The sequence below is a fragment of the Pelobium manganitolerans genome, assembly GCF_003609575.1.
Lineage (GTDB): Bacteria > Bacteroidota > Bacteroidia > Sphingobacteriales > Sphingobacteriaceae > Pseudopedobacter > Pseudopedobacter manganitolerans.
The window spans coordinates 171,974-229,007 of the sequence record NZ_MBTA01000027.1 but is presented as its reverse complement, the minus strand read 5'-3'; the positions used below and the strand labels follow the sequence as shown (position 1 = coordinate 229,007).

Here is a 57,034-nt window from a genome sequence, read left to right as displayed (position 1 = left end):
ACACGCTCAATCGTCACGGTTTTGCGCGTAACGTTACATTCCGCAGAATAGAGTCGGCGCCTTTACAGGCCATTTTTGAATACCGTTATGATGAAGAAACTTTAAAAGTTTACCCTTATAAATTCGAGTTTCAGGTCATTTATCATTTAGAGCGCGGGCGCCTGCGCGTTTCTTACAAGGTGATTAATATGGATGAGGGCGACATTTATTTTTCTGTGGGTGCGCACCCAGCATTTAATGTACCCTTAACTGCCGGCGAAAGCTTTGAAGATTATTACCTAGAGTTTGAAAAAGAAGAGGCCTTGCATACGCATTGGTCTAACAGTGAAGGCTTGCTGAGCGGCGAAACCAGTGAAGTAGTGTTAGCACAAAACCTTTTACCTTTAAAACGCGATTTATTTGCGCACGACGCACTGATTTTTAAGAATATCCAATCGCGCGCGGTAACCTTGCGCAGCACGAAGTCGGACAAACATGTGCGCGTTTCTTTTCCATACTTTGCTTTTCTGGGCATCTGGACAAAAGCCGATGCGCCCTTCATCTGCATTGAGCCTTGGTTAGGCGTTACCGACACTGCCGAGGGCCATGCAGATATCTCGGAAAAAGAAGGCATCCAAACCCTAGAAAAAGGCCACGTTTTTGAAACAGATTATTGTATCGAAGTGGGGTAGGAGGTAGCTGGTAGTGGGTGGTTAGTTAGTTAGTTAGTTAGTTAGTTAGTTAGTTAGTTAGTTAGTTAGTTAGTTGGTTAGTTTCTCATATCTCAAATCTCCCATCTCATAGATCCCACGCGAGCTCCCTCTCCTTTGAAGAGGGTTGGGGTGAGGCAAAATTTTCGTACTTTTGCAACTCAAACAAAAACGCACATTTGTATGTGCGCGAACAAATTATTTTTCACAAGTCATAAATCATATTGTAGATGATTAAAATTACACTTCCCGACGGTTCTGTACGGGAATACGAAAGCGGTACAACGCCGCATCAGGTAGCTTTGTCTATTTCAGAAGGTTTGGCACGCAATGTTTTGGCAGCAGAAGTTAACGGCACCGTGGTTGATTCTTCAACACCTATCCACAGCGATGCAAACCTAAAACTGCTCACTTGGAATGATAGCAATGGGAAATCCACCTTCTGGCATTCTTCTGCACACTTATTGGCCGAGGCTTTAGAAACGCTTTATCCCGGAACAAAATTTGGTATTGGCCCTGCCATTGAAACAGGCTTTTATTATGATGTAGATTTTGGCGATCGCGAGTTTTCTTCCGACGATTTCAAGAAAATTGAAGATAAAATGTTGGAGCTGGCACGTAGCAAATCAGAGTATATACGCGAAGGCGTGAGCAAAGCCGATGCTTTAAAATATTTTGAAGCGAAAGGCGATGAGTACAAGCTGGATTTGATTAAAGATTTAGAAGACGGAAAAATCACTTTCTACACTCAAGGTAATTTTACCGATTTATGCCGCGGGCCGCACATCCCAAATACCGGTTTTATTAAAGCCGTGAAACTAATGAACGTGGCCGGTGCTTATTGGCGTGGCGATGAAACACGTAAACAGCTTACCCGCATTTACGGCGTTACTTTTCCAAAACAAAGCGAATTAACAGAATATTTACACCTGTTAGAGGAAGCTAAAAAACGCGACCATCGCAAGCTGGGTAAAGAGCTAGAGCTTTTTACTTTCTCGGAAAAAGTAGGTATGGGCTTGCCTTTGTGGTTGCCAAAAGGTACCGCACTGCGCGAGCGTTTAGTGAATTTTTTACAGAAAGCACAGCAAAAAGCGGGTTACGATCAGGTAATTACCCCACACATTGGCCATAAGAACCTATACGTTACCTCTGGCCACTATGATAAATATGGGGCAGATTCTTTTCAGCCGATAAAAACGCCGCAAGAAGGAGAGGAGTTTTTCTTGAAGCCGATGAACTGTCCGCACCACTGCGAAATTTATAAATCAAAACCACGCTCTTACAAAGATTTGCCTGTACGTTTGGCCGAGTTTGGAACGGTTTACCGTTACGAGCAGAGCGGCGAACTGCACGGGCTAACCCGCGTTAGAGGTTTTACGCAAGATGATGCGCATCTTTTTTGCCGGCCAGACCAAGTAAAAGAAGAGTTTAAAAAAGTAATAGACTTGGTGCTTTACGTTTTTAAAGCCTTAGGTTTTGACAGTTATATTGCGCAGGTATCACTCCGCGACCCCGAAAACAAAGCCAAATACATCGGTACAGATGAAAACTGGGATTTGGCAGAAAGGGCTATTATAGAGGCCGCGGCAGAAAAAGGTCTAAGTACTGTTGTAGAAACCGGTGAAGCGGCATTTTACGGCCCTAAGCTGGATTTTATGGTTAAAGATGCCTTGGGACGTAAGTGGCAGTTAGGAACCATACAGGTAGACTATAATTTGCCAGAACGTTTTGAGCTGGAATATACCGGTAGCGATAACCAGAAACACCGCCCCGTGATGATCCACCGGGCGCCGTTTGGCTCTTTAGAACGCTTTGTGGCCGTGTTGATAGAGCATTGCGGAGGTAATTTCCCGCTGTGGCTTACGCCAGAGCAATTTATCGTTTTGCCCATTTCAGAGAAATATGAGGATTATGGAAAAAAAGTTTTAGAATCTCTCAATAATTCCGATATTCGCGGACTAATTGACTTTCGGGATGAGAAAATCGGTCGAAAAATCAGGGATGCCGAAGTCAAAAAAATTCCTTTCATGTTAATTATAGGTGAGAAGGAGATGGAAGATGGTACAGTTTCTGTAAGAAAGCATGGCGAAGGTGACCAAGGGACTATGAGTATAGAAGCGTTTAGAGGGCATCTTCAAAAAGAATTTTTAGTTTAAAATAAAGATGGAGGATAATCATTAGACCAAAATTGAATCCGAACAGAAGTAGAAGAACAACCGAACCCGCTCATAATATCAATAAGCGTATTAGAGCTAGGGAAGTAAGGGTAGTTGGAGAAGGTATAGAGCAGGGCGTGTACCCTATTGAAAAAGCCTTGGCAATGGCCGACGAAATGGATCTTGACCTAGTTGAGATCTCTCCAAACGCTAATCCACCGGTATGTAAAATTGTTGATTACAACAAATTTGTTTACGAGCAGAAGAAAAAGCTTAAAGAAATTAAAGCCAATGCCAAACAAACGGTAATCAAAGAAATTAGGTTTGGGCCTAATACCAGCGACCACGATTTTCAGTTTAAGCTAAAGCACGCCATTTCTTTCTTAGAAAACGGAGAGAAAGTACGCGCATATGTGCACTTTAAAGGTAGAGCCATTGTTTATAAAGAACAAGGTGAGATATTACTATTAAAGTTTGCCCAAGCTTTGGAAGATTATGGAAAAGTAGAACTATTGCCAAAGTTAGAAGGCAAACGTATGTTCTTAACAGTAGCGCCAAAAACGGGAAAAAATTAATATAAACAGGTTAAATTAAAAAGCATTATCATGCCAAAAATGAAAACCAATTCTAGTGCGAAAAAGCGTTTTTCGCTTACTGGAACAGGTAAAATCAAAAGAAAGGATGCGTTTAAAAGCCACATCCTAACCAAAAAAACGACTAAGCAAAAACGTAACTTAACCACTACCAGCTATGTGTCAGATGCTGATATGGGTAATGTTAAACGTATGCTTTGCATCGGAAAATAGTTAGAGTTTATTAACCAGGTACTGGGTTTAAGTAGGGCAAATGCCTTCACCTCTTACCAAAAACAATTAAATTATGCCACGTTCGGTTAACGCAGTAGCGTCAAGAAGAAGAAGAAAAAGAATCTTAAAATTAGCCAGAGGCTACTGGGGTTCAAGAAGCAAGGTTTACACCATTGCCAAAAATACTGTTGAAAAAGGTTTACAATACGCTTTCAGAGACAGAAAAGTTAAGAAAAGAGAGTTTAGAGCTTTATGGATACAACGTATCAACGCTGCAACCCGTGAACATGGAATGTCTTACTCTCAATTTATCGGAAAAGTTGGTGCTAAAAACATCGGTTTAAACAGAAAAGTTTTAGCTGATTTAGCAATGAACGATCCTAAAGCTTTTGCAGCTATCGTTGAAGCAGTAAAGTAAAACAAACAAAATTCCCGTTTTTTAAAAAAGAGCTTAAGCAATTAAGCTCTTTTTTTGTGCACGTACTTCTGATCCCTAGAAGTTTATTTGTGCCATTCACTATCGTCACTTTCACTACTCACCACGCCATATAATCTGTAAAAACTAATTGCATCAGTGCTTTGGCTTCTTTAAGTAGATGGTTTTCACGTTTTTTATCAGGAAATTGGTCTTGGTAAATTATACGTTTCCCTACAGGGTCAAAACTGATCGCGCGTTTGTTACTGTCTACCATACCAAAGCCATTGTTCCAGCTGTAAAAAGCGAAGGACTTAGCGTCTGGCGCCAACAAATTTTTGCTGTAGTGGAATGCCGTATCAGTACAGTTGAGCTGTTGTAAAAGGGTAGAGGCCAAATCAACCTGGCTACCTATACGGTTGATTTTTTGGTTGCGGTACGCTTCGTTTAATGCGCCCCCGAAAAATAATAGAGGAATGTGGTATCTTCCTGGTTCAAAGATTTCGTTTTTTTCGGTGGGTAAACGGTGACCATGGTCGGCCAGCATAATGAACAGCGTGTTTTGATACCACGACTGTTTTTTTGCTTTTTGCACATAATCATACAATACAGAATCGGTGTAAAAACTGGTGCTCCTGAACATATTGTTTACATTGTTTTTCCCGAATTTGTATGAGCGCAGATAAAAAGGTTCATGGTTGGATAGCGTAAGAAAAGTAGAGAAAAAAGGTGTTGAAGTCTTGTTCAGCATTTCTAAATGCGCCTTCGCGGTCACTTCGTCAGCAAAGCCCCATTTGGTGGTTTTTGCATCACTTTTTATATCGTATTGGTCTTTTACATGTGTAAAGCCGTGGCTCATCAAGTACGATTTGAAATTGGCAAAGTTTAAATCGCCACCATAAATAAAAGAATTATGATAGCCTTTTTTGTTAAGCTCCAGAGGAATGGCCGGCAAGCGCATCTGTTTTTCATTTTGTTTGATGATACTTTCTGTTGCCTGGGATGGAAAAGCACTTAAGGTAGCCACCAAACCTTTATCTGTACGGTCGGAGGCAGAATAAATGTTGGTAAACAATAAACCTTCTTTGATAAGTTTGCTAAAGTTCGGTGTAATATCTTGCTCTGGTCCCAATTCCTTGATTACATCGGCAGTAAAACTTTCAATAATAATTAAAACCACGTTCGGTGTTTCGGTTTTTAAGATTTTTGGAAAATCTTGCGGGCGCACAAAAAGACTGTCGCGCATGGTTTTGGCTTCTCCGGCAGAAAAATATACATATGGGTTAGTTTTTAATTGGCTTTGGCTTAGCACATCCGAAATTAAAAACCAATTGGTGTTTATGGCCGCGATATTTAAAGCCTGATGGTTGCTAAAATAAACCCGGCTGGTATTCATTGGCGCCACGCTAATGCTTCCGCGGATAGCTAAAAACGTCAAACCCAATAGCAAAACTACCGTGGGGCCTTTTAGTGCTAAACTTACTTTTTTTAAAACAATGATATGCCCTTTAAAGCATAGTTTGTACAAGCCTATGCCCGTAGCCACCAACAAAAGCAAGGTAACCAATGTGCGTAAAATAGGAGACGAGGCTGTGGAGGCAAGTGCTTCTGCAGGTGCGTCTAAAGCCATATCAATAGCTTTGTAATTAATTTTGCTTCCCCATTCCCGATAAATATTTACATCAATTACACTGACAACAGCAGTAATAACAATTAAAATAATAGTGTAAATATTGAGGGGTTTGATGTTGACCCTCAGTGGTTTAAATAGCCATAAAAACGCCACGTACAAGAACGGTAAAGCACAAAAATAGCCGGCCATAGACATATCCATCAGGGCACCGCGGTAAAAGGTGTTAAAGATTTCTTTCGCACTAAACTCACTTAATTTGTCGGCGTTCCAAAGCTCAAATGCTAGTTTATTGAGGATAAAAAATACAAGCCAAAAAAGGAAGTATTTTATAAAAAAAGACAGGCTTTTAAGCATGGCGCAATTTATAAAAGAATGCACAAGCTTAAAAGCAGGCGAGTAAATAATTGACTCAGGAGTAATAAGTACGGAGTAATAAGTGGCAAGACGTTTAGGCGATTAACAATGGATTGAGGAACTTAATGGAATTGAAATGATTAAAACTTTGTTAGCAGGGAACAGTTTGCTACAAAGCAAAAAAATCCACGCATCCATAAAATTTAAGGCCTTGTTTTGGCAATTTATGGAGGCGTGGATGGAGTAGTTTTTCGGGAGTCTATTCGAAGTATTCCTTCATCCGCTCAAAAAAGCTTTTCTCGTTTTTACCGGGACTAGGTTTAAAATTTGCTGATTCTTTCAGCTTTTCTAAAACTTCGCGCTCTTCGTTGTTCAAGATTTTTGGTGTCCAGATGTTTACCTGTATCAACTGGTCGCCTTTATGGTAAGAGTTTACCTCAGGAATACCCTTGCCTTTAAGACGTAAAATTTTACCGCCTTGTGTGCCCGGGTCTAATTTTATACGCGCTTTTCCGTCAATGGTAGGTACTTCAATGGTTGCGCCTAGTGTGGCATCTACAAAGCTTACGTGTAAATCGTAAATAACGTTGATGCCTTCGCGTTTTAACGTTTCATGAGGGGTTTCTTCAATTAAGATAATTAAATCGCCGGGTACGCCACCTCGCGGCGCCGCATTGCCTTTACCGCTCATGCTCAGTTGCATACCTTCGCTAACGCCCGCCGGGATGTTGATGCTGATGGTCTCTTCTCCGCGTGTTACACCGTCGCCGTGGCAGGTATTGCATTTAGCAGAAATGGTAGAGCCTTCGCCATTACAGGTGGGGCAGGTGCTAGTCGTTTGCATCTGACCCAAAATGGTGTTGGTTACTCTGCGCACAGCACCACTGCCGCCGCAGGTTTTACAGGTAGAGAAAGAGTTTTTGTCTTTTGCACCGCTACCGCCACAAGTATTACATAATACTTGTTTATTAACTTTTATTTTCTTTTCAACCCCGTTGGCAATCTCTTCTAAAGTAAGCTTGACTTTTATGCGTAGGTTGGTTCCTTTTTGCACACGTCGTCCGCCACGGGTTTGGCCACCGCCACCGCCGAAAAAGCTGTCAAACGGACTGCCACCGCCACCGCCGAAAATATCTCCAAACTGACTGAAGATGTCCTCCATGTTCATAGAGCCGCCGCCAAATCCGCCAAATCCGCCTTGCGCACCTGCATGTCCAAACTGGTCGTAACGTTGCCTTTTTTCCGGATTGCTTAAAACCTCATAAGCTTCGGCAGCCTCTTTAAATTTTTCTTCCGCGCCTTTATCGTCAGGGTTTTTGTCTGGGTGATATTTTATCGCCAGCTTTCGGTACGATTTCTTAATCTCCTCGGCTGTAGCCCCCTTGGCAACCCCCAGCACGTCGTAATAATCTCTTTTGCTCATTTTTATATCATATCGAGAGAAATGGATCTTTTAATCTTTGAAGGATTGAGTTTTGAATGATAGAATAGTTGTTATTCAATTTTGAATGATTGAGTTTTGAACGATAGAATATTTGCTGAATGGAAATTCAACCGTCACTCATTCAATCCTTCCCTCATTCATTCTACGCTCCAACCACAACTTTTGCAAAGCGGATTACTTTATCATTTAAAAAGTAACCTTTTTCTACCTCATCAATCACTTTCCCTTTTAAATCAGGGCTTGGTGCAGGCACGTTTGTAATAGCTTCGTGCACATCAGCATCAAATGGTTGCCCAATAGCTTCCATAGCCTTCAGGCCTTTTTGTGATAGCAAAGACTGCAATTTGTTGTGGATCAAATCAACCCCTTCTTTTACGCCCTTTACGTCTGTAGCTGTCTCCATTACTTTGCTAGCGCGTTCAAAATCGTCTAAAACGCCTAAAAGTGACACAATTACATCTTTGCCGGCTGTTTGCAAAAGGTCTATACGCTCTTTTGTAGTGCGTCTTTTATAATTGTCAAACTCGGCATAAAGCCTTACATATTTATCGTTTAGTTGCGCTACCTCGTTTTTAAGCTTCTCGTTTTCATCCAATTCTGCTTCTTCGGCTTGGTTAACCCTAGCCTCGTTAACCTGCTCAATTTCTTCTTTCAGCTCGTCGCGATCTTGCGCTTCTTCGTTGTGCTCTGCCATTTTGTTATTTTCTTCTGTCTCTGAAACCTTTTTCCTATTAAACATGGGGTACAAAAATATTAAAGTGCAATACCCAAACATATTGCCATTTATGAAAAACAGCCAACCTGTCAGTTTTTCTTAAATTAAACTTACAAATTGGCTGTTACTATATAATTTTAAAAATGCTTTACACCGTAGCGTCTTCTATTACTTTTCCGTTTTCGCATTTGATAATCCGCGATGGGAATGTTCTGATGATATGGTAATCATGGGTAGCCATTAAAACGGCTGTGCCCGATTGGCTAATTTGGCGAAGCAAGATCATGATTTCTTCAGACGTTTCTGGGTCTAAGTTGCCGGTAGGTTCATCGGCCAAAATCAATTCCGGATCATTTAATAAAGCCCGTGCAACCACCACACGTTGTTGCTCTCCGCCCGAAATTTCGTGGGGCATCTTCTTCATTTTACTGCGTAAGCCCACCTTTTCTAGCACATCTTTAATGCGCTCGTCTATCAAATTTTTATCTTTCCAGCCGGTGCTTTTTAGTACAAAGGCCAGGTTCTGCTCAATGGTACGGTCCGTCAGTAGCTGGAAATCCTGGAAAACGATGCCCAATTTTCTGCGTAAAAAAGGCACATCTTTCTCTTTCAAATCTTTTAGCTCATAACCTACTACGTGCCCGTCGCCGTTAACAATGTGTAAATCGCCATAAATAATCTTCAACAAACTACTTTTGCCAGATCCGGTTTGGCCAATTAAATAAACAAACTCGCCATTATCTACGTGTAGGTTTACGTTGGATAGCACCAAATGCTTCTGCTGAAAAATATCGATGTTATTTAGCTTAATAACTGTATTACCAACCATTAGAGTTCTAATTTTAAAATTTGTCCGAAAGGTAAGTTTTTTACCGCTTCCATAATATATTCGGCTTTATCTGCCAAGCCAATTTTTTCTAAAGATTTATCGGGCCTATCTACCCTAAAATAAGCCAACAAAGTAAACTCATCGTCTCTTAGCTGTACATAATCGGGTATTTTGGCAACGCCCTTCACCTTTATTAAATACATATCTGTTTATTTGGGGCTTTAGCAAAGGTAAAATTTTTGCCGTGGCTGTGTCCAATAATTTTAAAATCAGGATAAAGAACTTAAAAATGCTAAAGTATCCACGCCATCGGCATAGTCCCACAGTCTTGGGTTTTGGCTTTCGCCGAAACTTACCTGCGCCACTGGCACGTGTAGTTGCTTTTTGCTCACCAGCACCTGAATGTTCTCTTGCTCCTTAACGATATAATCTTGAGCATCTTGCAAAGTCGCATACTCGCTATAAAATACAGCAGATAGGGGCGATGTCATCTGTTCGCTTTCGGTTACCAACAAAAAGCCGTTATCGTAATGTTTGTTTTTGTTAATCAGGTATATAGATTTATTGTAATCGTAATTATTTTGGTACTTATGGTGGTTGATGATGTCTTTATAGCATTCTATTGCCTCAAAAAAAGCTGTAAAATCATAGCCCTTAGGCACCAATATTTTAGATACGTTCCGGCATCCTAAACCATAAAAATCAAATATATCTTTACCCAGCTGTCGCAAGTCCCCTTCGCTTTCCTCGCCGCTTAACAAAGCAATGCTGTTACGGTTTTTACGGATGATGTGCGGGACCTTGCTGAAATAATATTCAAAATAGCGCGAAGTGTTATTGCTTCCGGTCGCAATTACGGCATCAAAATCTGCAAGTTTTTGTACAAACTGGATATGGTTTTTAAAGCCTCCTTCAAAATCTATAAGCTTATTTAAAAGAAAAGGGATCAGCGCGTCGTCCTGGGAGGATAGCTTTATCAGCGCTACATGGCCGCTTAATAATACCGCCAAAATATCATGAAAACCTACCAAAGGCAAGTTGCCTGCTAAAATTAGCCCAACGCGTTTCGGCTGTATCCCCTCAAGCTGATAGTTGCTTAACCAATGGGTTAAATCGGTCTTATTTAGCATCAAAGCGTTAGCCTTTAATGCTTTGCTTACTTCGGCTTCGGTAAACCACGCGTTTTTAAATTTTGCATTATGCACCAGCTGTTGCAGGTTGGCATCCTCGCTCAATAAAAAATCGCCCAAACGGCTAAATGCTTCAATTCTTGTTTCTTTACTAAAAATCGACATTCGTAAAAATCAAATGCTTAAAATGTGTTATATTTGCGCTAAATTAAGAAATCACAAAAGTACGTTTTAAAGCGTATTAAATAGTAGATATGGCAATTATAATTACAGACGAATGTATCAATTGCGGGGCTTGCGAACCAGAATGCCCAAACAACGCAATTTATGATGCGGGCCAGGCTTGGAAATTCTCTGAAGGTACTTCTTTAAGAGGAATAATTGACTTTGGTGACGGCGAAACGTTGAATGCCGATGAGGTACAGGCGGCAATTTCTGATGAGGTATATTACATCGTTCCGGACAAATGTACGGAGTGTAAGGGTTTTCATGACGAGCCACAGTGCGCTGCCGTTTGCCCGGTTGATTGTTGTGTAGATGATGAAAACGTGCGCGAAACTGAAGAAGAACTATTGGCGAAGAAAGCTTGGTTGCACCAAGAGGGATAAACATTTTTTGTTCGTTTTTTAAAAGAGGCACTTGTTTTTTGACAGGTGCTTTTTTTTTACCTTAGGTTTGATGCCTATATAATTTTTTATCTTTGGAGACGATGCTTTCATTTACAGAAGAAAATTACCTGAAAGCCCTGCTCAGGATCACCCTAGACAATGGCGTGGAAGAGGTAGGCACAAACGAGCTGGCTGCACAGCTGGAGGTGAGGCCTGCCACTGTTACTGATATGCTGAAAAGGTTGAAAGAAAAAAAACTAATCAACTATCAGAAATACGGGAAAATTGGACTTAACGACTCGGGACGAAAGATTGCGCTCGAGATTTTACGGAAGCATAGGCTTTGGGAGACTTTTTTATACGAAAAACTGGAGTTTGATTGGGATGAGGTGCACGAAATTGCCGAACAGTTAGAGCATATTAAAAGCCCCAAATTGATTAATAAATTAGATGCTTTTTTGAACTTTCCGCAGTTTGACCCTCATGGCGACCCCATACCAACGGAAGCCGGAGAGCTGAAAGTGAGCTATAAAAAAACTTTGGCAGAAGTTGCAGTGGGCGAAACCTGTAAATTGGCTGCAGTAAAAGATAACTCTGCCGCTTTTTTGCAGTATGTAGTAAAAGTTGGTTTGGGCATTAGCAGTATGATTAAGGTTGTAGCGCGCCAAGATTTTGACGATATGATGCAGATTGAAGTTAATGGCGTAAGCCACTTTGTAAGCGATAAATTTGCTTCCAACGTATTTGTAGTTTAAATTTTTGCTCTTTTTTAGGATTGCGCGGTGCAAAAACAGATTGTTCATATAGATCTTGATTCCTTTTTTGTATCGGTAGAGTGCCGTAAAAATCCCGATTTACGCGGTAAACCCGTGGCAATAGGTAATGCCAATGGCAGGGGCGTAGTGGCATCTTGCAGTTACGAAGCACGTAAATTTGGCGTACACTCGGCCATGCCGAGCAGGCAGGCTCAAAAACTTTGCCCGCAGCTGATCTTCGTTTCCAGCAATTACGGCGATTATATACAAGCATCAAGAGAGGTGACTTCTATCATTGAAGACGCTGTTCCGCTTTTTGAAAAAAGCTCGATAGATGAGTTTTACATTGACCTTAGCGGAATGGAAAAGTTTTTTGGTACGCTGAGTTATGCGGTGCAACTGCGCGAAAAAATCATCAGCGAAACACATTTGCCCATTTCTTTCGGTTTATCTAAAAACAAAACCATCTCTAAAATAGCTACCGGCTTTGCTAAGCCAAACGGCTATAAACACGTGGAATTAGGTACAGAGAAAGCATTTTTGGCTCCTTTGAGTGTATCTAAAATCCCGATGATTGGAAAAAAAACCAGTGAAAAGCTGCAACAGTTAGGTTTACATACCATTGGTGACTTGCAAAAACTGAGCAAACAGCATCTAGTAGCTAAATTTGGTAAACAAGGCGAGGTAATGTATCTTAAAGCAAATGGTTTAGATGAAGGAGTGATAATACCTCATTCGGACCGTAAATCTATTAGCACAGAGCATACTTTTGGCGAAGATACTGTGGATGCAGAGCGCTTGCAAACGGTGATTATTTCTATGACAGAGGAACTTTGCTATAAAATGCGCAAAGAGAATTTTGTTGCGGGGTGTATCAGTGTAAAAATTCGTTATGAGGATTTTAGCACCTTTAACCAGCAAATGAGCATCAGTTATAGCGCTGCCGACCATCTTTTGATTAAGCTGGTTAAACAACTTTTTGAAAAACTTTACCAGAAAGGTAGGGCAGTACGTTTAATTGGCGTGCGTTTATCTGATTTGGTACGCGGGCATCATCAAATCCACCTGTTTGATGATAGCGAAGGCCAGATTGAACTTTACAAAGCGTTGGATAATATTAACAACAAATACGGGAGCAAAACTGTGCACCGCGCTGCCACGGCTTCGGTGAAAATACGGTCGCACAATCCTTTTGGAAAAGAATAAGCGAAGCCAATTATTATTGTGAATCACCTTTCTTTTTAGAATAAATCAAATAGAAAGGATACACTTCTTCCACTTTGGAGATTTTAAACAAACCGACATCTGCAAACTCTGCTTCAATACTTTTTTCATCGTAAAAAAACATCTGTACGCCACCAAACAGCTCGTATCTATCGGTATCGATTTGCGTACCTTTACCGTATATTTCAGCATCTTTGCTTACCACCGTAAATAGCATAGAACCACCTTCGTTTAACTGCTTATAGCAGTCTTTGATCAGTTTTTGACGTTCGACTTGACCTAATAAATGAATTAAAGCGTAACAGAATATCCCGTCATAAGAATCGTCGTTGAAGGGCATATCGCAAACAGAACCGTGGTGAATTTTAAGATCTTCGCCAAAATGTTTCCACGCTAAGTCAATGGCGGTCTGTGAAATTTCAATACCTGTAACCGCCATATCCGCTTCTAAAAGCACACCAGCATTGCGTCCGTACCCAATACCTGGAATTAATATATCTTTTGCACCTTCTTTCAAAAAATAATCTCGCGCCATCAAAGCAGATTGTGCAGGTTGAGCGCCCCACATTTCTTGGTTTTTCCTAAATGCTTCTTCCCAGAATTCTGCCATGAGATAAATTTAGAAATACAAGGTCAATAAAAAATTGCGAGCAAATGTTTAGACAAGGTAATTTATAACCTCACACCCCGTAAAAAGTCTTCTACCAGCATTTTCTTTTTTCCTTCTTGTTGCAGTTCTTTTACCCAAATCCATCCATCTGCGGTAGCAAACTTTAAAAAGCTTTTTCCATCACTGCTAAAATCTCCGACTTGTATATCTGGTTTGCTTAACTCTTTGCTTGCTTGGTATATTTTTAAGCCTTTATCTAAAAAAGTGGTGTAAGCTGCGGGGTATGGACTCAATCCTCTTATCTTGTTGTAAACCACGTTCGTCGGTTGGTTCCAATCTATTCGTCCGTCTTCTTTAAATATTTTAGGTGCGTGTTTTAGTTCGATATTTTTCTGTAAATCTTCTTGTGCCTGTGGTGTATAATCTTGATTTTCTATGGCTTTAACGGTTTTGCAAAGCAATTTTGCGCCAACGTTCATCAATTCATCATGCAATTCACCGGCGGTCATGTTGTCACCGACAGGTACTTTTTCCGAAAACAGAACATTTCCGGTGTCAATCTCGTGCTGTAATAAAAAGGTAGTTACACCGCTTTCTTTTTCGCCGTTAATTACCGCCCAATTAATAGGCGCTGCCCCACGGTACTGCGGTAAAAGCGAAGCGTGAAGGTTTATAGTGCCATATTTGGGCATGTCCCAAACCACTTCGGGCAACATCCTAAAGGCAACCACCACTTGCAAATCTGCTCCATAAGCTTTCAATTGATTCAAAAAATCGGGGTTTTTCAGTTTTTCTGGCTGTAAAACTGGCAAGTTTTTGCTTACCGCAAATTTTTTGACGGCAGATTCGTTTAGTTTTTGCCCGCGTCCGGCAGGCTTATCCGGCGCAGTAACCACTGCTACTACGTTGAAACCGGCATCAAGCAAAGCACTTAAAGAAGCTACGGCAAAATCGGGCGTACCCATAAAAACTATTTTCATCAGCTAAAAAAATTAAAAGCATTAAGGGTAAAGCAAATATTTTTGGCGCATTGTTTTGTATTTAGCTAAATCAGAAGCCCAGCTTTCGCGGATTTCTTTCTCGCTTTTGCCAGCAATAATTTGTTGCATCAACTGCTCGGTCCCTGCAAGTTTATTAAAAAAGGGCGTAAAAAATTCCTTTTTATTTGGATAAGCGCGATAAAGCTTTATCAACAGGCTAATATCGAGTTGCTTTTGCGCTTCCAGTTTTTGCATCGGCGCCGCTCTAAAATCAATGCCGTAACAAACTTGGTTCTCGTAAGGCGGGTTTTTACTCATCCCCTCAATGCTTTTTGGCGTAAAGTTAAACTCATATTTTCCTTTTAGTGATGGTGCGCCCAAAACCTGAAACGGAAAATAGGTGCCCCTGCCTTGGCTAATTTTTGTTCCCTCAAATAAACAAAGTGTAGGGTACAAATAAATAGAACGCATATTGGGTAAGTTTGGTGAGGGTTTTATGGGTAGGCTATAAGGCGAATGATGTTGGTAGTTTGCATTTTTAATCACCGTTAGCTTGCAGATGGCGCCGTTCTTTAACCAGCCTTCGCCGTTAACCATTTGGGCAAACTCGCCCACGGTTAAACCGTGTGAAATAGGGATAGGGTGCTGACCAACGCCAGATTTTAACTTGTTTTGCAATATGGGCCCGTCAATTAAATTTCCGTTCGGATTGGGGCGGTCTAAAACAATCAGTGGCACTTTATAATCGGCGCAAGCCTGCATTACACGTGCCAAAGTGATGGTATAGGTATAAAAGCGCACCCCCACATCTTGAATATCAAAAAGCAGCACATCAATATCTTTTAAATCTTCGGCAGAGGGCGCAGTTTTAGCACCATACAAAGATATCACCGGAAAGCCGGTTTTTTCGTCCACATAGTTGCCCACCTTTTCGCCAGCATCCGCAGTGCCTCTAAAACCATGCTCGGGACCAAAAATGGCGCGTACATCCACACCTAAGGTTTTAAGCGTATCTGCCAACAAAATGCCATTTATCGCTGCGGTTTGGTTAATTACCAAGCCAACTTTTTTACCTTTTAACAAAGGCAGATATTTAGCTGTTTGTTGTGCGCCGCTTAATATTTCGGCTTTGTGTAGCGGTTTTTTCGCTTGTTTAGGCACCACTGTGTTGCTTGCTTTGCACGAATTGCAGGCGCTCAGCAATAAAAAGGGAACAATTAGTAAACAAGCATATCTTTTTAAGCATGGCATATTTTTTCTTTCTATCTTATGGTTGCATATTTGCATCGTTAAAAATAAACAAAGCCCTTGAATTTAGGATTATTTATAGCCCGGCGCATTTCTTTACAAGCAGAACGCACTTTCTCTAAACTCATTGTCCGCATTGCCATTGTGGGCATTATGTTGGGTTTGGGTGTGATGATTTTATCTGTGGCGATTGTAAAAGGCTTTAAATCGGAAATACGCGAAAAAGTGAGGGGCTTTAGCGGCGATATCCAGTTTGTTAAGTACGACCTGAATTCGTCTTTAGAAAATTCGCCTTTTGAAACCAAAACAGAGGCTATTGATGCTGCGCGTAAACTTCCCGGCATTAAGCACGTAGTGCCTTTTGCCAATAAGCCCGGCATTATTAAAGCAAATGGCGAAGTAGAAGGCGTGGTGTTAAAAGGTGTGGATGGTAGCTACGACTGGACCTATTTTAAAAGCATTTTAATAGCCGGCAAAACCATCGATTTTACTGATGAAGCCAAGGCCGAAAAGCAAATTATCATATCTGAAATGCTTGCCAAGCGACTTAATTTAAAAGTTGGCGATGATTTTCTGATGTATTTTGTACAGGAAAATTTGAGGAAAAGGAAGTTTGAGATTGTAGGGATTTACAATACCGGTGTAGAGGAAGTGGATAAAAGCTATGTGCTGGGTGATATTTCGCTGATAAGGAAGCTGAACAATTGGGGCGATAGCGAAGTTGGCGGTTATGAAGTGCGGGTGAGCGATTTTTCGCAGGTGGACCAGCAATCGTACCGCTTAAGCGATTTATTGCCCATGGACGTAAAAACCATCACGGTAAAAGATAGCTATCCGGTTATTTTTGATTGGCTCTCTTTGTTGGATGTGAATGCGCAAGTGGTTTTAATTTTGATGCTGATTGTGGCGGTGATTAATATGATTTCGGCTTTGCTGATTATGATTTTGGAGCGTACCAATATGATTGGTTTGCTGAAAGCTCTGGGGCAAAACAATTGGGGCATCCAAAAAATATTTTTATACAATGCCACTTATTTAATAGGCATCGGCATGTTGTTGGGCAATGTTTTTGGTATTGGTTTAGGATTGTTGCAACAGCATTTCCATATGTTTAAACTGGATGAAGCATCCTATTATATGAAGTTTGTACCAGTACAGATGGAGTGGCTGGATGTTGTGCTTATAAATACCGGCACTTTGGCCATTTGCTTAATTGTGCTTTTGGTGCCGTCTATGTTGGTTACGCGTATTTCGCCGGTTAAGGCCATCGCCTTTAAATAATTTGTTTGCCAAATTAGTCGTAACTGCAAAGTGAAAACTCGGCACGTGCGACGTCTCGTAAACTCGACGTAGCTAAGTCATTTTACTTACCGAAGTTGAATTTTAGGCTTAGCCCGCCCGAACCGATTTCCAAATCTTCTTTCCCAAATCCGGCTATTGGATATTTCACAAAAGGTTCAATAGCTAAAGTGTTTTTACGGCTTACCGGATAAAGAAAACCGAAAGAAAAATTAACCGTACGCGCAAACTTAAAATTGCTAAAAGCAGGGTCGTTTTCCTCATCTACATTTCGCAAAGTGCTTATGCTGGGTTCTCCCGTAAAAGAATAGTTAACCACCTGCATACTATTATTGTAAGTTTGATTTAGCACGCTGTACGAGCTAATACCGGTGCTTACAAAGGCTTTGGTTTTGCCTAAATCAACGTTGTATTTTAAGTTTACCGGAATATCAAGCCCAACAAGTTTAGCGTCGGTTTCAATGTCTGATGGCAAATATTGTGTTTTGTTGGTGGCAAAAGCCAAAGATTTTTCGCTGTTTGCGCTGGTGACAGAAGCATAAGACGTAGTTTGTTTATTAATTGCAATACCCGAGCTGATGCTGAAATGCTTAGAAAGTTTAACTTCAGATGCAAAGCCGACACCTAAATTAGGATTGTTGCTTACTCCGTTGTTGGTAAAGCTGTAATAGGTATTGGCGTCAATCGCAAAATTAACCCTGCGCTCTTTTTTGTTATCCGTCTTTTTGTTTGCGTCTGCTTCCGTGTTTTGGTTGGCAACAATCAAATCTTCTTTAAAATTTGGGCCCGCGTTTGCCAAAAAGTTTTCCGGGGCTAGCTCTTTTTCGCTTTGCGCGATGCTTGTAAATGTTGGTGATTGTTGTGACGATTTTGCAGAAGTGATATGAACCAATTCTTTTTGCGACACAAAAATTGTAGCAAGTTGCTCTCTTTCATTTAACCCCAATGTATTTGTTGATAGCGTTGGTTTTTTGGCATAAGCGGAGTTTTTTTCCACGACTGCCGTTTTAGGGATACTTGCAATTTCAGCCTTCGCGTTATCTTGCTGATAAACCTTTCCCCGGCTAGCCGGCATTTCCATTTTAGCCACAACTTGAGTTTTAGGCGCGGTTTGAGTGATGGTGTCTGATTTAAACAGCCACAATAAAGCTAAAGCTGCCGCAATCCCGCTGGGGAAAGCATACCAAAATACCACTCGGTTACTACGTTCTTTGGCTTTGAATTTTTTCCAGCCATCATCAGCCATCTGGTCATCGTAATGATCAAATGTATCTCTGATATGGTTTCTTAAAGCTCTATCAAATTGCTCTTTCATAATTCAAATAAAAATGAGCTTTTACTAATTTCCTCATCCGGTCTTTTGCACGCGATAGGTACACCCGCGAAGTACTTGATGGCATTTCCAAAATATCCGCAATTTCTTCGTGCGTGTAGCCGTCTATTTCATAAAGGTTAAATACCACGCGGTACATTTCCGGTAAATCCTTTAAAATATCTAAAATGTCCTGAGCATTTATTTTACTGATGATCTGTGCATCGGCAACCGGTTCATCAGTTTGTTCAATATCTGCCACTAAAGTGTGTTTCAGGTTTTTACGGCGGTTGTCGATGGCCGAGTTTACCACAATTTGCCTAAACCAGGGTTTTATCAGTTTGGTGTCTTCAAACGTTTTGATGGTTTTAAAAAGTTTTACAAAAGCATCATTCACGGCTTCTAAAGCATCATCCCGATTGATGCAGTAGCGCACGCCAATAGCCATAGCATAGGCATAAAAGCGTTTGTATAGCATTTCTTGCGCCTTTGCATCGTCTTTTCTGCATCGGATGATAAGCTCTTGCTCGCTATAATCGCTGTATGTTTTACCCATCTTTTTAATTGGAAGCAAGCTGTTTTAAGCTTATTGTGGCCCGCGACTTGGCGTTTTTTTGCTGTGCGCTAGGGTAGGGCTTCACCCCAAACAGAACCGCTTGGTAATAGTTTTGATTTAATTTAAAACTAAGGGTGTCTTTTTTTGCTGTGGGTAGGCGCAATTCAAAACTGGCGGTATCGCTGTTTAATTGCGTTGCATTAAATTGAACACGCGCTTCGCCAGCCCAAATGCAATTTACACCAATTGGGCAACGGCTGTCATCAATAGCTATGATGCTAATTTCAACTCCGTTCAAAGTATCCGCACCAAACCAAACACTTTCGGCGGTGCCTAGCTCTACCTTAGTGCCAAAAGGAACTATTTTGTTGGTCTCCACCGTTTTTTCGCAAGCTACAAAGCTCACCAAGCCTAACAGCGTAGCTCCAAAAAAGAAAGATTGTAAATTGTTTAGATACATAAGCGCCTCTTTTAAACGTCCATACGTATCTGATAGCAAAAGTGATACTATGTTACATTTTTTTTGCTTCGTTCCAATAAACATCCATCTCGGCAAGGCTCATTTGGTGCAACTGCTGGTTGTTTTCTTTGGCTTTTTGTTCTAGGTACTGAAAACGCTTGATGAACTTTTTGTTCGTTTTTTCCAGTGCATTTTCTGGATTAATGTTTACAAAGCGGGCGTAATTAATTAAAGAAAACAGCAAATCTCCAAATTCTTCTTCGGCTTTTTGCTGGTCAATTTGTTTTTCATCGCTGATGTTAAACTCTGCCTTAAACTCTTGCAGCTCTTCTTCTACCTTTTCCCAAACTTGTTCTTTTTTGTCCCAGTCAAATCCTACACCCCGGGCCTTTTCTTGAATGCGCGCTGCTTTTACCAATGCAGGTAAAGAGCCTGGTACACCGCCCAAAACAGACTTATTGCCCTCTTTCAGCTTTATCTGCTCCCAATTTTGTTTCACTTGCTCTTCTGTATCGGCTTTAGTGTCACTATAAATATGCGGATGCCTGTTAATTAGTTTTTCGCAAGTGCTATTGAGTACATCAGTAATAGTAAAAGCCTCTTTTTCTGAGGCAATTTTTGCGTAAAACACCAGGTGCAACATAATGTCGCCAATCTCCTTTTTAATTTCCTGCATATCGCCCTCCAAAATGGCATCGGATAGCTCATAAGTTTCTTCAATGGTAAGGTGGCGCAGACTTTCTAGGGTTTGTTTTTTATCCCAAGGGCATTTAGCGCGTAAATCTTCTAAGATGGCAAGCAGACGGTTAAAAGCGGTATGGGGTTGTTTTTGGGTGTCAAATACGTTCATTTGTTGATTATTTCAGAAATTCAAAGGTATTGCGAATTTATTTCAGGAGAAAGTCTGATTTCTAAAGCTTTCGCGATACCGATATAAACAAAAAACCCTCACCTAATAAAAGATGAAGGGTTTTAGTTTTGACTATACTTTTAATTAATCCGCCCGTTTTAAACCAAACTTGTCGATTTTGCTGTACAGGTGACTGCGCTGAATTTCGATATCTTCTGCGGTTTTAGAAACGTTCCAGTTGTTTTTTTCAAGTTTATACTTGATGAATTCCATCTCTGCATAATCTTTAAAATCTTGGAAGTTGGAGAAACCATCGTAATCAAATCCTTTTGCGCTTCCTGTACTAGCTTTGCTTTCAAAAGCGTTTTGCGGTTCGTAAATACTGCCGCTAGGGTTTGCAAAAGCTCTCACGTTTTCCTCTGTAATTGTTTTATCGCTTAAAATAATTAAACGCTCAATTACGTTGCGCAACTCGCGGATGTTACCCGTCCATGGTAAAGATTTAAGCACTTCAAAAGCTCCCGGGCTAATTTTCTTTACCGGAATATTGTACTCGTTGCAAATTTCTTCACAGAAACTTTCGGACAACAAAGGCACGTCGGAAGAACGTTCTGCCAATGGCGGCACATGGATGTGGATTACATTTAAACGGTGATACAAATCCATCCTAAAGTTACCGGCCTCAATTTCTTTTAGCAAGTCTTTATTTGTTGCTGCAATTACGCGCACATTTACATCAATTTCTTTCTCGCCACCTACGCGGGTAATTTTATTTTCTTGCAACGCGCGCAAAACTTTAGCCTGTGCAGAAGGGCTCATATCACCAATCTCATCTAAAAAGATCGTACCGTTGTTAGCCTGCTCAAATTTTCCTATGCGTTGTTTAATGGCCGATGTAAAAGAGCCTTTTTCGTGACCGAATAGTTCCGATTCAATCAACTCCGATGGGATGGCAGCACAGTTAACCTCAATCAACGGAGCGCCCGCCCGGTTCGATTTTTCGTGCAGCCAGCGTGCAACCAATTCTTTACCGCTGCCGTTTGCACCTGTAACCAAAACACGGGCTTCTGTTGGTGCAACACGTTCGATGGTTTCTTTGATTTTAGCTATCGCTGGCGACTCGCCTAAAATTTCGCGAGTTTTTGATTTGGCAACTTTTTGCTTCAATACCTTGGTTTCTGTAACTAAAGTTCCGCGGTCCAAAGCGTTGCGTACGGTAATTAGTAATCTGTTTAAATCAGGTGGTTTAGAGATAAAATCGAAAGCGCCTTTTTTTGAAGCCTCCACAGCGGTTTCTACCGTCCCGTGGCCCGAGATCATAATAAAAGGTAAATCCGGATGTGAAGCTTGCGCACTGCTCAGCACTTCCATTCCGTCCATACGGTTCATTTTAATGTCGCACAACACTAAATCGTAACCGATGTTCTTAATCATCTCTAAGCCGTCTGCACCGTTATCAATGTCATCTACCTTGTAATTTTCGTATTCTAAAATTTCGCGTAAGGTATTCCTAATTGCCCGCTCGTCATCAATGATTAAAATTTTAGCCATATAAATTAATTGTTGTTAAAAGTGTATATTATTTTAGACAATTTACGTATTAGGCAGGCAAAAAAAAGTCCTGCAATTGTTTGCAGGACTTCAAAATGCTTGTAATAATGCAAATTTGTAAGCCGGGTTCTGTCATCCCGAAACAATTCAGGATGTCTCTATCATTTATCTTGCCACAATATTGCTATTGCAGTCTAACGATCTACCCTTCCTGATAGCACACTGGGCGCGGCAGAACGAGTAGCTCTGACGGTCAGGATTTATTTGATCTTTCAACTCCTGAGGTTTACCACGATGCATGTCGCCATACAAAGTCGTGAGCTCTTACCTCACGTTTTCACCCTTACTTCATCCCGATAGCTATCGAAACGAAGCGGTTTGTTTTCTGTAGCACTTTCTGTCGTTCTATTACAAAACGCCTTCCCGTTAGGAAGCAGGATACTCTGTGTTGCCCGGACTTTCCTCCATCCGCCCTTAAGGCGAACAGCGATAGAGCCATTTGCATGGCAAAGATAAGGATTATCTTATTTACAGTTTCTCAGATTTTTTTCTACCTCGCTAATGTCATACAAACCCTGATTATTGCCGAAAGCGTTGGTTACATAGGTGAGCAGCTTTGCCAAATCAACTGCTGCCAGATGTTTTTCGGCGGGCATTTTCTCTTTATAACCAATGCCGTTAATCACAATGCTATCGCTTAGGCCGTAAACAATAATGCAAGCCAGCTTATCCCGGTTTTCTTTTAAATAAATGGTGTCTGTTAATGGCGGAATTAGTTTGCCTAAGCCAGACCCATCTTCCATGTGGCAATTGCCACAATGCGTTTTATAAAGGTTTAGTCCGTCAGAATAGTAGCGCTGGTACTTGATAGATTCTTCGCTGCAGGCGCTAAAAAATATCGCCACAAGCACCGTTAAACCGATACTTAAAAGCACGTATTTTCTCATTTTTTTGCCGATTTATATTCGTTAAGCAAAATATCGATGTCGGTTTTAAGATTTTCTACCTGCTCTTTATTGGTGCCGTCATAAGCGCCGCGGATGCGTTTATCTTTATCTACCAAAATAAAATAACCAGAATGCTCTACGCCACCGGGAATTTTCTCGTTCTCTTGTGCATAGTTCATATATCCGTTGCGGGCAATATTGTAAATTGAATCTCGGCTACCCAACAAAAAGCTCCATTGCGTACCGGTAACGCCAAGTTTATTAGCGTATTTCTTTAATACAGGAATGCTATCGTGCTTTGGATCAATGCTGTGCGATAAAAAACGGACTTCATTATTTCCTTTATACTTTTGGTAAACCGAAAGCATATTTTTGCTCATAATAGGGCAAATAGAAGGGCAGGAGGTGAAAAAGAAATCGGCGATGTAAATGCTGTTTTTTAAAGAATCGTTGTTGATGATGGCGCTATCCTGGTTCATAAAACTGAAGGCCGGGATGGTTTGGTAAAAGGTATCAACCTCCAACTTGCCATTTACCATCCGTTCCATGGTTTGTCTTTCGCCTAAAATAGGTAGTTTCTCATGGTGTTGGTTGCAGGCAAAAAGTAAAAAGGATGCACTTGCAACTAAAAGGCTTTTAAGAATCTTCATTCTTCAATGTTTTATATATGCATAATATGGCGTTAGAACACCATTTTTTAACTTATTTGTTCAGGCTTCTCACTAAAGAGTCGCTATGAACAATGGCCTGCTTAAAAGCATTTTCCAAGTTATTTAGCTTTTCTTGTTCGCCTTTTAAATAGGTGATTACTTCATCTTCAGATTTGCCGTCATACTCTGGGCTAAACTCGTGCATCCAAGCCATCATATCTTCATCGGCTTTAGCTAGATGATTTGCGGCATCATTTAGTTGTACGCGCAAATCTGCGGTATCTAAACTTGGGTTTTTGGCCTTTAAGCTATCCAAATGCGCCACCAAATAGTTCAGCTGCATTTTTTTCTCCATTAAAGTGCTCATCTGGTTCATTAAGCTATCATGCGATGCAATTACAGATTGTTGTAAATCATCCTGAGTTTTTTTCTGGCTTTGATTGCAAGCACCTAAAGCTATCGCTATAAGCGCAATAAAGCCAATGCTTAGGTTTAATGTGTTTTTTAAAGATTTCATAATGAGATTTTTATCAAAAATTGATTCCAAAGCTATTTTAGCAATAGCCATATCTTAATTCATAATTACGTTAGCCAATTCGCAAACCTTCTAACGCAGATTTTAGTTTAAACCAGGTACAGAACGCGCTGCGGCGGACGAAAAACCGCATTTGTGCGTTTAATTAAATGTTGGTTTGTATAAGGGGTGTAAATTTTTAAAACAACACTTCGAAAAACATACACCTCAAATGTTGCGGGCGCTAAGGGCGGTTGCAATAAATCTTTTTGGGTTTGATGCTCTTTATCTTGTTGCTTCTGTTCTGCTTCGGCTAATTTTTTCTTCAGAAAACACTTTCCTTGGCAATGCAAAGCCGGTTTGTTTTTATTGATGCAAAGCGCTGTGGCAATATGACTTTTATTTAGCTTATAGCCAGCAAAATACAGCCAATGCGTAAATGTGCTGCTTAGCATCACCAAAGTTAATAGGATACAAAAAAAGCGTTTACACATGCTTGGCAAAAATATTGTTTTATGTGTTAAGGCACAAATCTAGGGCATTGTAACGGCATTTATCCATGCGTTGTAAACAGATTTGTGTCAAGAATAATTATATTTGGATTTTATTTTATTATGATGGAACTACCTGTTGGATCGAGAAAAGAAGTAATGAGCTATTTGGAGCCTTTTATGGTGAATGAAATGGCTGATTATTTAAAACCGGTTGAAGAGATGTGGCAACCGGCTGATTTTTTACCCGATGCCAGCAAAGAAACTTTTTTTGACGAGGTTAGAGATTTACAGGGTAATGCCAAAGAGCTTTCTTACGATTTGATGGCTGTTTTGGTAGGCGATACCATTACCGAAGAGGCCTTGCCAACATACGAATCATGGTTAACCATGGTTAACGACGTGTCCCGAAGCGAGCAAGGCGGCTGGATGAAATGGGTGCGTGCCTGGACCGCCGAAGAAAACCGACACGGCGATTTGCTAAACAAATACCTTTACTTAACCGGACGTATTAACATGCGGGCTATGGAAGCTTCAACGCAGTATCTAATTCAAGATGGTTTTGATATTGGCACCGGATATGATCCTTACCGCAACTTTATTTATACCTCATTCCAAGAGTTGGCCACCAACGTTTCGCACCGAAGAGTGGCTATGCTGGCTAAAAACTCGGGCGACAAACAATTATCTAAAATGTGTGGCGTAATTGCAGCAGATGAGGCGCGCCACGCTAAAGCCTACAAAGCCTTTATCAGTAAAGCTTTTGAGGTTGACGCAAACGAGGTAATGTTAGCTTTTGAAGATATGATGCGCAAGAAAATTGTGATGCCAGCGCACTTTTTGCGCGAAATGGGCACCAATATTGGGCAGACCTTTGGCCATTTTACAGATGCGGCACAACGTTTAGGAGTTTATACCGCTTTAGATTATGTGGATATTTTAAAAGATTTATTGGTAGACTGGAAAATTGACAGCGTACAAGATTTAGATGGGGCAGGGGAAAAAGCTAGAGAATATTTATTGGCTTTGCCTAACCGCTTAGCACGCATTGCAGAACGTATCAAGGTACCGCAAATGGAATACAAATTTAGCTGGATTATAGGCTAAACAATTAAAAATTAAGAAGTAAAAGTAAAAACCGGTGGCTTTTAGTCATCGGGTTTTTTGTTTATGACGTTTAACTTTCTTGGGCGAGCGAAAGATGTTTCATAACCGCGCGAATCTCGCCGTAAGAGATATCACTGCCCAGTGCTTGTTTAATTTGATTGATAGACGTGGCCTTGCTTTCCAAAATGTAATCGCTGATTTTGTTTACTTTCTCCGGCGCAATAAAATCGTTGATATCTAAGCCGTCGCCAATAAAATCTGTAAGGTGGCTTTCAATGGTTGAAGTTACCAAACTGCGTTCTTTAGCAATTTCTTCTACCGTTTTACCTTCTTTAAAAAGTTTTAGGCTTAGCAGTTTAGTGTCGGGTTTGGTAGCTTTTACGCTAAGCAACTCGTTGCTGGCTTTATATTCGATGCCTTTGCTTTCGCAATAAGCGCCAATCATATTTAAAATTTCAATGCCGTACTGTTTAATTTTTACTTTACCGATGCCTTTAATGCGTTCAAGCTCGGCAAAGTTTGCCGGTAAACGGTTGGCTAAGTCGCTCAGTACTTTTTGTGGCAAAACCTGATATACCGGTACGCCTTGGTCGGCCGCAAGCTCATCCCGCCAGATTTTAAGCGTATGGAACAGTGCATCGTGCTTTACGCCAGACGGTACAGCCTTGCGTCTTTCCGGTTCTACCGAACCTGATTTTTTACTGCTCTTAAAATCAATATCGGCATTGGCTTTGGCTTTAAGATAGGCCAAAGTCTGGAAACCCTCATTACATAGCTTTAAGCCGCTGCGTTTAATAAACAGTTCCCGGTCCATATTGTCCAGCACTTCGTCCAGTTGTTTGCGCACGGCTTTGTTGTCGGTATCAAAGTCGGTTTGTTTCAGTAAATCTTCAAGTGCTGTAAGCTGTTGCATAAAATAAGCACAACCTTTTTTTACCCGCTCTTGCAATGCCTCATTTTCTTCGGGCAAACCTTCTTCTTGTAAAGCAATATAAATTTGTCGCTTAAACTTCTCGGCAACGCTTTCTATGTGCTGCTCATCAAATTCTCGGCATTTATTTATTTGCGCCAGAAAATCTTTGTCTACCGTTTGGTGCTGCTCTTCGCCAATCCGCTTTAGCTGAAAAAGTAAGCTCTTTATCATGCTAAACTGAAAAAGATCAAACAACAAATTCTGCTGAAAAATAATTTTCGACTGTGTAAGATGGTTCTCTGTTGGCTCGTTAGCTTCGGCGTTTTTGGTATAATGCGATACCACGCCATCTGTTTTAACGCTGTTGAAATTGATGGGTGAGTGCAGCACCAAGCCTTCAAAGGTTTTACATCGGCTTAAAGCCACATAAACCTGCCCGTGGGCAAAGGCCGCGTTGGCATCTATAATGGCTTTTTCAAAAGTTAAACCTTGGCTTTTGTGTATGGTAATGGCCCAAGCCAGTTTTAAAGGGTATTGCACAAAGGTGCCGATGATATTTTCGTCAATTTCTTTGGTGCTGGGGTTTAGCTCAAACCTAAAGTTTTGCCACTCTACACGGTCAACGGCCAATTCTTGTAAATCATCAGGGCATTTTACATAAATTACGCCTTCTTTTATTTTAGTGATGGTGCCGATTTTACCGTTAAAGTAGAGCTTATCGCGCGAAATATCGTTTTTTACGAACATCACCTGTGCGCCAACTTTGAAAGTTAGTTCTAATGCGTTGGGATACGAAAACTCCGGAAAATCGCCATGCACTTCTGCTGTAAAATGATGTGCCGTTGTTTTCAGCGCTTTCAGTTTCTCGGCGTTGATACGGTCTGCAGCGTGGTTATGCGAGCTTAAGGTGATGTAACCTTCTTTTTCATCGGGATTAAAATCCGGAATATACCGCGAGTTAAGCTGCTCTAAAACAGTAAGATCAACTTTGTTTTCGCGTACCGCATTTAGTATCCCGATAAAAAAATCATCAGACTGGCGATAAATATGCTTCAGCTCGATATTGATGGGGAAAGTTTGTTTTAAAGCAATGCTGTTAAAGAAATAGATATTGCTGTAATAATCTTTCAGCAGGTTCCATTCGTCGTCCTTTATCACAGGCGATAGTTGGTGTAAATCGCCAATCATCAACAGTTGCACGCCTCCAAAAGGCTTTGTACGGTCGCGGTAACGGCGCAAAACAGCATCTATGCTATCCAAAGTATCGGCACGCACCATACTAATCTCATCAATCACCAATAAATCTAAACTTTTTATCAGATTGATTTTTTCGCGCGTCATGCGGCGACTTTGGTTCGCCTTATCTTCTTGCGTTGGGATGTAAGGGCCAAACGGCAACTGAAAAAAGGAATGGACGGTGCTGCCACCAGCGTTAATTGCCGCCACACCGGTTGGTGCAACCACCACCATACGTTTAGGGCAAGTTTTTTTAAGCTGGTGCAGAAAAGTAGTTTTCCCCGTGCCGGCTTTTCCGGTTAAAAAGATGTTCCGGTCTGTATAATGTACAAATTCTGAAGCTAGCCTAAGTTGGGGATTTTCTGTCTGCATTTCAAACTTGATGGTGGATGCGCAAAGTTAAGCTATTTTATTTTTGAGCGAAAACCTGCGCCTTTCTGTAAAGATAAAAATCGCCAAAGCGATGTAAGCTATGGCGTTTAACAGGTAATTTTGTTGGTAAGGCAGCGTGGCATAAGCGTAATAACTCAATACTATTAAAGCCGACCAAATTAGCGCAAAGCGCCACCTGATAAAAGGACTTAGTGCAAGCAAAATAATGATGTACCACGGATGCACCACCGCACTAAAGAGGTAATAGACAAAGAAAAACCAGAATGCGGTTTCAAAAACATTTGCCGCTTTAAAATAGGCAAGGGCAAAACCAAGGAGCGTAAGTGCCAGCAGCAGCGGGCTTAAAACCGCGTTAGGGTTCTGTCCTAAAAGCATCCATCCCAACTGTTTCAAAACCAGATAAATACTTCCGTTAAATTCAAAATTACCATAATAAAGCTGTATGCTGCTGAACATATTTTTAGCAAGCTGCACAGAGTGGATAAAAGGCAAAAACAGTAAGATGCAGGTAAATGCCACAATAAAGCCTGCGAAGATGGTCTTTTTAAACCCTACTTTTTTAAGGAATAAGGGCAACAGAATTACCGGCAAAAGCTTGGCGCAAATACCCAAAGCCAAAGCTAAAGAAGCCAATATCCAACGCTTTTTGTTCAGGAGATAAAGTGCCAGCAGGCTGAAAAAAATCATCACTGCCTCAAAGTGTAGGTTACCGCTAAGCTCTACAATTGCCAAGGGGTTTAAAGCATATAATAAAGCTAAACTTTTGGCTTTGTTAAAGTGTTTTAATATGCTGATAATCAAAAATATATTTCCAGCATCAAAAAGGATGATGATGGTGTGTAAGATGGTGATTGAAGACAGAATCTGTTGCTTTCCCGGGATGGCCATCAGTGCAAAAGCCAACTGGTTTACGGGCGGATAAACTGAGAAATAATCTGGCGAATTCATGTGCTGCAACAGGTTTAAATCCAGCCAACTGTAATTGAATTTTGCGAGCTCGTTAGGGGTAAAGGCAAAAGGATTAATGCCATGCAGTATTTGTGCACCGTCCCAAATAAAGCGATAGTAATCATCGCTTAGCAAAGGCACTGCAAAAAGAAATGTACAGCGTAGCAGTATCGCCAGGGCCAAACTGCTTTTAAAAAAAATAGCCGCATTATATTGTTTGATGATGTAGAGATAAGCGACAAAAGCTACCGCCATCGCGGCCCAAAAAGAAAAGATAGCCGCGCGGGTCGGGATAAGGTATGCCACGTAAATCATCGCGCCAAGCATTGTGAGTGCTAATAAATAATAAGAGAGGGGCTTTTGCTTATTGTAGTTTTCAAACATCGCGACAGCTAAAAATAAGCTTTTATTGGGTTTCTTAGATGGCATATTTCTTGAATTAGCTTAAACCGCATCATTAATTAGAGAAACATGAGATCTATCTGGAACGGAACCATCGGCTTCGGGCTGGTAAACATACCCGTAAAGCTGTACTCGGCTATTGAAAGCGGCAATATTGATTTGGATATGCTGGACAGTCGTGACCATTCGCATATCAAATATCAGCGCATTAACGAGAAAACGCGTAAAGAAGTGCCTTACGAAAAGATTGTTAAGGGCTACTTAATGAACGACGAATACATTGTGCTAGAGGAGCAGGATTTTGATGATGCCAGTCCGGAGAAGAGCAGGAACATTGCTATCGAGAATTTTGTAAAGGTAGATGAAATAAACCCCATGTTGTTTGAAACATCATATTACGCCGAACCCGCTAAACAAGGCGAAAAAGCCTATGCTTTACTGTTGAAAGCCTTAGAAAAAACAAAGTTAGCGGGCTTTGGTTCTTTTGTTTTAAGGCAAAAGGAGGCGCTTTGCGTTATCTACCCGAAGAACGGTGTGCTGGTGATTTCGCGCATCCGCTTTGCGCAAGAAATACGTAAAACTGACGAGCTTAACACTCCAGATGATATAAATGTTGGCAAAAAGGAGCTAGACGTTGCCTTGGCTTTAATTAAACAATACACCTCGGATTTTGATATTGAGGCCTACAAAGACACTTATAACCAACAATTGATGAAAATCATCAAAGCGAAGGCTAAAGGTAAACGCCCGACCATCAAAAAACTGAAACCGAAGAAAGCTAAAAGTGATGATTTGTACGATCAATTGATGGAAAGTTTAAATAAGAAAGGAGCCTAAGCCATGGGTTTAGAGAAATACAACGAGAAGCGCGATTTTACCGCAACCAAAGAGCCTAAAGGCGGTAAATCGGCCAATAAAAAATTACGTTTTGTGGTGCAAAGGCATCATGCATCGCATTTACATTACGATTTTAGGTTGGAGCTAGACGGCGTTTTAAAAAGCTGGGCGGTGCCAAAAGGACCATCTTTAAACCCCAAAGACAAGCGCTTGGCCATGATGGTGGAGGACCATCCTTATGATTATAAAGACTTTGAAGGAGAAATCCCGAAAGGAAATTATGGCGCGGGCACGGTCAGTATTTTTGATGAAGGCTTTTACCATTCTTTGGCTGATGAGCGTAAAGATGATGTGAAGACTTTACACGCAGGTTTACATTCCGGCAACCTGAAATTTAGCCTCAACGGAAAGATTTTAAAAGGGGAGTTTGCTTTGGTGCGCTTAAAAAACGCCGAAGACAACTCGTGGCTGTTGATTAAGCACGATGATAAGTATGCCGAACATAAAAAGTTTAGTGCCGAAGATTTGGTAAGCGAGAAGATAAAAAAAGCGGGCTTAGCTTTTAAAAAAGCAGAGAAAGCGCCAAAGGTACAGGCTAAACAGGAAGTTAAGGCAGCAAAAAAAGCTTATGAACCTATGCTGGCTACTTTAGCCAGCGATATTTTTGATGATGAAGATTGGTTGTTTGAGCGTAAGCTGGATGGTTATCGGATATTGGCAGAAAACGGTGAAAAACTGAATCTGGTTACCCGCAACGGAAAAAACTATACCGATAAATATCCGTCTATTGCTAAAGAGCTAAAAAAACTGAAAGAAGATTGCGTGATTGACGGTGAGTTGGTAGCGGTGGATAAAAAGGGAAAAGACGTTTTTCAGCTATTGCAACATTATGAGGAAAGCAAGGCCGAGCTAAAGTACTATGCTTTTGATTTACTGGCGCTTGACGGACATGATTTGACGGAACTTCCTCTTATTCAACGTAAAAACTTATTGGAGAAACTGCTGGAACCTTATCAATTTAAAAATGTGCTGTTTAATCAGCATATCATAGGCAAGGGCAAAAAGGCTTTTAAAGAAGCCGAAAGAGAACATTGGGAGGGCATAATTGGAAAACGTGCAAATGATACTTATTATCCGGGCAAGCGGACACAATCTTGGTTGAAGTTTAAGTTTAACAACAGTCAGGAAGCAATAATTTGCGGTTTTACCGCGCCAGGAGGTAGCAGAAAGCGTTTTGGCGCGCTAGTTTTAGGGATGTTAGACGATAAAGAACATATCAAATACATTGGCAATTGCGGCACCGGATTTACCGACACCGATTTGGAAGAGCTGTACCAAAAGATGGAACCTTTGATAATGAAAAGCAAGCCTTTTAAAGCTAAGGTCGCGCAAGAACGCAATGCCACTTGGATAAAGCCCGAACTGGTTTGCGAGGTAACCTATACCGAGTGGACCAACGACGGGCATTTAAGGCATCCGGTGTTTAAAGGTTTAAGGACAGATAAGGATAAAAAATCGGTAAAGGCAGAGTTACCTAAAAATGCGAAGAAAGTGGCTAAACAAAAACATGATTTCGGCGGAGAAAACGATGTTGAAAAAACATTTGGTGGCAAAAAAGTAAGCTTGAGCAATTTAGACAAGCTTTATTGGCCTAAAGAAAAAATCACCAAAGGCGATTTAATCCATTACTATGATACAGTGGCCAATGAGATGTTGCCTTACCTAAAAAATAAACCCCTCTCTTTAAATCGTCACCCAAATGGAATTACCAAGCCCGGCTTTTTTCAAAAAGATGTGGACACGGAACATATCCCCAAATGGGCAAAAACTACCAAAGTGTTTTCTGAAAGTAATGCCAAAACCATTGATTACCTAGTTTGCAATGATAAGGCGACGTTAATTTACATGGCAAATCTTGGTTGCATAGAAATTAACCCTTGGCTAAGCAATTACCAAAAGCCCGAAAAACCTGATTTTATGGTGATTGATTTGGATCCGGATAAAAACGAGTTTAGCGAAGTGGTGCAGCTGGCCTTGGTGTTAAAAGAGGTGTTTGACGAGATGCAGATTCGTTCTTATGTAAAAACTTCGGGCTCATCGGGCATTCATATTTACGTGTATGTTGGCGCTGCCTATGATTATGATTTTGTGAAAGAGTTTGCCCGCTTTATTGCCCAAAAGGCACATGAACGCAGTCCGGATAATACCAGTCTGGAGCGCTCGCCATCTAAAAGAAAAGGTAAAATTTATATCGACTTTTTGCAGAATAGGAGGGGACAAACGATTGCTGCACCCTATTCGGCACGGCCGAAACCTGGCGCAACGGTTTCTTTCCCGGTAGATTGGGAGGCTTTGGATGAAAATTTCAGCATGAAAGATTATGATATTTTTAACGTTCCAGAGAAGATTGCAAACCGGAATGACCCGTGGGCAAGTATTTTTGATGAAAAGCAGGATTTAAAGAAAGCGCTGAAAGGGGTGAAGCGGTAGTGCAGTTTCCTGCTATTGTGAAGCGAAGCGCTTGGCAAAGTGTATTTGTTCCGCCTTACGGAAAATCTTTGAGCGCAACCGAAGTTGTGCGAACGGTATTGCTTTTACAAATTTTTGCACCACTTCAGCGGTTTGCTCACTTCTCTGTAGGCTTTAATGTTTCTGCAAAAGATTTATTGGGCTTCACTGCCAAAACTCGGAAGGCCGTCCGGTCGTATGGTACGCTAAGGCGCTACCTTTTTTGATTTTTAATTTTCACTTTTTAATTCGCCTGCGAACGCACCGCCTGTATCATCCGAAAATTATCATTTAAATCTTTCAACAGCGAAACTTCAAAACCTTTACTCTCTAAAAGTGTTTTGGTTTCTTGCGCTAAATTCCGGTTAATTTCAAAGTATAGGAGACCGTTTGCGCTTAGTTTTTCTAAAGCGAAATCAGCTATCCTGTCGTAAAAAATTAGGCTGTCCTCATCGCTTACAAAAAGCGCTAAATGCGGTTCGTGCTGGGTTACCTGGGCTTGCATCTGTGTTTTTTCGCTTTGCGCGATGTAAGGCGGATTGCTTACAATTACGTCAAAAAATGGATAGTCTGCTGGCTTTAGGTTTAAAGCATCATCTGCAATAAAATTTACCTCTACATTATTTGTGATTGCGTTGCTTTGTGCCGTTTTTAAAGCGTTTTCTTCTATATCCATAGCATAAACTCTTGCCTCTGGCAAATTAGCTTTTAAGCTGATGGCGATGCAACCGCTTCCGGTTCCGATATCAATAATGTTAATGTTTTTTTTTCTATGGTTTTGGATAATTAGATGCACCAGCTCTTCTGTTTCTGGCCGGGGAATTAGAACGCTAGGATTAACGCTAAACTTCAGGCGATAAAAATCGGCTTCGCCCAATACATACTGAATAGGTTTTCCTTGGGCCAAAGCTTGGACGTATTGCAGAAAATACTGCTGTTGGCTTGGCGATAGACTTGCATTGTTGGAAACAGTTCGAGCTTGCAGATGCTCCAGAAGCATGTTGTACAAGACCATTCTCTCGGAAGCGGTGTATAGCTGTTGGAGTTGAGTATCTAGCAGATGTTTGTAATCCATTTATGCTTACAAAGATAGTTTTTTACGCATTTATCATTGCTCTAAGGTCTTTTGATAAATAAGGTCGCCGATAGCACTTGGCATCTACTGGGCGAGACGCAACGAACAGTGTGACACTAAGCGCCCTACTTTTTTAATTTTTAATTCGCTGGATTTGGTCGTACCGAGACGCTACGACCAGTGTGAGCTGCGACCAGCGTGGGCTCTGTATTGCCAACGGAAAATCTACCAAATCATATCCGCCACAGCAACCTTTCCCCACTTTTTATGGTATTGTACGCTTAACCCTATTTTTTTATATGCTGCATTTAAACAATTAATGCGGTGGCCCAAGCTGGCTACGTTATGGTCAATCAGCCACTGCATCACAATATCTTTCCCTGTTTCCATGCCGTAAGAACAACATTCCGCATAATTCCCTTTTTTACAGTTAATGCGGGTATGTCCTTCTTGGCCTGCCAAGCCTTGTTCAATGGCAAAACATTTAGCGTTTTCATAAGCATCCACATCAAAAACTAACGCTTCGCAGGGCTTTGCGCGGTTAAGGTCGCTAATTAAAGAGCTAATGTACGGCGAGCCTTTTAAATATTCGCCGTATTTAGCTGGACCGTAATAACCCGGAATTTCGTATCTCACAAAATCTTGCGGATACAAACGCGCTAAATTGATATAAGTAATCGCATCTTTTTCTACGCTACTTAACACAGCCACGTCTTTGGCGGTGTTGGCTTTTGCTATTTGCTCGCTGGTCCAGCCTTGCGAAAAGGCCATCAGCGCCATGCATGTTAAAAGGAGAGAGAAGATTATGCGTTTCATGTTTTTCTTGGTGAAGATATCATCCGCTGTCCTTAACGCCTATACCTAAATTTTGGTATTTTGATAAAACGCGGACAGCTAGGGATGTCTTCCTGTGTTTCGTAGCACTTCGCCCGCCATTAGGCCAAAATGTGCAAGCTCCCCCAAAATAGTACAGTTTAAAAGTAGAATAAATTTAAACTGTAGATATCCGGTGCCGGTAGCCGGCATTTTAAAAGAGTTCGAGAACGCGAAAGACATAACGGTTCCAGGCTTCGCGTTCGGGGGTTTCGGAGCACAAAATTGGCAACCTGCACACAGTTGAATAGAAGTGCAAAGCTTCAAGATTGCACGTCAGCCCGCCTCACGCGTGTTAGTAGGCTGTTTTTCTATCTTTCGCTTCGTTTGTCATTTGGGATATTGATAATTCCACAACCGTCAACAAGCCAATTATTTTTATTATTAATCATTTTCATTGTCAACTTAAAGTCCGGCCAGTCTTTACCTTTAACTACAACATAATTTGTCCTTTCGTCAAATGAGTCCAACTCAAAACCCTTGTCAGGATAGTCTTGAGCGTCAAAAATCGGGTCTGCCTCAAGTCCCATTTCTGGGTCAAGTTTATAAGCTTCATCCATTATCTTTTTTAACTCTTTCCTAAAACTCTGAGCTGTCAATTTATTTGAATTTGTAAATTCAACAACCCCGACTGATTCTTTCGTTTTATTACAATTGTCGACATAAGAGTTGATAAAGGCCAAAGCATTTTCAATTAGTTTTTCTTGTCCAACTTCAGTTGATTGAACAACATTTTTGCCTGTCGATACTTTGGTGTCTGTGGATTGTCCACAGGATGCACAAAAGATAAGTGTCAATATCAAAATGTGTTTCATAGATGTCGTTTCTTTAAACTAGCCCGCTAACGGGCCGCGAATGGCGATGGATGGGATTTTTAGTACTGAGCAGAAGTTGAATTTTCACTTCTGTTGATACGAAGCCGTTTAGCCCGCCTATTGCCAATACAATGTTAGGGGTTCATGTTTCCTGTCGTTAAGTTTGTCATTTTAATGTCCGTGATTACTTGCTTCTTTTGGGAATTTATCGGCAATTAAATTTAATCTAATAGTGTTCTAAATATGCTTTCATTCCGTCTAAAACCGTTGTGAAACCACCCGTATTGTCCTTAATTGACTGAATTAAATCGTCCCCCGTTTCTTTAAAGCCGTAATTTTTGATTACAACGTAAGTCGTTTCGTCTGTCAGTGCCCTAAACTCGAAATCCACTGTCGTTGTAGGGTCGCCCCATTCAATCGAAATTTTCTTGTTAGGTATGATTTCTTTTACTTGCACTTCACTTGAAACATTATACATTTCCCATTCCCATTTTACGGTTTTTCCTGTTTCTAACTTTCCGCTTGATTTTGTAAACCAGAAGTTGGTTGTAATTGCCGGGTCGATAAATGCCTGAAAAACTTGCGAAACCGGTTTTCTGATTTGCATTTGTGTTTCTACTGTCGGTATGTTGTTTGCCATATTTGTCGATTTTCAAGGTTCAAAATTGTGGTTTCGTTGGCTCGTCCGTTACAATGCCCGCTACGTCAGTTTGTCAAATCCCGAAAGGATGTTCTACAATAAATAGTCTGCCGCCTCCGGTATAGCTCTTTGTCCAGCTCTATCCGCGCCCTATTGGCCTCGATCACTTCGGCATGTTACCCGGTTTGGTTGCGGTCTTTACCACTAATGAATTTCATCCTTAAAAATACCGAAATTCTTCGATATAGAGAATTAACCTACAAGATATTAAATCAACCATAGATTTTTAGTCAGTTTGACGGTTTGTAGCTAGGCGTCAGTAGCAATTCCAGCGGACTAAGTATGAGTGTTGCAGAAACTTCATTTACGCAATCCGTTCCCACGGCTTCGGTTTGCGCTTTACTCCTTCATCTTTTGCTCTAAAAAAGTGGCTGATTATTTGCTTTTTCAATTCCTAAACATCTAAAACAGAAAAATTATGTCACATACACACCACAACGCTGGCAGCCCTAACGCTACCAAGCAGGATCACGAAAAAGATTTATATGGCAAAGAAGCCATTGAGAAATTAAAAGAAATTACCAAAAGCGCAGAAAACTGCTTCTTTTGTACCAATATCAAAACCGGTGTGCCTATTTCGGTAAGGCCAATGTCGGTTTTGCAAACGGATGATCAAGGCAACCTTTGGTTCATGAGCGGTAAAGACAGTCACAAAAAGGAAGAAATAGAGGCCGATCCTTTTACCCATCTCTTTTTTCAGGAAAACAAAAACTCCGGCTTCCTAAATATATACGGTATTACCGAAATTGTGGAGGACCAAGCTAAAATAGACGAATTGTGGAACCCTTTGCTTGAAGTTTGGTTTCCGCAAGGTAAAACAGATCCAAACATTTGCCTGCTAAAGGTGACGCCAACCAGCACCTACTATTGGGATACCAAACACGGAGAGCTGGTTTCTTTTGCCAAAATGGTGACTTCCTTATTCATTGGCAAGCAGATGGACGATAGCGTAGAAGGAAAACTTGAAATTTAAAATCAGCCTCGGAAGAGGCTTTTTTTATGACCGACTCCTCCAAAACTATTTTCCTCTTATCTTTAGCTCATGCAAGAAAAAATCATCGTATTAACTGGCGCGGGCATTTCCGCCGAAAGCGGACTTAAAACTTTTAGAGGAAATGATGGCCTGTGGGAAGGTTATAATATTGAAGATGTGGCTACTCCAGAAGCGTGGCGGCGCAACCCCGAGCTGGTACAGCGTTTTTATAATGAAAGGCGCAAAAACGTCATGGAGGCTAAGCCTAACGCCGCGCATTTAGCTTTAGCCGAGTTAGAAAAACATTTTGAAACGCTCATTATTACCCAAAACATCGATGATTTGCACGAGCGCGCCGGTTCAAAAGCCATTATCCATTTGCACGGAGAGATTATGTATGCGCAATCTTCAAAAAACCCGGCTTTAATTTATCCTTTGCAAAGTGCCGAAATTGCCATGGGAAGTACATGTGCCTTGGGTTCGCAATTGAGGCCGCACGTAGTTTGGTTTGGCGAGGCTGTGCCCATGATAGAAAAAGCCATGCATGAAATGCCTAAAGCAACAAAAGTTATTTTGGTTGGCAGCTCTTTGGCGGTTTATCCGGCAGCGGGACTTTTAGATTTTGTGGCTGCAGACGTCCCTGTTTACCTGGTAGATCCGCAAATTCCGCAGGTAAGATTATCTAAAAATTTAGTTAAAATAGAAGAACCGGCCAGCACAGGGGTTCCTAAATTGGTAAATCAACTTATTGCAGAAAAGGGTAGGGCTTAACGATAAAGGTCTTTAAAACGGTCCAACATCCCTAAAATCCCAAACAAGCCGCCGGTGTGCACCATTAATATTTTACTGCCGGGTTTTAGATAGCCGTTCGATACATAATCTTGGATTGCAAATAAGGTTTTTCCGGTATAAACCGGATCCAACAAAACGCCCGTCTCAGTTGCAAATCTTTGGATAAACTGCAGTAATTCTGCATTAGTTTTTGCGTAACCGCCGAAATGATACTGACTAAACAGTTCGTAAGTATGAGGTTTAACTAACAAACGGTCTATTTCGGCTTTTAAAAAACCATCACCTTTTAAAGCAGAAATCACATTCATTTTGGTGGCCAAATTTTTTTCTGCTAAAGCGTTGATGATACCTGCGGCGGTTGCTCCGGTTCCGGCTGCACAAAAAATAGCATCATAAGTGTGGTTTAACTCGTCAATAATTTCCCGGCAACCTTGCGCAGCGGCCTGGCCATATCCTCCCTCATCAATAAAAAACGTCTCATTATCCCCTTCAAAATAATGGTTAAAGCAATTTTGCTTATCGCGATAAGCATCGCGACTTACAAAAATCAACTGCATCCCAAATAGCTTACAAAATTCCAATACGGGGTTGCTTACTTCTTCCCCACGAATAAAAGCCGTGGTTTTAAAGCCGAATTTGGCACCTGCGGCAGCTAAAGCCAATATATGGTTAGAGTAAGCTCCGCCAAAGCTTACCAAACGCTTTTTTTGGGTTACCGATGCATGTATCAGGTTGTATTTGAGTTTGCGCCATTTATTGCCCGAGATAAAGGGATGAATCAAGTCGTCCCGTTTCATAAATAAACGAACGCCGTGCGAGGTGATCGGCGCGAAGTTAATTTCTTCTTCCGGACTGTAAAAGTTAAACTCCATGTGCTAAACAAAAAATCCTGATTAAAACGTCTTTAATCAGGATTTTAAAGGGTTTGATGTAATAAATTATTTGCCTATGCCAAAGCCGATACCGCCGGAAACCGCTTGGTACTCGCCAACGCTATAGGAAGCATACAGGCGGAAAAAGGCCAAATGCAAAGCGAAACCAACGTTGCCCCGCAAACCCGAAATATCTGTGCGGTCTATTTTTACCGGGTCAGTAAACCTAATGTAATCAGTGCTTAAAGGGTTAGGGTCTTTAAAGTTATATTTTCCCAAAACGTCTAACTTTGTTTTAGCGCTGTTATAACCAATGGAAACAAAAGGCGTAAAAACCGCCAATTTTTTAGAAAGTATGGCATCTATCGTATATCCAGATAGTTTAGCTTCCACGCGCTGGTTTTGGTCTACACCGGGGTTTTCATCGTTAAGCTGATCGCCCACTTTAATCTTGTAATCATAGGTGAGCTGGTTGTAGCCAAAGGCCAAAGCCAAATCAATTGGAATTATTTTTTCTGTTTTTCCTGGCAGTAAATATTTGGTAATCTCGTGTTTTACGCCGAAACCCCAAGACTGTATGGCGCCAAAATCGTCTCCTTTAAATTTAGGCGTATAACGCACAGATACATCCGTGTTTTTAATAATACCAACTGTCAATTGCACTTGTGGCGACGGTACGGTATGGAAACCTAAACCTTCGGGCATATCAATTTGTGCACCTGTAGGTACGCCATTATCGTCTTTTAAAATTAAAGTCGCGCTATAATCGTCTTTTCCAAAAAAAGTAGGGGATGTGGGGCGGTTCCAACCAACGTTATCAGAAAGCTTTAGATCAGCAAAGCGCATTTCTTGGTCTTTGCTCGGCACAAAAGCTCCGGTAGCCTGAAATTTTAAATCGAATTTTCCGAGGTTTTTGGCTTTCGCCGAGTTGAACCAAGCGCTGTTCATCCCAAAACCGAAACCTTTAAAGGCTGGCTGAAAGTATGCGTTAACTAATTTGGTGGCATCTTCGGGACCGGATTTTATCAGTTCCGATACGTCTTGTGCCTTAAGCGTAGTTACGCCTGTTAACGCTAAGCCTAGCATTAGTGAAGAAAGTAAACTTTTTTTCATCGTACCAAAGAGGATAAATTATTCTCTAAAGTAGATTTTTCTGATAAGAAACGGAAAAAAGTTCAACACAATGCCAATTTTTCTAGTAAAATCTCTCATATCTATAAATGGTTTATAAAACCAATACGGCTCAAAATCAAGAATGATACCAATTGGAGCTAATTTGAACGCTTTTTAATGAAAAGGTTTAATTTTGCCGGATGGATTTAGAGAAAGCCCTTACAGAAGAAGAGGATAACGATTTGTTTGAGCATTTTAAGCTCACGGTAGATAAAGGGCAATCGCTATTGCGCATTGATAAGTTTTTGATGTTGCGTATAGAAAATGCATCACGCAATAAAATCCAAAACGCTATTGACCTAGGGAATGTACTGGTTAACAAACAAAAAATTAAAGCCAGCTACAAAGTAAAACCCTTTGACGAAATCAGCATCGTACTGCCGCACCCGCCACGGGATAATGAGGTTTATCCAGAAAACATACCTATAAATATCGTTTATGAAGATGATGATGTGGTGCTGGTAAATAAAGAAGCCGGTATGGTGGTGCATCCCGGCTATGGAAACTGGAGCGGCACTTTGGTAAATGCTTTGGTTTACCACTTTAACCAATTGCCACAGCTTCCCGGCAATGACGGCAGGCCCGGCTTAGTGCACCGTATTGATAAAGATACCAGCGGTTTGCTCCTCATCAGTAAAAACGAGCGCGCCATGACTTTTTTAGCGAAGCAGTTTTTTGACCACAGTATCACGCGCCAATACCTTGCCCTGGTATGGGGAGATTTAGCCGAAGACGGTACCGTTTCGGGCTACATCGCCCGCAGTGTAAAAGACCGCAAAGTAATGCAGGTTTATGATGATGAGGAAAAAGGGAAATGGTCCGTAACGCATTATAAGGTGCTAGAGCGCTTTAATTACGTCACCCTGGTGCAGTGCGAGTTAGAAACAGGGCGTACCCACCAAATCCGCGCACACATGCAGCATATTGGTCATCCTTTATTTAACGATGCCATGTACGGCGGCGATAAAATTAGGAAAGGGACCTTGTTTGCCAAATACAAAAATTTTGTCGAAAATGCTTTCGCGATGATGCCCCGCCAGGCCCTGCACGCCAAAACTTTGGGCTTTGTGCATCCCAGCAAAAAAACGCATTGCCACTTTGATACCCAACTTCCGGATGATTTTGCCTCTGTATTAGAGAAATGGAGAAATTACGTAAAAAGTGCAAGCTAAAGGCTAAAAACCAAAATGCAAAGCTTAGCTTTGCCACTTATGCAGCACAACTTTATCAACTTTAATGGCGAGATAGCAGCGGGTGATGATAAATTGTTTACCAATAACAACCGTGCATTTAGGTATGGCGACGGTTTGTTTGAGACCATGCGCGTGAGCAATGGGAAGTTGAATTTTGCAGATTTACACGCCGACCGTTTACAGCAAGGGATGAAAACCCTAAAATTGGAAGGTTACTCTAACTTTGATGCGTATTTTTTGCGCGAAAAAATTGACGAGCTCCTCAAACGCAACAAAATTGCTAAGAACGCCCGGGCACGCTTTAACGTTTACCGCAACGCCGAGGGCCTATACACACCTACCGAAAATAAAAGCGCATTTACCTTAGAACTGTCCGAACTGCCAAGCCCGCGTTACGAGCTGAATCCTAAAGGTTTGATAATGGATGTGTACGATGATATCCTGAAGCCGATAAATAAACTATCTAACCTAAAAACCTGTAACGCCTTGCCCTATGTGATGGCGGGCTTATACAAACAACAAGCGCGTTTAGATGAGGCATTTATCCTTAACCAAAATTCTTTTTTGTGCGAAAGCATTACGGCAAACGTATTTTTAGTTTACCGCGGGCAAATTTATACGCCGGCATTAAGTGAAGGCTGTATTGCAGGTGTGATGCGCAGCGTGGTAATGGATTTAGCAAAAGAAAATGAGCTAAACATGATTGAAGCGCAAATAAATCCAGAAATTTTAGAAGAAGTGGAAGAGGTGTTTATCACTAATGCCGCCAAAGGCATACAATGGGTAATGGGCTTTAACCGCAAACGTTACTTTAATGAAGTTTCCCGCTTTTTAACAGACAAATTGAATAAGCTGGTTTAAAGCTGCTTCCGGTGTAATTTTTAGAGATCATAGCTAAAAGCTCTTACAATAATTCGTAGGAGCTTGTTTACCCATTCTAAAACCTAACCAGCTAACTCCCAACCATCTAACCCCTAACAAACTAACCACCTGACCCCGAACCAACTACAAAACCACGTTCAACCCTGTACACAAAAAGATATTGTGCGTACGGCTGCGGTGGGTAAAGTTAGATAAACGGTACTGTGTACCTACTTCCAAGGAAATGTGCTTGTTAAATTCCCATTCGCCGTAAAGTGCAAGGCGTTCTTCATATTCGGGTTTTTTTTGCGGATGTTTTTCAACCATCACCTCGTTGATCACAGAAACTTTATCGAAGATGAAATCTGTTTTTTGGCTGTATTTGGTTTGGTAGCGTAAACGCAAGCGTGTTGCCGAAGGGTAAATGCGCTGTTCTGTGCGGATGCGGTGTTTAAAAACAGCATTGTCATCTTTTCTCCACTCAAATTGTTGCATCAGCCTAAATTCACGCTCGTGCTTGGTTTCGCCTTCAAATCGGTAACTCAAACCTAAAGCTAACCAGCGGTTTTTCTTTACTTCTAATTTTGTGAAATGCGATAGCTCAATGTGTTTCAACTGCCACTCATAGTCGCTATTTCGGTACAGGAAAGTTCGGTCTTCTACAGTGAAAGACTGGCCTACTGTTTTGTTTAAAGCATATTTCACCGTTGCGGATGGCATGGCATAAACGTTCAGGTTCTGTTGCGCGAACGCCTCGGTCATTGCCATACAACAAATAAAACATGCGATTATAAATGGGGAAATTCTCATTTTGGATTAAAAAAAAGACCTACTCATAGGTCTTTTTGTGCGGGTGCAAATTAAAGGATTAATCTTCTAAATCACTAACTAATTTGCCGTTTCCGTCAAAGTACAGTTTACGCTCTTTAAATAAACCTTGCTCAATTTCTACTTTGTAGCTGGTTTTTCCGTTCACTTGCGTTGCTTCAACGTTATCAATTTTGTAATCCGGATGCGCTTTTTTGATGGCGCTGGCAATGCTATTGGGCAATTCTGTAACGGCTACTTCTTTTTCTACGCGTACGGCTGTTCCATTCGCGTCGTAACTAATCTCGTGGTCAAAACGGCCAATATCAAATTCTACTTTGTAATATTCGCCCTTCATTTCCCAATCCACGTCTTTTGCTTGTGGATAAGCTTTTTGGAAAGCGCCCTGCACTTTTGCAGGCAGTTGAGATGTTTTTAAGTCTTGAGCCTGCGTTGTAAAACCGGCCAGTGCCAGAACGGCTGCTATTTTTAATGTTTTCATAAATTTTTGTTTTAAACCTTTATCCAAAATTGTTGCCGAAAACTGGAAAAAATTGGTAAAAAGCTTCGATAGTGGAAATTTTCCCATTTGTTTCTAGATTAGCGTTTTAACCTTGTAAGAAAAGCCCGTTAAATGTTGCATCCTAAGAAGTTGAAACGCCCATGAAAATATTAATTGTTGAAGACGAGCCACAGATGCTAAACAACATGAAGCAAACCTTAGAGCTAGAGCACTACACGGTAGAAACCGCCGATGATTTTGACCAAGCAGCCTCAAAAATCAGCAATTACGAATACGATTGTATTTTGTTAGACATTAATCTGCCCGATGGAAACGGTCTTGAATTGCTAAATAACTTAAAGGACATGGGCAAAACGGAAGGCGTAATCATTGTATCGGCCCGCAATTCTTTAGATGACAGGATAGAAGGTTTAAACAAAGGCGCAGATGATTATTTAGCCAAACCGTTTCACATGGCCGAACTGCACGCACGTGTGAAAGCAGTGTTGCGCCGCCGGAATTTTGAGGGCAACAAAACCATAAAACTGGGCGATGTAGAGGTAGAGCCCGAGAGCCGCAGCGTAAGCGTAAATGGCCAGCCTATCGCTTTAAACCGCAAGGAGTACGATATTTTATCCTATTTAATCACTAACCGAGCCCGTTTGGTAACTAAGGCGGCTTTGGCCGAGCATGTTTGGGGGGATCATATTGACCAAGCAGATAGTTTTGATTTTATCTATTCGCAAATAAAAAATCTGCGTAAAAAGCTCGAAAATTCTAGCATAGCCATTGATGCGGTGTATGGCATTGGCTATAAATTGGACGTTAACGCATGAAACTACTTAACCACACCTCTAAATATTTGTTCATTTTATTATTACCGCTGCTTACCATTTGGGCGGTAATTTTTTATTATGCCCTTTTAGATGAGATTTATGATAGTTTAGATGATGGTTTAGAAAACCAAAAGGTATTGCTGTTGCAGGATTTTGCAGCAGGCCGGCCTATTGAAACACCGGAAAGGTTTGATAAACAGAACCACCGCATTACACAAATTTCTGCAGAAGAATTTAAGGAAGCCGAGGATGATTTTCGAGATTCTTTGATGTACATGCAAAATGAACAAGAGTTTGAGCCGGTACGTATTTACGAAAGCGCTTTTCGGCTAGGCGATAAATATTACCGCTTGCAAATCGCCACTTCAATGGTTGAAGAAGATGATTTGATTAAGAGTGTTATCAAATATCTTATTATCCTTTATCTTTTGCTACTGGCAAGCATTATTTTGCTGAATAACATCGTTTTGCGCAAGGTATGGAAGCCGTTTTATAGTCTTATTGCACAGCTAAAGCAGTTTAGGATTGAAAAAGAAAACGCTATTCAAACACACGATAGTAACGTAGAAGAATTTCAATTGCTAAATGCTACGGTAGCGCAACTTACCCACAAATCGCGCGAAAGCTACATCAACCAAAAGCAGTTTATAGAGAATGCGGCGCACGAGCTACAAACGCCATTGGCCATCAGCATTAACAAGCTGGAGCTTTTTTCTGAGAAACATCCGCTCAGCGATGACCAGCTGGCCGAGATTGGAAGCGTTCTGGACAATCTAAATCGATTGACGCGTTTAAATAAGTCGCTTTTGCTGCTCTCAAAAATTGAAAATAAGCAGTTTCTAGAGTTAGAGCGGGTTGATTTTAATGAGCTTTTGCAACAGCTTGCCTCAGATTTTGAAGATTTGCTGCAACATAAACAGATACGCTTCACCGTAAAATCATCAGCACCGCTACAATATAGCTTAAACGCGGGTTTGGCCACCATTTTAGTTACAAATTTGCTCAAAAACGCTATTGTGCACGGTAAAAAGGAAAGTGAAATTCAGGCTTCTATCAGCTATAACCAAATTACCATCAGTAACACCGGCACCGCCAAAGCTTTAAATACCAATGATGTATTTACGCGTTTTAAAAAGCAAAATCCCGATTCGCGCTCTACCGGCTTAGGTTTGGCCATTGCAAAAGCGATTGCAGACCGTTACCATTTACAGCTCCAATATCACTTTGATGGGCAACATCATTTTACTTTGGCGTTTCCAATCTAATTTTTCCTAATTGTTTCCAGTTTTCGGTTCTAAACTTGTAACAACAATTTAAAACGGCAAACTAATTACGTTATGGCAAATACCTCGACGTAGTTTTTAAGCTATTAAAACAAATTAGAAACTTATGAAAAACGCAATTTTATTTCTTTCCATGTTAACCATCGGCTTGGTTTCGTGCAGTAAAGACGATGATGTAAAAATCACAGAAACACCGGAAGCAGTGCAAACTGCATTTAACGCCAAATTTTCTGGCGCTACCCAAGTTGAAACAGAGCGCGACGGCGATTTGTACGAATTTGATTTTAAATTGAACGGTGTAGATTACGAAGCGCAATATAAATCAGATGGCAATCTGGTGAAGTTTAAACACGATTTAGCGCTTAGCACAATCCCAACAGCCATCCAAACCAAAATAAATGCCGATTATGAAGGCAAAACAGTGGATGAGGTTGAGATGCTTACTATCGGTTCTGCCACTTATTACCAAGTAGAAATTAATAATGAGCCCAACGATATTAAGCTGGTTTTTAATGCCGACGGTAGCCTGAACCAAAGTGTCACCTACTGGGATTAGGTTATATTCTTAAAAAATAGTAATACAAACTGGTGAGCCCGTGCTTACCGGTTTTTTTAATTTATAAAACCCTATGACAATGAAACGTACAAGCTTATACACTATTTTATTTGCCTTAGCATTTATAACGCTAACGGCATTTACCTACTTTAAAAGACATAAGGAAAATGTAGCACAAACAAAAACAGCTTTAAAAATTGTAAAAACTTGGACACTGCCGGCTTCCTTAAATGAGGTAAGCGGTATTGCCTGGGCAGCGGATAATTTGATTGCCTGTGTGCAAGATGAAGAAGGTAAAATTTTTCTTTATGATATTGTGCAGCACAAAGTTGTGCAAGAAATAGCTTTCGCCGATGCCGGAGATTACGAGGGGATTTCGGTGGTAAATAATGATGCTTACGTGATGCGGAGCGATGGCTTGTTGTATCAGATTAAAAATTACCGCTCTGCAGATAGGCAAGTACACAGCTTTCAAACCGCTTTTAATGCAGATAACAACATAGAGTCTTTGCATTACGATGCGAAACAGCACACCTTTATTACCATTCCAAAAGATGATGATAAGGAAGAAACCTCAAAAAACATTTATCGGGTAAAAGAAGGCCAAAACGGAAAATGGATTACAACACCTACTTTTAAAATTGATATGCAAGCTAGTGAGCTTAAAGAATTTAGAGGGAAAAAAGTAGCTAAAACCTTAAACCTGTCTGAGCTAGCGATAGATCCAAAAAGCGAGGACATTTTAGTTTTGGAGGGGAAGAATCCTAAATTGTTGGTTTTAAGTGCCGAAGGAAAAATTAAGCAGGTTTATACCTTAGACAAAAGTTTGTATGCGCAACCAGAGGGACTTACTTTTAGTCCAGACGGGCGTATGTTTATTGCCAATGAAGCAGGCAAAAAAGATGGCAAAGCCAACATTGTAGAAGTGCGTTTAAACCGCTAGGTTAAAATGTCGGCTATTTCGTGGTAACCTTTTTCGGCGGCTAAATCGGCCGCCAACTTGCCGCCCTCCATACGTGCGCTCACATTTGCACCGGCCTCTAATAACAAGATAATTAGTTCTATATTCCCGTTTTGGGCCGCGCTGTGTAAAGGCGTTAAACCCGATTGTTGTGCTACATTTACGCTAGCGCCGTTCTCGATCAGCATTTTGGTAATATCTGTAAAATTACCGGCAACGGCAGAGTGGATAGGAAATACATTGAAACCGTTTTGCGACGGCAAATTTACCGGAGCGCCTTTTAACACGAGATAACGTGCAATTTCATCGCGACCAAAATAACAAGCCAGTCCTAACGCTGTAAAACCGTCTTCAGAAAAACGGTTGGCCAAATCGGTGTCTTGATAAAGCTGGTGTGCAACCTCATCAAATTTTCCGATAGAAGCCGCTTCAAAAAAAGTGAGCTTGGGCAAAAACTCGGCAATAATAGGCGTAACCTCGCTTTTGTTGAAAAAGCAAGAAAGCATTAAAGGCGACACCCCATGACTGGTTTCTGCAGATGCCAAAGACGGCTGGGCAGTTAGCAATTGTTTAATGCCATTTGCATCGTTATTAATGATTAACTCTTCAATGCTTTGTTCCATTCTTAAGCGCTTTTGGGCTTTTATTTAACAGATAAACCCTAAAGCTAATTAAAAAGTTAAAAATTAAAAGTGAAAAGTAAAAATGTGGGGGAAGCTTAGGGGGATTTTTAGCCCAACAATGATTTTTAGAACAGCGCAAGCATCATCTTAACTAACAAAAGCGGAAGTTCTCCGCTTTTGTTAGTTAAATTTTTGTTCGATTTATTTTGCCGGTATAAACTTTAAAGCGGCGGAGTTTACGCAGTAACGCAAACCGGTAGGGGCAGGGCCATCTCTAAAAACGTGGCCCAAATGCAAGCCTGTTTTAGCTTCAATTACTTCGTCACGTGTCATTCCGTAAGAAGTATCTTTTGTCCAGATGACGGCCTTATCGTTAATGGGTTTGGTAAAACTTGGCCAGCCTGTACCAGAGTCAAATTTATCTTCCGAACTGAATAAAGGCTCGCCGGTGGCAACGCTCACATAAATGCCTTTTTTGTGATTGTTGTAATAAGCATTTTTAAATGCAGGTTCAGTGGCTTCTTTCACCATCACTTGGAAAGCTTGAGGGCTTAAAATCTCTCGCCATTGCGCTTCTGTTTTCTCTATCGGGAATTTGCCTTTTTTCTCTTCTAAAGAACTTCCGTTTTTATCTGTTTCTCCTTTAGATTGTCCGCATGAGCTTATACTCAGCATGCCGGCAAAACCTAAAATTAAATATCCTAACTTTTTCATTTCTTCTGTTTTTATGTTAACAACGAAATTAGCGTGCTTTTGGTTTTACCATCCCGGAGAAAAGGCCAAACCAAATACAGGTTTCTTCACATCGGTGCGGTTAAACGGGAAAGCCATATAAGGTTCTAACACAAAATAGCCAAATACATTTACGCGTGCCGAGATACCTGCACTATACGCTGGTACTTTAACCGTCGAATCATAAACGGGCACGTTGTTATTTGTTCCAATTTGTGGTGGCGCTTTCCTGCTAAAATCAACCGTCTGGCCTTTATCCCAAGCTAAACCGGCATCAAAAAACAGGTTGAGTTCCGAGAATAAAAATTTAGACGGGACAACCGACAACTTCTCGGGTCCGGTAAATGGTAAACGCACTTCAAAATTAACAACAGCTATTCGGTTACCAATCAATTGGTCGATACTGAAACCGTTAGCGCTTAAATTTTGACCGCTATTATCGCGGTAAAAAGAATTAGACTCGTAGCCTCTGATCAGATACGGGTAACCGATAAACAGTGGGTAAAGCTGATTATTAGCGTTTCCTAATCGGCCATAGCCATAAATTCTGCCTGCGAAAGTTACAGGCTTGGCGCGTACATAACGACGTAAATCTATGGTTGGCGCCGTAAAGGTATAAGTACCCAAATATTGCTCAAGGCCAATGCGATAACGGTAACCACTTAAAGGCGAAGCCACGCCAGAAAATGAATTGTCGCCCACTAAAGCAGTGTTAAGCTGGAAAATAGTATATGGTTTTAAATAGTACGAGCCGTAAAAGCTGTTGCCGCTGCTGTTGTTAAATTCATCAATAGAAATTTTGTTTTTATCCCGATACCAAGGATAATAGCTGGTGATGTTTCCATTAGCATCCACAGGATAGTAATCACTATACCTATCTACCCGATAAGAGTAGTGAGAGGCTCCGACGCCAAACTCGGCACGGGTAATTTTGTTAAAAGGGTAAGAAGTAAATGCTTGCGCCGATTCTTCAAACACACGCACTAAATCTAAATATTGATTATAAAACGTTTGTGTTCCGTTAGAGGTGGACAAGTCTTCGTATTTAGCGCCATAGCTGCCAAACTGATAAGGAATATGCGATACTGCACCGCCCCAGCTCCAACGGCTTTCTTGGTTCATATAAGCTATCTGCGCGCCAAAATCGTAAATTTCGCCGTTTACGGCTGCAGCCGCAAAAATCTGGTTTCTGCTCAAAATATCGCTAAAGATAGCTTGTACCCCGCCCGAAAGTCCGGTGCCAAAACGGCTGGTAGAAACGCCAGCGCCGTTGTTGGCAATATAATCCAGCTTAAACTGCGGGCGGAAAGGGATGCTTTTAACAGAATCTACCGGTAAATCATCATAAGCGCTAAAGTTTGCCAGGTTTTTATTGATGATATCTACGCCTACCGACGTTGGTGGGGGCAGAACTGCCGCACTTAAATCTACCTGTTGCGGGTTGACTGGCTTTGCGGTAAAATCCGAAGCCTTGGCATTGTACAGGGTGTAACGTTGCGAACGGTAGTACGAATAAACGATATCATCGCTGTTAGAAATGCTTAACGCAGGCGAGTTTTCTGTAATACCGCTAATGCCCGTGAAATAATCTGTGAGCTGTACCACCGACTGGCTGTTGAGGCTGTAGCGGTACAAATTACGGAAACCGTCTCTGTTAGATAAAAAGTAAATCTGGGTATCGCCATCTGCAAAAAGCGGGTTAAAATTGTTTGCGCCACTAAATACTTTTATCGGTTCAATTTGTTTGGTGTTTAAATCCAAAATGGCCATCCCCATTGGGATAGTCGCTTTTACATTATCGTCTCTTAAACTGGCACGGTCTGTAGAAAACACAATCTTTTGGCCGTCGCGCGAGTAGGAGGGCTGGTAATCTGTAAAATAGTCATCGGTAAGCTGGCTTACTTGTTTGCTTTGTAAGTTATAGCTGAACAAATCGCTTTGCCCATTTTTTAAACCCGAAAAAGCAATGTTTTGCCCGTCTGGCGACCAAGTTAAATTCCCGAATTGCTCCACATCGCCCATGCCCACATCTAAAAGCGTCCGGCCATTGCTAATGTCCACAATTACCAAATTATTGCGCCCCTTGCCAAAAACGCTAAATGCAAATTTCCGGCTATCCGGCGACCAAGCGCCAGCCGATTCTATAAAGTTGAACTCGTCAATATGGCTATTGCTGATTTTTGACGTTAGCTTTCGGATAATTTTCCCCGTTTGGGCATCGGCCAAATAAAGGTCAATAGAAAACAAATCGCGTTCTGACAGGTAAGCCAGATATTTCCCGTCTGGGCTAATGGCCGGCGCCACGTTCATGTCGCCGCCACTTAGCGTATCGGCAACGCTAATACCAATGGGTTTTTCGTCTGTGTTTTTCAGGTACGGGCGGTAGCTGTTTTGTAAAGACGCTTTCCAAAGGTTGGAGAGTGTTTTATCATCGTAACCAAAAGTGCGGCGGATAGCAAACTCGTAACCATACTTAGCAGTTGCTTTAAAGAACGGAAAAATGACCGTATCGCCATAGGTGGAGCCAATAAAAGCCCAAAAGGCTTGCCCGTAGCGGTAAGGGAAATATTTGCTGTTGGTAGTTAGGTCCTTTAAAGACGGTATGTCTTTGTTGAGTACCGCATCGCGCATCCACATCGCAGTATTCGCATCCACTTTTCCTAAAGAGAGGTACTCGGCCATCCCTTCTATCATCCATAAAGGCAAGTTCCCGATGTTTTCTAGCTGGGTAGAGTCGCCCTCTATCAAAGAATGGTATTGGAAAGCGTGCACCAACTCGTGCCCCAACACGTGGCGCGTTTGTCCGTTTATCTCCTGCAAAGGCATCACCACGCGGTTTTTTAAGCCTTCGGTAACACCGCCAGTACCAACGCCAATTTCTCCGCCAATAGCCGTTGTTTGCTGGAACTCGGGCGAGTTGCCGTATAAAATAATCGGGTTGGGGCGCCTGAATGTATCTCTGAAAACCTGTTGGTGCATAGAGTACCAAGCTTCGCTTTCTTTGGCAAAAGCTTTAATTAAACTGTCGTTTTTTGTGTAGTAGTACAAATGGAAGTGTGGCGTTTCGTACACTTTAAACTTTAAGTTTTTGTAGCGCACTTTATTTTGTCCAAAATATTGTGCTTGCGCAGATGAGCCAATGACCGTTATTAACAACAAAAGCATACCTGTTGCAATAAGGTATGCCCAATGTTTTTTATATTTCTGATGCTGCTCCATATATCTTAATCTTTAGATTTTTCTTCTTTGGCTTTTTGGCGTTCTAAACGGCGCTGTTCTCTGCGCGATAGCTCTTCCTTTTCTGCCGGTTTAGGTTGTTGTTTGTTAGCGTCTGTGCCTTGCGTTTTGTCTTTTTTTGCGTCTGTTGCTTTAATGACGTTTTCGTTCGGTTTTGCGTCTGGCTGTGGTTCTATCATCTCATCGTCCAAAGGTTGGTTTATCAGGTTTAAAGAATCCACCAAAGTACTATCGTTAAAGGTAGTATCCACCACAATGCGCGGCGATGGACAATTGTACTTACGTGTAATTTCTACTTCGGGTTTTGGAAAGGGGCCTAAAGTAATGCCGGTGCTTGGATCTTTGTAAACTTTCTCCATAAACTTTGCAAAAATTGGCAATGCTGTACGCGATCCTTCTCCAGTTTCTGAGGTGGTAAAGTGTACGCTTCTATCATCTGCACCTACCCAAACCCCAGTCACCAAGTCTTTAGTAATGCCCATGTACCAGCCATCAACATAATCAGAAGAAGTGCCGGTTTTGCCGCCTATTTGGTTGTTTTTCTTCCACAAATCCCACTCCCAAAGTGCTTGCGAGGTGCCTCCGGGTTCTTCCATGCCACCTCTAAACATATAAAGCATTAGCCACGCAATTTCTTTGCTTAAAACTTCGGTTTGTTTAGATTTAAACTCCTCAATAATATTGCCATCTTGGTCCGTAATTTTTTCTACCAGAATGGGTTCAACACGCTTTCCCTGATTTAAAAAAGTGCCGTAAGCTTTTACCATCTCAAATACCGAAACATCATTAGGACCTAAACTTACCGACGGTACGGATTGCAACTTACTTTCGATACCGCATTTGTGCGCATATTCTACCACTTTATCCCAGCCCACTTTTTCGGTAATTTGTGCGGTAATAGAGTTTACAGATTTTGCCATTGCCCAGCGTAAAGACATTTCGCGGTAGCTAAAGTGCCAGTCGGCGTTTTTAGGTTCCCAAACTTCTGTTTTGCCTTGGTCCTGGTAGGTGATGGTAACAGGTTTATCGGTAAATTTATCGCAGGGGTCTATACCGCTTTCAATGGCTGCTAAATATGCAAAAGGCTTAAAAGTAGAGCCGGCTTGGCGTTTGGCTTGATTTACGTGGTCGTATTTAAAGTAGGTATGGTCGTTTCCGCCAACCCAAACCTTAATTTTTCCGCTAAACGGATCTAAAGTCATCATGCCGGTATTAAGGATTTTGGCGTAGTACTTTATCGAGTCGACGGTAGAAAATTCCACTTCTTTATCGCCGTCCCAAGAAAATACGGTCATCTTCTTCTTTTTGTTTACATAAGCATCAATAGAATCCTGATTTCCAGCATAATCGCGAACCAAACCTTTGTACCACGGCAGGCGGTCTAAATTTTTCTGAACAAAATCTTCAATTACATTTCCTTCCGAGTCGCGCCACGGTTCACGGTCGCCCCAAACATTGTTAAAACGTTTTTGCAAAGTTTTCATTTGCTCGTGAACAGCTTCTTCGGCATATTTCTGTAATTTAGAGTCGATGGTGGTATAAATTTTCAAACCATCTTCGTACAAGTTGTAGTCGTTTTCATCGCACCATTTGTCCAACCATTTGGCTACGGCAGATCTTAGGTACGAGTCGCCGTCGTTTTTACCTACATCTTTACCCAAATCTAATTTTAAGGGCGTTGCCGATGCACTGTTGTACTGCGCTTGTGTAATGTAGCCGTACTTCTGCATCTGCGAAAGCACCACATTGCGCCTTTTTCTGGAGTTTTCTGGATTTTTGATGGGATTATAGGTGGATGTCGCTTTCAACATTCCCACCAAAGTAGCCGACTCTTGCAGGTTGATATCACTTACAGATTTGTTGAAGTAGTGTTTAGATGCAGTGTTAATGCCGTAAGAGTTGTTGCCGAATGGCACGGTATTGAGGTACATGGTAATTATTTCCTCTTTACTGTAGTTTGCTTCTAATTTATAAGCAGTAAGCCACTCTTTTACTTTTGAAACCAAGGTGCGCACCAAAGGTATTTTACTGATGAAGCCTTGCGATTTGTTTAAACGCGTGCGGTATAAATTTTTTGCCAGTTGCTGTGTAATGGTACTTCCGCCGCGTTTATCGCCGGTTGCCGTAGAAACAATGCCCGAGAAAATGGAAAAAAAATCGACACCGTTATGCTTAAAAAACCGAACGTCTTCTGTAGCAACCAATGCGTTAATAAGGTTTTTGTTAATCTCTTTAAAGCTTACCGGGGTACGGTTTTCTGTGTAATATTTGCCGATAAGCACGCTATCTGCTGTGTAAACCTCAGATGATACGTTTAGCGATGGAAATTTGATGTCTTTTTTTGCTGGCGAGTAGCCGAACAGTCCTAAGAAGTTAAGCTCTAAAGCGCACAAAAAAAGGATGATAAAGTAGATGACAATTAGTGGGTAGCGGACGGCTTTGCTGCGGATTTCTTTAAACATATATTTATAATGGCGCTTTGCTTGCAATAAAAGTGGAAGGAGTTTGAAATAACCCAAACAAATATAATTTTTGTTTGGCTAAAATTGCTGAAAACGTGCTCCAAATCGCGATTTAACACTATTTAACAATTGGTGCCGGTTTCAATTAACCAAGACGGAAACGGTCTGCGTCTTTTAAAAAAGGCATATAGCGGCGTGTTTTTTCTATCTCGTTTTTATAAATGCTAAAGGTGTAAACATCTTCCTCATCGCGTTTGTAGTAAACCACATTACCGGCCGGATCAATGCAGGTAGTGTCTCCGCAGTAATAAACTTGGTTTCCATCGTGCCCAACGCGGTTTAAAGCAATTACGTAGCTTTGGTTTTCGATAGCGCGTGCCGGGATGAGGGTGTTCCAATGTTTGGCGCGTTTTTCGGGCCAGCTGGCTACCACCAACAGCAAATCGTACAAGTCATCTTGGTTACGCAACCACACCGGAAAACGCAAATCGTAACAAATTACCGGTAATATTTTCCAGCCTTTAAAGTCGATGATCAATTTCTTTTGGCCGGCAGTATAAACGCTGTCTTCTTTGGCCATCCCGAAAAGGTGCTTTTTATCGTAATATTGGTAGCTACCATCGGGGTTCATCCAAATTAAACGGTTAAAAAACTGCCCGTTTTCTTTGATAATGATAGATCCGGTAACCACTGCATCGTAACGGTTGGCTTTTTCGTGCATCCACTGCATGGTTTTGCCGTCCATTTCTTCTGCCAAAGCTTCCGCATTCATAGAAAAGCCGGTACTAAACATTTCGGGTAAAACAATGATGTCGGTTTTCTCGCGCAAAGCGGATAATTTTAAACCAATATTCTGCAGGTTTTTATCAATGTTTTCCCAAAAAAGATAAACCTGCAACAAGGTGATTTTTAAACTTTCCATATTCATCTGTTTCTCATCAGTATTTGTGATTATAGATGCGTAACCGCAAAAACGGTTCCGTGTAAATTACACTTTTAAGAGCAACTCTGCGGCTTTTTCTAAAGTTTCGTCTTTTTTAGCAAAGCAAAAACGCAAGGTCCTAAAATCTGTGTTGCGTGTATAAAAACTAGAGTTTGGGATACACGCTACTTTATAGTCTGTCACCAGCTTTGTAGCCATTTCTACATCGTTATCTGCTGCAATGCGCTCGTAACTTACGTTTTGGAAATACGTGCCTTCGCAACGCAATAAGGTAAAACGCGACGGTTCCAAAAGCTTACGGAATAGGTTGCGCTTACGCTGAAAAAACTCATTTAACTCCAAATACGTAGGTTTATTGTTTAAATAAGCCTCAATGGCGAATTGCATAGGCGTATTTACACTAAAAACCATAAACTGGTGCAGTTTTCTGAATTCTTTCATTAGCATTTCTGGCGCAAGGCAATAGCCAACTTTCCAGCCTGTGCAGTGGAAAAGCTTACCAAAGCTTGCGGTGATAAAAGTGCGCATCTTAAGCTCGGGGTAGCGCGCTAAACTTAGGTGCGTTTGTTTATCGTAAATCAGATGCTCGTAAACCTCGTCACTGATGATTAAAATGTCTGTGTTTTCTGTAATGATTTTTAGCTGCTTAATATCTTCTTCTTTCAAAATCCGCCCGCAAGGGTTTTGTGGCGAGTTGATGATGATGAGTTTGGTATTGGCAGTTACCAGGCGTTTCACCATGTTCCAATCTATATCGTAAAAAGGCGGTGCCATTTCGTAAGGTTTTACTAAACCGCCAAAAGCCTTAACTACGGGCGCATAAGAATCATAAGCAGGTTCAAAAATAATGGCCTCGTCGTTTGGTTTAATGCTGGCCGCAATGGCGGTGTAAATGGCTTGCGTGGCACCCGCTGTAATGGTAATTTCGGTTTCGGGCGAGTAATAGCTTTGATGCAAGGATTGTGTTTTTTCAGAAATTAATCCGCGTAAGCTTAACAAACCGGGCATAGGCGCGTATTGGTTGTGTCCTTGGCGCATTTGCTGGTTTACCAGTTCAACCAGTTCGGGGTCTACATCAAAATCCGGAAAACCTTGCGAGAGGTTAACCGCATGATGTTTATTGGCCAAAGCCGTCATGGTTGAAAAGATAGAGGTTTGTGTTTGCGGTAATTTAGAGGTAAAATTGATCAAAACGGAAAATATAAAATAAATAATTGCTGTGCCTTTGGCAAAATAAGCTATTAAATTTTAAAAATTATTCTCATAATTTAGAATTATGAACCATCACTCTAAAGAAAGTAAGTTGTTTGTGGTGCTAGGCTGCTTTTTAGTTGCTAACGCGATACTTGCCGAATTCATTGGCGTTAAGATTTTTTCTGTAGAAGAGTCTTTGGGTTTTGCCAAGTTCAACATCAATTTATTTGGCATCAAAGGCTTGTCGTACAATATGTCGGCCGGGGTAGTAACTTGGCCCATTGTGTTTATTATGACGGATATCATTAATGAATATTATGGCACCAAAGGCGTTAAATTTCTCTCGTACCTTGCGGCGATATTAATTGCGTTTTCTTTTGTGGTGGTGGGCTTCACCATCAATTTAGTGCCTTCAGATTTTTGGATTCACCAGAGTATAAACGGCTCTGATACCAACATGAACAACGCTTTTACCGGTGTTTTTGGGCAGGGAATGTGGATTATTGTGGGTTCTATCACTGCTTTTTTGATAGGGCAGGTGGCCGATGTGAAAATATTTCACAACATTAAAAAGATTACTGGCGAGCATAAACTGTGGCTCCGCGCAACGGGCTCCACTTTGGTGTCGCAACTGATTGATAGCTTTGTGGTGATCTTCATCGCATTTTACCTAAACCCGCAATACAACTGGGGTTGGAAAATGGTTGCTGCCATTGGTTTGGTAAATTATACCTACAAATTTGTTGTGGCCTTGTTGATGACGCCTTTTCTTTACCTCATTCACGGCATTATCGAGTGGTTTTTAGGGAAAGATTTAGCGGCGCAAATGATGGCGGATGCCGAACGGAAATAAAAAAGCCGGTTGAACCGGCCCTAAATTTATTTTCCGACTTTTAACAGTTCAATATCAAATATCAGCGTGCTAAAAGGAGGGATGTCTTGCCCGGCACCTCTTTCGCCATAACCTAGCTGATAGGGAATGTAAAAGCGATATTTAGCAC

The 57,034-nt window shown here is 41.2% G+C and carries 56 protein-coding genes and 1 other RNA gene (2 of these 57 cut by a window edge); 21 read left to right on the top strand and 36 right to left on the bottom strand.

Annotated features, from left to right (window positions below):
• From BCY91_RS14460 to rplT, 5 genes are all read left to right on the top strand, one after another.
• Positions 1-671, top strand: the 3' portion of a protein-coding gene (locus tag BCY91_RS14460; protein WP_120182751.1) for an aldose 1-epimerase family protein. 199 nt of this gene lie to the left of the window's left edge; only the last 671 of its 870 coding nucleotides appear in the window; its start codon lies off the left edge, out of view; the stop codon is at positions 669-671.
• 248 nt (positions 672-919) lie between these two features.
• Positions 920-2,845: a threonine--tRNA ligase gene (gene thrS / locus BCY91_RS14455; protein ID WP_120182750.1), complete on the top strand. Its 1,926-nt coding sequence runs from the start codon at positions 920-922 to the stop codon at positions 2,843-2,845.
• Positions 2,846-2,877: 32 nt separating this feature from the next.
• Positions 2,878-3,420, top strand: coding sequence for a translation initiation factor IF-3 (gene infC / locus BCY91_RS14450; protein WP_120182749.1), 543 nt, complete (start codon positions 2,878-2,880; stop codon positions 3,418-3,420).
• 30 nt (positions 3,421-3,450) lie between these two features.
• Positions 3,451-3,651, top strand: a complete 201-nt coding sequence (rpmI, locus tag BCY91_RS14445) for a 50S ribosomal protein L35 (RefSeq protein WP_120182748.1) — start codon at positions 3,451-3,453, stop codon at positions 3,649-3,651.
• 73 nt (positions 3,652-3,724) lie between these two features.
• Positions 3,725-4,069, top strand: a complete 345-nt coding sequence (gene rplT / locus BCY91_RS14440) for a 50S ribosomal protein L20 (RefSeq protein WP_120182747.1) — start codon at positions 3,725-3,727, stop codon at positions 4,067-4,069.
• A gap of 118 nt (positions 4,070-4,187) precedes the next feature.
• Here rplT and BCY91_RS14435 read toward each other — a convergent pair whose 3' ends face one another.
• From BCY91_RS14435 to BCY91_RS14410, 6 genes are all read right to left on the bottom strand, one after another.
• Positions 4,188-6,053: an LTA synthase family protein gene (locus BCY91_RS14435; protein WP_120182746.1), complete on the bottom strand. Its 1,866-nt coding sequence runs from the start codon at positions 6,051-6,053 to the stop codon at positions 4,188-4,190.
• A 259-nt stretch (positions 6,054-6,312) separates the two neighbouring features.
• A complete protein-coding gene (dnaJ, locus tag BCY91_RS14430; protein ID WP_120182745.1) occupies positions 6,313-7,476 on the bottom strand; it encodes a molecular chaperone DnaJ in 1,164 nt (387 codons plus the stop codon).
• Between the two features lie 163 nt (positions 7,477-7,639).
• Positions 7,640-8,191 (bottom strand): nucleotide exchange factor GrpE, encoded by a 552-nt coding sequence (locus BCY91_RS14425; protein WP_394341559.1) that lies wholly within the window; start codon positions 8,189-8,191, stop codon positions 7,640-7,642.
• A gap of 169 nt (positions 8,192-8,360) precedes the next feature.
• A complete protein-coding gene (locus BCY91_RS14420; RefSeq protein ID WP_120182743.1) occupies positions 8,361-9,041 on the bottom strand; it encodes a cell division ATP-binding protein FtsE in 681 nt (226 codons plus the stop codon).
• Positions 9,041-9,244 (bottom strand): fructose-6-phosphate aldolase, encoded by a 204-nt coding sequence (locus BCY91_RS14415; RefSeq protein WP_120182742.1) that lies wholly within the window; start codon positions 9,242-9,244, stop codon positions 9,041-9,043. The genes BCY91_RS14420 and BCY91_RS14415 overlap by 1 nt, the downstream gene beginning before the upstream one ends.
• A 66-nt stretch (positions 9,245-9,310) precedes the next feature.
• Positions 9,311-10,336 (bottom strand): acyl-CoA reductase, encoded by a 1,026-nt coding sequence (locus BCY91_RS14410; protein ID WP_120182741.1) that lies wholly within the window; start codon positions 10,334-10,336, stop codon positions 9,311-9,313.
• A gap of 89 nt (positions 10,337-10,425) precedes the next feature.
• On the opposite strand from BCY91_RS14410, the gene BCY91_RS14405 reads away from it, so the two are divergent.
• From BCY91_RS14405 to dinB, 3 genes are all read left to right on the top strand, one after another.
• Positions 10,426-10,779, top strand: coding sequence for a 4Fe-4S dicluster domain-containing protein (locus BCY91_RS14405; protein ID WP_120182740.1), 354 nt, complete (start codon positions 10,426-10,428; stop codon positions 10,777-10,779).
• 101 nt (positions 10,780-10,880) lie between these two features.
• Positions 10,881-11,534, top strand: a complete 654-nt coding sequence (locus BCY91_RS14400) for a metal-dependent transcriptional regulator (RefSeq protein WP_120182739.1) — start codon at positions 10,881-10,883, stop codon at positions 11,532-11,534.
• A 27-nt stretch (positions 11,535-11,561) separates the two neighbouring features.
• Positions 11,562-12,740: a DNA polymerase IV gene (gene dinB, locus BCY91_RS14395; protein ID WP_120182738.1), complete on the top strand. Its 1,179-nt coding sequence runs from the start codon at positions 11,562-11,564 to the stop codon at positions 12,738-12,740.
• Between the two features lie 13 nt (positions 12,741-12,753).
• Here the strand turns inward: dinB and BCY91_RS14390 are convergent, their stop codons facing one another.
• The 3 genes from BCY91_RS14390 to BCY91_RS14380 all read right to left on the bottom strand — a co-directional run bounded on the left by BCY91_RS14390 (position 12,754) and on the right by BCY91_RS14380 (position 15,599).
• Positions 12,754-13,368, bottom strand: coding sequence for a class I SAM-dependent methyltransferase (locus tag BCY91_RS14390; protein WP_120182737.1), 615 nt, complete (start codon positions 13,366-13,368; stop codon positions 12,754-12,756).
• A 62-nt stretch (positions 13,369-13,430) separates the two neighbouring features.
• Positions 13,431-14,348 (bottom strand): methionyl-tRNA formyltransferase, encoded by a 918-nt coding sequence (fmt, locus tag BCY91_RS14385; protein ID WP_220699483.1) that lies wholly within the window; start codon positions 14,346-14,348, stop codon positions 13,431-13,433.
• Positions 14,349-14,369: 21 nt separating this feature from the next.
• Positions 14,370-15,599, bottom strand: a complete 1,230-nt coding sequence (locus BCY91_RS14380; protein WP_120182813.1) for an exo-beta-N-acetylmuramidase NamZ family protein — start codon at positions 15,597-15,599, stop codon at positions 14,370-14,372.
• Positions 15,600-15,656: 57 nt separating this feature from the next.
• Here BCY91_RS14380 and BCY91_RS14375 point away from each other — a divergent pair, with 57 nt between their 5' ends.
• Positions 15,657-16,877 (top strand): ABC transporter permease, encoded by a 1,221-nt coding sequence (locus BCY91_RS14375; protein WP_120182736.1) that lies wholly within the window; start codon positions 15,657-15,659, stop codon positions 16,875-16,877.
• A gap of 82 nt (positions 16,878-16,959) precedes the next feature.
• On the opposite strand, the gene BCY91_RS14370 is transcribed toward BCY91_RS14375, so the two are convergent.
• From BCY91_RS14370 to BCY91_RS14325, 10 genes are all read right to left on the bottom strand, one after another.
• Entirely contained in the window at positions 16,960-18,210 is a 1,251-nt protein-coding gene (locus BCY91_RS14370) for a hypothetical protein (RefSeq protein ID WP_120182735.1), read from the bottom strand.
• On the bottom strand, positions 18,194-18,763 hold the full coding sequence (locus BCY91_RS14365) for an RNA polymerase sigma factor (RefSeq protein WP_120182734.1): 570 nt from the start codon (positions 18,761-18,763) through the stop codon (positions 18,194-18,196). Before BCY91_RS14365 ends, BCY91_RS14370 begins: the two co-directional genes overlap by 17 nt.
• A 4-nt stretch (positions 18,764-18,767) precedes the next feature.
• Entirely contained in the window at positions 18,768-19,223 is a 456-nt protein-coding gene (locus BCY91_RS14360; RefSeq protein ID WP_147387947.1) for a hypothetical protein, read from the bottom strand.
• Positions 19,224-19,275: 52 nt separating this feature from the next.
• A complete protein-coding gene (gene mazG, locus BCY91_RS14355) occupies positions 19,276-20,073 on the bottom strand; it encodes a nucleoside triphosphate pyrophosphohydrolase (protein WP_120182732.1) in 798 nt (265 codons plus the stop codon).
• 144 nt (positions 20,074-20,217) lie between these two features.
• Positions 20,218-21,624, bottom strand: coding sequence for a sigma-54-dependent transcriptional regulator (locus BCY91_RS14350; RefSeq protein ID WP_120182731.1), 1,407 nt, complete (start codon positions 21,622-21,624; stop codon positions 20,218-20,220).
• Between the two features lie 102 nt (positions 21,625-21,726).
• An RNA gene (gene rnpB, locus BCY91_RS14345) (RNase P RNA component class A) lies at positions 21,727-22,130 on the bottom strand.
• An 18-nt stretch (positions 22,131-22,148) separates the two neighbouring features.
• On the bottom strand, positions 22,149-22,571 hold the full coding sequence (locus tag BCY91_RS14340; RefSeq protein ID WP_120182730.1) for a c-type cytochrome: 423 nt from the start codon (positions 22,569-22,571) through the stop codon (positions 22,149-22,151).
• On the bottom strand, positions 22,568-23,221 hold the full coding sequence (locus BCY91_RS14335; protein WP_182995399.1) for an SCO family protein: 654 nt from the start codon (positions 23,219-23,221) through the stop codon (positions 22,568-22,570). The genes BCY91_RS14340 and BCY91_RS14335 overlap by 4 nt, the downstream gene beginning before the upstream one ends.
• A 52-nt stretch (positions 23,222-23,273) precedes the next feature.
• The gene (locus BCY91_RS14330; protein WP_147387946.1) at positions 23,274-23,738 is read right to left on the bottom strand and encodes a hypothetical protein; all 465 of its coding nucleotides are present in this window, start codon (positions 23,736-23,738) and stop codon (positions 23,274-23,276) included.
• 107 nt (positions 23,739-23,845) lie between these two features.
• Positions 23,846-24,190, bottom strand: a complete 345-nt coding sequence (locus tag BCY91_RS14325) for a hypothetical protein (protein ID WP_147387945.1) — start codon at positions 24,188-24,190, stop codon at positions 23,846-23,848.
• A gap of 162 nt (positions 24,191-24,352) precedes the next feature.
• Between BCY91_RS14325 and BCY91_RS14320 the strand changes: the two genes are divergently transcribed.
• Complete coding sequence (locus BCY91_RS14320) at positions 24,353-25,333, top strand: acyl-ACP desaturase (RefSeq protein ID WP_120182811.1); 981 nt, start codon at positions 24,353-24,355, stop codon at positions 25,331-25,333.
• 70 nt (positions 25,334-25,403) lie between these two features.
• Here BCY91_RS14320 and BCY91_RS14315 read toward each other — a convergent pair whose 3' ends face one another.
• Together BCY91_RS14315 and BCY91_RS14310 are read right to left on the bottom strand one after the other, a co-directional pair.
• Positions 25,404-27,854, bottom strand: coding sequence for a helix-turn-helix domain-containing protein (locus tag BCY91_RS14315; RefSeq protein ID WP_120182727.1), 2,451 nt, complete (start codon positions 27,852-27,854; stop codon positions 25,404-25,406).
• A gap of 27 nt (positions 27,855-27,881) precedes the next feature.
• Positions 27,882-29,252, bottom strand: coding sequence for a hypothetical protein (locus tag BCY91_RS14310; protein ID WP_147387944.1), 1,371 nt, complete (start codon positions 29,250-29,252; stop codon positions 27,882-27,884).
• A 42-nt stretch (positions 29,253-29,294) separates the two neighbouring features.
• Here BCY91_RS14310 and ku point away from each other — a divergent pair, with 42 nt between their 5' ends.
• Together ku and ligD are read left to right on the top strand one after the other, a co-directional pair.
• On the top strand, positions 29,295-30,062 hold the full coding sequence (gene ku / locus BCY91_RS14305; protein WP_120182725.1) for a non-homologous end joining protein Ku: 768 nt from the start codon (positions 29,295-29,297) through the stop codon (positions 30,060-30,062).
• Between the two features lie 3 nt (positions 30,063-30,065).
• Entirely contained in the window at positions 30,066-32,552 is a 2,487-nt protein-coding gene (gene ligD, locus BCY91_RS14300) for a DNA ligase D (protein ID WP_120182724.1), read from the top strand.
• A gap of 262 nt (positions 32,553-32,814) precedes the next feature.
• Here the strand turns inward: ligD and prmC are convergent, their stop codons facing one another.
• The 4 genes from prmC to BCY91_RS14275 all read right to left on the bottom strand — a co-directional run bounded on the left by prmC (position 32,815) and on the right by BCY91_RS14275 (position 35,973).
• Complete coding sequence (gene prmC, locus BCY91_RS14290; RefSeq protein ID WP_120182722.1) at positions 32,815-33,645, bottom strand: peptide chain release factor N(5)-glutamine methyltransferase; 831 nt, start codon at positions 33,643-33,645, stop codon at positions 32,815-32,817.
• 225 nt (positions 33,646-33,870) lie between these two features.
• Positions 33,871-34,461, bottom strand: coding sequence for a CAP domain-containing protein (locus BCY91_RS14285; protein WP_120182721.1), 591 nt, complete (start codon positions 34,459-34,461; stop codon positions 33,871-33,873).
• Between the two features lie 368 nt (positions 34,462-34,829).
• The gene (locus tag BCY91_RS14280; RefSeq protein WP_120182720.1) at positions 34,830-35,333 is read right to left on the bottom strand and encodes a hypothetical protein; all 504 of its coding nucleotides are present in this window, start codon (positions 35,331-35,333) and stop codon (positions 34,830-34,832) included.
• Between the two features lie 226 nt (positions 35,334-35,559).
• Positions 35,560-35,973, bottom strand: a complete 414-nt coding sequence (locus BCY91_RS14275; protein WP_245989153.1) for an SRPBCC family protein — start codon at positions 35,971-35,973, stop codon at positions 35,560-35,562.
• Positions 35,974-36,451: 478 nt separating this feature from the next.
• Here BCY91_RS14275 and BCY91_RS14270 point away from each other — a divergent pair, with 478 nt between their 5' ends.
• Together BCY91_RS14270 and BCY91_RS14265 are read left to right on the top strand one after the other, a co-directional pair.
• Complete coding sequence (locus BCY91_RS14270) at positions 36,452-37,006, top strand: pyridoxamine 5'-phosphate oxidase family protein (RefSeq protein WP_120182719.1); 555 nt, start codon at positions 36,452-36,454, stop codon at positions 37,004-37,006.
• 69 nt (positions 37,007-37,075) lie between these two features.
• Positions 37,076-37,777, top strand: a complete 702-nt coding sequence (locus BCY91_RS14265) for an SIR2 family NAD-dependent protein deacylase (RefSeq protein ID WP_120182718.1) — start codon at positions 37,076-37,078, stop codon at positions 37,775-37,777.
• On the opposite strand, the gene BCY91_RS14260 is transcribed toward BCY91_RS14265, so the two are convergent.
• Together BCY91_RS14260 and BCY91_RS14255 are read right to left on the bottom strand one after the other, a co-directional pair.
• Positions 37,774-38,670 (bottom strand): 1-aminocyclopropane-1-carboxylate deaminase/D-cysteine desulfhydrase, encoded by an 897-nt coding sequence (locus tag BCY91_RS14260; RefSeq protein ID WP_120182717.1) that lies wholly within the window; start codon positions 38,668-38,670, stop codon positions 37,774-37,776. The genes BCY91_RS14265 and BCY91_RS14260 overlap by 4 nt on opposite strands.
• A gap of 66 nt (positions 38,671-38,736) precedes the next feature.
• On the bottom strand, positions 38,737-39,783 hold the full coding sequence (locus BCY91_RS14255; RefSeq protein WP_120182716.1) for a DUF6588 family protein: 1,047 nt from the start codon (positions 39,781-39,783) through the stop codon (positions 38,737-38,739).
• 200 nt (positions 39,784-39,983) lie between these two features.
• Between BCY91_RS14255 and BCY91_RS14250 the strand changes: the two genes are divergently transcribed.
• Together BCY91_RS14250 and BCY91_RS14245 are read left to right on the top strand one after the other, a co-directional pair.
• Positions 39,984-41,015, top strand: coding sequence for an RluA family pseudouridine synthase (locus BCY91_RS14250; RefSeq protein ID WP_120182715.1), 1,032 nt, complete (start codon positions 39,984-39,986; stop codon positions 41,013-41,015).
• 15 nt (positions 41,016-41,030) lie between these two features.
• Positions 41,031-41,897 (top strand): aminotransferase class IV, encoded by an 867-nt coding sequence (locus tag BCY91_RS14245; RefSeq protein ID WP_245989151.1) that lies wholly within the window; start codon positions 41,031-41,033, stop codon positions 41,895-41,897.
• Between the two features lie 144 nt (positions 41,898-42,041).
• Here BCY91_RS14245 and BCY91_RS14240 read toward each other — a convergent pair whose 3' ends face one another.
• Entirely contained in the window at positions 42,042-42,659 is a 618-nt protein-coding gene (locus tag BCY91_RS14240; RefSeq protein WP_182995398.1) for a DUF2490 domain-containing protein, read from the bottom strand.
• Between the two features lie 106 nt (positions 42,660-42,765).
• Positions 42,766-43,206, bottom strand: a complete 441-nt coding sequence (locus BCY91_RS14235; RefSeq protein WP_182995397.1) for a PepSY-like domain-containing protein — start codon at positions 43,204-43,206, stop codon at positions 42,766-42,768.
• 161 nt (positions 43,207-43,367) lie between these two features.
• On the opposite strand from BCY91_RS14235, the gene BCY91_RS14230 reads away from it, so the two are divergent.
• The 4 genes from BCY91_RS14230 (at position 43,368) to BCY91_RS14215 (ending at position 46,824) form a co-directional block, all read left to right on the top strand.
• The gene (locus BCY91_RS14230) at positions 43,368-44,042 is read left to right on the top strand and encodes a response regulator transcription factor (protein WP_120182711.1); all 675 of its coding nucleotides are present in this window, start codon (positions 43,368-43,370) and stop codon (positions 44,040-44,042) included.
• Positions 44,039-45,307: a sensor histidine kinase gene (locus tag BCY91_RS14225; RefSeq protein WP_120182710.1), complete on the top strand. Its 1,269-nt coding sequence runs from the start codon at positions 44,039-44,041 to the stop codon at positions 45,305-45,307. Before BCY91_RS14230 ends, BCY91_RS14225 begins: the two co-directional genes overlap by 4 nt.
• 124 nt (positions 45,308-45,431) lie before the next feature.
• Complete coding sequence (locus BCY91_RS14220; protein ID WP_120182709.1) at positions 45,432-45,881, top strand: PepSY-like domain-containing protein; 450 nt, start codon at positions 45,432-45,434, stop codon at positions 45,879-45,881.
• 79 nt (positions 45,882-45,960) lie between these two features.
• The gene (locus BCY91_RS14215) at positions 45,961-46,824 is read left to right on the top strand and encodes an SdiA-regulated domain-containing protein (protein WP_120182708.1); all 864 of its coding nucleotides are present in this window, start codon (positions 45,961-45,963) and stop codon (positions 46,822-46,824) included.
• Here the strand turns inward: BCY91_RS14215 and BCY91_RS14210 are convergent.
• The 6 genes from BCY91_RS14210 to BCY91_RS14185 form a co-directional block, all read right to left on the bottom strand.
• Entirely contained in the window at positions 46,821-47,465 is a 645-nt protein-coding gene (locus BCY91_RS14210) for an ankyrin repeat domain-containing protein (RefSeq protein ID WP_120182707.1), read from the bottom strand. The genes BCY91_RS14215 and BCY91_RS14210 overlap by 4 nt on opposite strands.
• Before the next feature lie 201 nt (positions 47,466-47,666).
• On the bottom strand, positions 47,667-48,179 hold the full coding sequence (gene msrB / locus BCY91_RS14205; protein ID WP_120182706.1) for a peptide-methionine (R)-S-oxide reductase MsrB: 513 nt from the start codon (positions 48,177-48,179) through the stop codon (positions 47,667-47,669).
• A gap of 45 nt (positions 48,180-48,224) precedes the next feature.
• Positions 48,225-51,416 (bottom strand): basic secretory protein-like protein, encoded by a 3,192-nt coding sequence (locus BCY91_RS14200; RefSeq protein WP_317124683.1) that lies wholly within the window; start codon positions 51,414-51,416, stop codon positions 48,225-48,227.
• A 5-nt stretch (positions 51,417-51,421) separates the two neighbouring features.
• On the bottom strand, positions 51,422-53,896 hold the full coding sequence (locus tag BCY91_RS14195) for a penicillin-binding protein 1A (protein WP_120182705.1): 2,475 nt from the start codon (positions 53,894-53,896) through the stop codon (positions 51,422-51,424).
• A 145-nt stretch (positions 53,897-54,041) separates the two neighbouring features.
• The gene (locus BCY91_RS14190; RefSeq protein ID WP_120182704.1) at positions 54,042-54,818 is read right to left on the bottom strand and encodes an amidohydrolase; all 777 of its coding nucleotides are present in this window, start codon (positions 54,816-54,818) and stop codon (positions 54,042-54,044) included.
• A 66-nt stretch (positions 54,819-54,884) separates the two neighbouring features.
• Positions 54,885-56,030: a methionine aminotransferase gene (locus BCY91_RS14185; protein ID WP_120182703.1), complete on the bottom strand. Its 1,146-nt coding sequence runs from the start codon at positions 56,028-56,030 to the stop codon at positions 54,885-54,887.
• Positions 56,031-56,115: 85 nt separating this feature from the next.
• Here BCY91_RS14185 and BCY91_RS14180 point away from each other — a divergent pair, with 85 nt between their 5' ends.
• Positions 56,116-56,886: a queuosine precursor transporter gene (locus tag BCY91_RS14180; RefSeq protein ID WP_120182702.1), complete on the top strand. Its 771-nt coding sequence runs from the start codon at positions 56,116-56,118 to the stop codon at positions 56,884-56,886.
• Positions 56,887-56,912: 26 nt separating this feature from the next.
• Here the strand turns inward: BCY91_RS14180 and BCY91_RS14175 are convergent, their stop codons facing one another.
• Positions 56,913-57,034: the final stretch of an FKBP-type peptidyl-prolyl cis-trans isomerase gene (locus BCY91_RS14175; protein ID WP_120182701.1), read on the bottom strand. Its footprint extends 592 nt past the window's final position; only the last 122 of its 714 coding nucleotides appear in the window; its start codon lies beyond the right edge, outside the window — the gene reads right to left on this strand; the stop codon is at positions 56,913-56,915.

What these genes read in the sequence shown, in the direction of transcription:
- thrS (WP_120182750.1), top strand. Translation starts at nt 920, where the DNA reads ATGATTAAAATTACACTTCCCGACGGTTCTGTACGGGAATACGAAAGC.
- rpmI (WP_120182748.1), top strand. Translation starts at nt 3,451, where the DNA reads ATGCCAAAAATGAAAACCAATTCTAGTGCGAAAAAGCGTTTTTCGCTT.
- rplT (WP_120182747.1), top strand. Translation starts at nt 3,725, where the DNA reads ATGCCACGTTCGGTTAACGCAGTAGCGTCAAGAAGAAGAAGAAAAAGA.
- BCY91_RS14435 (WP_120182746.1), bottom strand. Translation starts at nt 6,053, where the DNA reads ATGCTTAAAAGCCTGTCTTTTTTTATAAAATACTTCCTTTTTTGGCTT.
- dnaJ (WP_120182745.1), bottom strand. Translation starts at nt 7,476, where the DNA reads ATGAGCAAAAGAGATTATTACGACGTGCTGGGGGTTGCCAAGGGGGCT.
- BCY91_RS14425 (WP_394341559.1), bottom strand. Translation starts at nt 8,191, where the DNA reads ATGGCAGAGCACAACGAAGAAGCGCAAGATCGCGACGAGCTGAAAGAA.
- BCY91_RS14420 (WP_120182743.1), bottom strand. Translation starts at nt 9,041, where the DNA reads ATGGTTGGTAATACAGTTATTAAGCTAAATAACATCGATATTTTTCAG.
- BCY91_RS14415 (WP_120182742.1), bottom strand. Translation starts at nt 9,244, where the DNA reads ATGTATTTAATAAAGGTGAAGGGCGTTGCCAAAATACCCGATTATGTA.
- BCY91_RS14410 (WP_120182741.1), bottom strand. Translation starts at nt 10,336, where the DNA reads ATGTCGATTTTTAGTAAAGAAACAAGAATTGAAGCATTTAGCCGTTTG.
- BCY91_RS14405 (WP_120182740.1), top strand. Translation starts at nt 10,426, where the DNA reads ATGGCAATTATAATTACAGACGAATGTATCAATTGCGGGGCTTGCGAA.
- BCY91_RS14400 (WP_120182739.1), top strand. Translation starts at nt 10,881, where the DNA reads ATGCTTTCATTTACAGAAGAAAATTACCTGAAAGCCCTGCTCAGGATC.
- BCY91_RS14390 (WP_120182737.1), bottom strand. Translation starts at nt 13,368, where the DNA reads ATGGCAGAATTCTGGGAAGAAGCATTTAGGAAAAACCAAGAAATGTGG.
- fmt (WP_220699483.1), bottom strand. Translation starts at nt 14,348, where the DNA reads ATGAAAATAGTTTTTATGGGTACGCCCGATTTTGCCGTAGCTTCTTTA.
- BCY91_RS14380 (WP_120182813.1), bottom strand. Translation starts at nt 15,599, where the DNA reads ATGCCATGCTTAAAAAGATATGCTTGTTTACTAATTGTTCCCTTTTTA.
- BCY91_RS14370 (WP_120182735.1), bottom strand. Translation starts at nt 18,210, where the DNA reads ATGAAAGAGCAATTTGATAGAGCTTTAAGAAACCATATCAGAGATACA.
- BCY91_RS14365 (WP_120182734.1), bottom strand. Translation starts at nt 18,763, where the DNA reads ATGGGTAAAACATACAGCGATTATAGCGAGCAAGAGCTTATCATCCGA.
- BCY91_RS14360 (WP_147387947.1), bottom strand. Translation starts at nt 19,223, where the DNA reads ATGTATCTAAACAATTTACAATCTTTCTTTTTTGGAGCTACGCTGTTA.
- mazG (WP_120182732.1), bottom strand. Translation starts at nt 20,073, where the DNA reads ATGAACGTATTTGACACCCAAAAACAACCCCATACCGCTTTTAACCGT.
- BCY91_RS14350 (WP_120182731.1), bottom strand. Translation starts at nt 21,624, where the DNA reads ATGGCTAAAATTTTAATCATTGATGACGAGCGGGCAATTAGGAATACC.
- BCY91_RS14340 (WP_120182730.1), bottom strand. Translation starts at nt 22,571, where the DNA reads ATGAGAAAATACGTGCTTTTAAGTATCGGTTTAACGGTGCTTGTGGCG.
- BCY91_RS14335 (WP_182995399.1), bottom strand. Translation starts at nt 23,221, where the DNA reads ATGAAGATTCTTAAAAGCCTTTTAGTTGCAAGTGCATCCTTTTTACTT.
- BCY91_RS14330 (WP_147387946.1), bottom strand. Translation starts at nt 23,738, where the DNA reads ATGAAATCTTTAAAAAACACATTAAACCTAAGCATTGGCTTTATTGCG.
- BCY91_RS14325 (WP_147387945.1), bottom strand. Translation starts at nt 24,190, where the DNA reads ATGCTAAGCAGCACATTTACGCATTGGCTGTATTTTGCTGGCTATAAG.
- BCY91_RS14320 (WP_120182811.1), top strand. Translation starts at nt 24,353, where the DNA reads ATGGAACTACCTGTTGGATCGAGAAAAGAAGTAATGAGCTATTTGGAG.
- BCY91_RS14315 (WP_120182727.1), bottom strand. Translation starts at nt 27,854, where the DNA reads ATGCAGACAGAAAATCCCCAACTTAGGCTAGCTTCAGAATTTGTACAT.
- BCY91_RS14310 (WP_147387944.1), bottom strand. Translation starts at nt 29,252, where the DNA reads ATGCCATCTAAGAAACCCAATAAAAGCTTATTTTTAGCTGTCGCGATG.
- ku (WP_120182725.1), top strand. Translation starts at nt 29,295, where the DNA reads ATGAGATCTATCTGGAACGGAACCATCGGCTTCGGGCTGGTAAACATA.
- ligD (WP_120182724.1), top strand. Translation starts at nt 30,066, where the DNA reads ATGGGTTTAGAGAAATACAACGAGAAGCGCGATTTTACCGCAACCAAA.
- prmC (WP_120182722.1), bottom strand. Translation starts at nt 33,645, where the DNA reads ATGGATTACAAACATCTGCTAGATACTCAACTCCAACAGCTATACACC.
- BCY91_RS14285 (WP_120182721.1), bottom strand. Translation starts at nt 34,461, where the DNA reads ATGAAACGCATAATCTTCTCTCTCCTTTTAACATGCATGGCGCTGATG.
- BCY91_RS14280 (WP_120182720.1), bottom strand. Translation starts at nt 35,333, where the DNA reads ATGAAACACATTTTGATATTGACACTTATCTTTTGTGCATCCTGTGGA.
- BCY91_RS14275 (WP_245989153.1), bottom strand. Translation starts at nt 35,973, where the DNA reads ATGGCAAACAACATACCGACAGTAGAAACACAAATGCAAATCAGAAAA.
- BCY91_RS14270 (WP_120182719.1), top strand. Translation starts at nt 36,452, where the DNA reads ATGTCACATACACACCACAACGCTGGCAGCCCTAACGCTACCAAGCAG.
- BCY91_RS14265 (WP_120182718.1), top strand. Translation starts at nt 37,076, where the DNA reads ATGCAAGAAAAAATCATCGTATTAACTGGCGCGGGCATTTCCGCCGAA.
- BCY91_RS14260 (WP_120182717.1), bottom strand. Translation starts at nt 38,670, where the DNA reads ATGGAGTTTAACTTTTACAGTCCGGAAGAAGAAATTAACTTCGCGCCG.
- BCY91_RS14255 (WP_120182716.1), bottom strand. Translation starts at nt 39,783, where the DNA reads ATGAAAAAAAGTTTACTTTCTTCACTAATGCTAGGCTTAGCGTTAACA.
- BCY91_RS14250 (WP_120182715.1), top strand. Translation starts at nt 39,984, where the DNA reads ATGGATTTAGAGAAAGCCCTTACAGAAGAAGAGGATAACGATTTGTTT.
- BCY91_RS14245 (WP_245989151.1), top strand. Translation starts at nt 41,031, where the DNA reads ATGCAAAGCTTAGCTTTGCCACTTATGCAGCACAACTTTATCAACTTT.
- BCY91_RS14240 (WP_182995398.1), bottom strand. Translation starts at nt 42,659, where the DNA reads ATGACCGAGGCGTTCGCGCAACAGAACCTGAACGTTTATGCCATGCCA.
- BCY91_RS14235 (WP_182995397.1), bottom strand. Translation starts at nt 43,206, where the DNA reads ATGAAAACATTAAAAATAGCAGCCGTTCTGGCACTGGCCGGTTTTACA.
- BCY91_RS14230 (WP_120182711.1), top strand. Translation starts at nt 43,368, where the DNA reads ATGAAAATATTAATTGTTGAAGACGAGCCACAGATGCTAAACAACATG.
- BCY91_RS14225 (WP_120182710.1), top strand. Translation starts at nt 44,039, where the DNA reads ATGAAACTACTTAACCACACCTCTAAATATTTGTTCATTTTATTATTA.
- BCY91_RS14220 (WP_120182709.1), top strand. Translation starts at nt 45,432, where the DNA reads ATGAAAAACGCAATTTTATTTCTTTCCATGTTAACCATCGGCTTGGTT.
- BCY91_RS14215 (WP_120182708.1), top strand. Translation starts at nt 45,961, where the DNA reads ATGAAACGTACAAGCTTATACACTATTTTATTTGCCTTAGCATTTATA.
- BCY91_RS14210 (WP_120182707.1), bottom strand. Translation starts at nt 47,465, where the DNA reads ATGGAACAAAGCATTGAAGAGTTAATCATTAATAACGATGCAAATGGC.
- msrB (WP_120182706.1), bottom strand. Translation starts at nt 48,179, where the DNA reads ATGAAAAAGTTAGGATATTTAATTTTAGGTTTTGCCGGCATGCTGAGT.
- BCY91_RS14200 (WP_317124683.1), bottom strand. Translation starts at nt 51,416, where the DNA reads ATGGAGCAGCATCAGAAATATAAAAAACATTGGGCATACCTTATTGCA.
- BCY91_RS14195 (WP_120182705.1), bottom strand. Translation starts at nt 53,896, where the DNA reads ATGTTTAAAGAAATCCGCAGCAAAGCCGTCCGCTACCCACTAATTGTC.
- BCY91_RS14190 (WP_120182704.1), bottom strand. Translation starts at nt 54,818, where the DNA reads ATGGAAAGTTTAAAAATCACCTTGTTGCAGGTTTATCTTTTTTGGGAA.
- BCY91_RS14180 (WP_120182702.1), top strand. Translation starts at nt 56,116, where the DNA reads ATGAACCATCACTCTAAAGAAAGTAAGTTGTTTGTGGTGCTAGGCTGC.